Source organism: Candidatus Kuenenbacteria bacterium (assembly GCA_012797775.1).
Lineage (GTDB): Bacteria > Patescibacteriota > Patescibacteriia > UBA2196 > GWA2-42-15 > JAAZMX01.
The window spans coordinates 1-57,671 of record JAAZOM010000023.1 but is presented as its reverse complement, the minus strand read 5'-3'; the positions used below and the strand labels follow the sequence as shown (position 1 = coordinate 57,671).

The window sequence follows — 57,671 nt, the reverse complement described above, 5'->3', positions numbered from 1 at the left end:
ATTTGGCGCTTGAAAAAACTTTTGAGAGCGTCGCCCAAAAGCGCGCCCAGCCCCATAATAAATCCAATGAGAATACTTGAATCACTATAGTTAATAAGACTAATATTGTTGATGGCTGGGCAAGTATTATATAAATATATTTGAAAAATAAAAAACAAAAAAGCGGCTGATACCCCAAAAATAAAGCCGCGGATTGTTTTGTGGCCACCAAAAATTCTTTTGCCTCTAAATTCCTTATTAAAATCCAAGGGATAAATCCATTGGGGCAAGATGTGCCGTGAAAGTGAGGCAAAAATATTGGCGATACCAACTGGCAAAAAGAGCCAAATCAATTGTGATACCAAAACCATAATTAGTTTTCTTCTTGGCTGGCCTCGTCAAGTAGTTCCCGATAATGTTTATCCAAAAAAGATTTGATTTTTTCCGGGTCTTGGGTAGCAAAAACTTCTGACTTGGCCTTAAAATACTGGTTGATGCGCGCGAGATTCTCCGGGTTGTTTTCAGCCAAAAAAATCAAATAATCAGCGGCTTGGTCATTCAGTTTGGCTACCGCCTCAATAAGCTTTTCCTTGTCTGACGACTCAATGCCCGCATGGTTTTGGATAATATTTTTGAGTTGTTCTATTTTTCCTGACATATATTTAAAATTAGTTATTTTTATTTATCCCCGCCAATGTCTCCTATGTTTTCTTCTCCGGTAATAGCATTGGTGAATTTGCGATCAGCTCGCAAGCGAGCATAATCAGCCTCTCCTAGCGGGCGAAACCCTGATACCCCACCAGAAGGTGGCGATGGACCTTTGGGCATTCTTTCTACTGCTTTCAATTCTTTCGGTGCAAGATCGCTCGGAGCGGAGGTTTCGGCGGGCGAATTTTTACGCATAGCCTCGAGCTCGGCCAAAATACCATAGGGGTCGGCTTCGGCGCCCAATCCTTCGTCAACGGCCGTGAAAAACATTAGACCCCCCAAACTCAAGCTTAAGCTTTCTCTAAATTTAGAAAAAGCACTGGCTGATAAAGATTTTATAATTTCCCTATTCGCCGCCAAAAAGTCACTGATTTTTTCCTTTGCTAGGGTGACAAATTCTCTTCGACCAAAAGAAGCTGCCTCTTCGGCTTCGCCCTCTGGTATACCTCTACCAAATTCTCTACCTAAAATTTTCATATACAAATATTAATTTATATTTTTTCTATTTTTAATCCTATTTCTAGGTCATTAATTTTAAATGTTTCCAGCTGTTCACTTGATTTCTCCAGACTGTCGGCTAGGGTGCTTTTCTTTAATTCTTCACTATATTTTTCCAAAACCTTATTCAATAATTGATTGTGGTTAGAATAATTAATTTTTACTCTATCGCCGATGGTCAGCTTCATGTCTTTGCGGATATTATTGATGGTTCGCACGAGCTCGCGTACTATCCCCTCTTCTTTCAACTCATCGGTAATAGTAGTGTCTAGTTCTACGGCCAACTCTCCCTCGCCATCAATTTGTTCAACTTTTTTGACATTTAATTCATCTTTGATTAAATCCAAATATTCTTTTTCAATCTTGAGTTTTGTTGATTGAGTTTTGAGTTTTGCCAATGGTTGGCGAATTTTAATACCAGCTTCAGCGCGTTTGGCTAGACCCATCTCAACCACTTGACGAACAGAAGCCATCTGGTCCAAAACTTTTTGATCAATCAATTTTTCATTAGCTATTGGCCAAGTTTCCAAGTGCACAGATTCTTTGTCTCCTTTCAATTCTTGGTAAAGGTGCTCGGCAATAAAGGGCGTAACCGGAGCCATGAGCTTGGACAATGTCAAAAGTACATAGCGTAAAGTGTCTAGCGCGTCATTTTTGTCAGTTTCGTTTTCACCCTTGAAACGCTCGCGTGAGCGGCGCAGATACCAAGTAGAGAGCTCATCAATAAACTCACCTAGCGGCCGGCTGGCGCGAACCAGATCATATTCATCATAAGCTTTGGCAATATCACGCTTGAGGGTTTCTAATTTAGCTACGATCCAGCGATCTAAAATATTTTTTAATTCTTCTTTTTTATGTTCTTGTATTTTTGTATTATTGCTTTCCTGCTTGGCGTACATCTGATAGAAAGAAAAGACGTTTAGGAGAATCATGATAACTTTTTTCACCACCTCATCAACCCCACGCTCTGAAAAACAAAGGTCGTCGGCCTTCATCACCGGCGCCGTAGCGAGATAATAACGCACAGCATCGGCACCATATTTTTCCATTACCTCCATGGGGTCGGGGTAGTTGCGCAATTTCTTGCTCATTTTCTTGCCGTCCTCAGCCAAAACAATGCCATTGACGATCACATTTCTGAAAGCATTGGTTTCCTTGAGGGCGTTGGCGAGAATGTGCATATAATAAAACCAAGCGCGTGTCTGGTCGGCTCCCTCGGCGATAAACTGGGCTGGGAAATTGGCTTCGAATTGTTCCTTGTTCTCAAAGGGATAATGGAGTTGGGCGTAAGGCATGGAGCCAGATTCAAACCAACAATCCAAAACATCGGGGATGCGTTTCATAATACCACCACAAGAGCAAGGAAATTTAATTTGATCCATGATGTGTTTGTGAAGATCTTCAATGTGCTCCCCGCTCAATTCTTCAAGTTCTCTGATGCTACCCATGACTTTTTTGTCGCTACACTTCTCACAAACCCAGATCGGTATAACCGACCCCCAGAAACGCTGACGGGAAATAGACCAGTCTTTGGCACCTTCCAGCCAATTACCAAAACGTCCTTCTTTGATATGTGCTGGCGTCCAGTTGATATTTTTGGCGGTTTCCAAGGCTTGTGGTTTTATTTTGGTGACATCTACAAAATATGAGCTAGTGGCATAGTTTAAAAGAGGTGAATCACAGCGCCAGCAATGAGGATAAGAGTGGATAAAATTTTCCGTGGTAAAAACCAAGCCCTTATTGGCAAGAAAATCAACTATTTTTTGGTCAGTGCTGGTATGATCATTTTTGGGTTTAACCTCCAAGCCATAAAGGTCTTTAACCTCTGGCCTGAGAGTGCCGTCATAAGCAACATGCTGGATAAAGGGCAACTTTTTATCTCGGCCGAGATTCATATCGTCCTCGCCAAAAGCTGGAGCAATGTGGACAACGCCAGTGCCGTCTTCGACAGTCACAAAGTCAGCCGATTGAATGGTATAAAGATTTTCTTTGTTTTCTAAATTAGTATTCTGGTAGTAGTTAAAGAGGGGCTGATATTTTAGACCAACTAATTCCTCGGCCTTAACTTCATTTAAAACTTTATATTCCCGACCGGAAAATATTTTTTCCAGATTGTTTTTGGCCAAAATATATTTGGCGCCTTCGGATTCGACTCTAATATAATCAACGTGTTCGCCAATGGCCAAAGCGACATTGCCCGGTAAAGTCCAGGGTGTAGTAGTCCAGGCGAGAACAAAGGTGCCCGGCTCGTTTACTAACTCAAATTTGGCCACAACAGAGACATCTTCAATATCTTTATACCCCTCGGTGATTTCTGACTGCGAAAGGGTGGTCTCACAACGAGGGCAGATATGCATGGATTTATAGCTTTCATAAATATAACCCTTGTCCCACAATTCTTTAAAAACCCACCAGATAGATTCCATATAATCTTTATCCATAGTCTTGTAGTCGTTGTCCATATCCACCCAGCGGCCAAGTCTTTCAATCACCTTGCGCCACTCATCAGCATAGACCAAAACCTTGCTACGACAAGATTCGTTGAATTTGTCGACGCCGATTTCTTCAATTTCTTTTTTGCGCTTGATGCCCATTTCTGCTTCCACGATATTTTCGATCGGCAGGCCATGGCAGTCCCAGCCCCAGCGACGTTCTACCCTAAAGCCCCTCATCGTCCAGTAGCGCGGCACCACATCCTTCATAATACTAGCCACAATATGACCATAGTGAGGGGTGCCGGTAGCAAAGGGCGGGCCATCATAAAAAACATAGTCCGGTGCTTTTTTGTCCACCGATTTTTCAAAAATTTTGTGTTCAGCCCAAAATTTTAAGATTTCTCTTTCTTTATCAGGTATGTTAAACATAGTGAGTTTATTGTATAAAATTCGGGCAATTTTGGCAAATAAAAAAGCGCAACCTTTGGTAGCTTGGTTGCGCTGAAGCGATCGGCGTCTGGAGGGGTCAGTCTGCCGCGATCAGGGCGATGGATTGACGCTCAGTCGTGGGGTGGGTATAGACCCAGTCAACTTCGACTTCCCGGCCGAGCAGGCTATTATCGAGAAAGACGACAATGCCGCTGACGATTTGCCGCTGCAAAGCCGGCGAGTAATGACCGTCTTTCGCTGTGGCGAAACGATAGCCCGAACCAACCTTGACCAGCCGGGCGATGTGCGGCCTGACTAGCGTATTGTCTCCCTCCTTGGGGACGGCTCTGGCTTGCTCGATGTGGATATCTGACGGGACGGTGAAAGCAATCCCCTGTTCCAATTTTTTAAACAACGGCGGGACTCCCTTTGCCATACTGGCCTCCACGGTTTGTTTTTTGTTTGCCGCAATTGTTTATTTTGGTTTTTGCGGATAGAAATCACTTTAGCAAAAAACTGGATTTTTGTCTAGGGAAAGCACAAAATTGACCAGTTTGAAGATTTGCATTATAATAAAAAATACTAATATGAAGCCCAAAATAATACTACTTATTCTGTTGGTAATAATAATCGCTGGAGCGGCGATGTTTTTTAATATTGATAAAGCCGGGGCGCAAGAAAAATTGCCGGTTTATTTTTTCTGGGGTGATGGCTGTCCGCATTGCCACGAGGAACAGATTTTTTGGGAGACAATAAAAGACAATTATCCAGAGATTGACTGGATCTCGTATGAAACATGGAAAAATACTGATAACCAGGCTCTGCTTTTGAAAATGACCCGCGAAAGAACAGGTAAAGCTTTTGGCAGTGTACCAGTGACGATCATCGGAGAAAAAATAATCTATGGCTTTGGCAATGAAAATACGACCGGCCAACAGATCATAAAAGCGCTGGATATCTATACTGGCAGGACTACTGCGGAAATGCCAGGCCAAAAGACAAAAGAAAATAAATACCATCTACCGCTCATCGGTGAGGTAGATATTCAAAAACTATCACTGCCTGTCTTGACAATAGTGCTTGGCGCAGTAGACGGATTTAATCCCTGCTCGATGTGGGCACTTTTGGTTTTGATCACCCTGCTCATAAATTCCGGCAGTAAGAAAAAAATGTGGCTGGTGGGCTGGACATACATCATTGCTTCTTCAATATCTTATTTCCTGTTTTTAACAGCCTGGCTGAATACTTTTCTCGTCATCGGCTATATCGTCGCCATTAGAATAATTATTGGCATACTGGCAATCGGGGTGGGGATTTATTTTTTCCGCGATTATCTAAAAAATCGCAAAAAAAACGACTTGACTTGTGAAGTGACTTCCACAGAGACAAAAAGTAAAATCATCAGCCGGCTGGAAAAAATTTTACAAAAAGAAAAAACTCTGGGTATCATCGCGGGTATTACACTCATCGCCTTTAGCATCAATCTGATAGAGCTCTTGTGCTCAGCCGGCATCCCGGCGGTCTATACGCAGATCCTCTCACAAAATAATATCTCCTCTGGCGGGCGCTATCTGTATCTTTTGATATACGACTTTTTCTACATGCTCGACGATATCGTGGTGCTTTTGATTGCCGGCTTTAGCTGGAAGCTGTTTGTGGGCAATAAAAAATACGCCAAATACTCACATCTGATCGGCGGACTGCTCTTATTCATTTTGGGGGCGATAATGATCTTTAGCCCGAATTTATTGATGGTGAAGTAAGCAAGAATAAATAATAAACAAAAAACCACCCTGCTGGGTGGTTTTTGACAAGACCAAAAAGATATTATACCCTTAAATAATTATAAAAACAAAGGAAAACAACAACAAGAAACAGGGTTCGCAACAAAGGAGGGTGTGATGAAACTAAAATTAAGGCAAGTAATCCGCGCCATGGTTGTGGGGATCAAGAATATAACCGACCAGAAAGTAGGCACTAATGACCTCTTCAGGAGAATAAAGGCCGGGCAAATAACCGTCGGCGACTTAGAAGATGAGTTTGAGCTCGACTCCCTGGATGTCATCGAGCTTGAAATGTTCATTGAGAAAACATTACCCGGGGTTGATTTTATAAATCAGGGGTTGGCCGGAATCCTAAAAGATAACCCGGGAATGACCCTCAGGGTAGTAGCGGAAAAAATTGTCGCCGTATTTAGCGACAAATAAGCGCGCCAAAAAACTACTAGTCAAAAGCCGCCACGGTAATGTGAGCGGCTTTATTTTTGACAAAATAAAAAACCTCTCCGAGGTCACTTCTATTCTTTGACTGTTGATTGCCAGATCCCCTGCAAACGCAAAACGATTCAAGAGAAATGGGTGCAATTAAAAATTAAAATGTGTATTGGTACCGCTACGGGGAATCGAACCCCGATTACCAGGATGAGAACCTGGCGTCCTAACCGTTAGACGATAGCGGCTTGAGTTAATTTTCAATTACTGAATTTTCAATTTTCAATGAATGTTACAATTTCTTAATGTCTCAATTAATTGAAGAATTGGAGTATTGAAAATTGTTTGAAAATTGAAAATTAAAAATTTCAGAATTATCTTCTCTCCCACTCTTCACCCTGACGAACAAGCAACTCTGCTGCCCGCTCTGGCTCGGCCATGATTTCCTTGACAATTTTCTCCATGCGACTACCCTGCGAACCCTTGATTAAAAGCAAATCCCCTTCTCCTATTTTGTCTTGTATAAATTTACCAGCTTCACTAGATTTGTCAAAAGTATAAATGCGGTCTTCGTTCATGCCATATTCTTTGGCTGAGGCGGCGAGGTGACGTGAATTTTCTCCCACAGCTACCAGATAATCAAGTCCGAGACGGGCGACCTCTTCACCTATTTCTTTATGCGCGCTTTCGGTATGACTGCCGAGCTCTAACATGTCCCCCAATACGGCAAATTTATGGCCGGCACACCGAAGGTGTGACAAGACCTCCAGACCAGCTTTGACTGACAAGGGGGAAGAGTTGTAGGTATCATCAATAATTTTGGTGTTTTTTATACCGGGTATAATTTTTAGACGGCCAGATGGGGATTGATAATTTTTCAGGCACAGGCTGATCTCTACTAGGTTCAAACCACGAGCTAGACCTACCGCAGCTCCGGCCAAAACAGCATAAAGAGCTGGACGACCAAGAATGTTTTCCAGACTGACTGGAACGAAAGAACCCCGATAACCCAGCTTGAAATTAAGCGAATATTTTTCTTTATCTAGGATAATGTCGGCAGCGAGCAGATCAGCGCCGGGGCTCAGTCCAAAGGTGATAGTTTTGGCCTTGGCGCTGTTTTTGGAATTTAGAGCCAGAGGATCGTCGCTATTGATAATGGCCCAGCCAGATTTATCGATTGCGGCAATAAGTTTGTTTTTTTCTTTAAAAACATTTTCCACACTTTTAAAAAATTCCAGATGGGTCGGACCGACAGCGGTAATCACGCCGATTTTTGGCCTAGCCAAATTAACAAGGTATTCGATATCACCTGGGTGGTCGGCGGCCATTTCCAAGATTAATATTTGTGGATAATTTCTGTCGCGAGCAACAATCAAGGACAAGGCTTTTAGAAAAACAACGAGCCAGCCAAAAAGAGAACGGCCGGGATTTTTGGTGTTGATAATAGTAAGGGGGACGCCAATCTCGGTATTATAATTTTTGGGGCTGGAGCGAACAATAAAACTCGGTGACAAAACCACTTCGACGGCCAGCTTGGCTGAAGTCTTACCCACACTACCGGTAATGCCAATAATTTCTGGCTGATATTTTTTTAAAATCAGGCGACAAAAAAATTTTAAAATAAATTGAATTATTTTTTTCATAAAAAAACGATTAGAGCATCTCGTCGCGTTTTTCTTTTATGAAGATAACCAAATCCTCAAAAATGCGTACGAATATCTTGAAGGGAGCTTCAATAATAAAATCCAAAATGAAGATGAAAACATTTATCTTTGAGGAATGCATGGCGATCCAGCGGCCCACGCGTAAGATCGGGACAAAAAGGAAAGCAGTGATCACCGTGAGGAAGCGCTCTTTTTGTTCCAAGATAATTAATTCTGAAGCGTTGCGACGAATCCTTAGGGAGAAAAAACTAACCATAGTAAGAAATAGCAAAAATATCAAAATGCTTGGGACGCTAAAATGAAGCTGCACCAACCCATAAATAATAGCCCCAAAAGAAATAATATACATTATGAAATAAAGGGTGTTGAGGAGGATATTGGCAAAACCACGTTTGGGGCGATTTATCCTGACACGCAATTCGCTCCCACCGCCGTAAACAACGGACTCAACTTCTTTGACTATTCTTTCTGTATTTTTTTTGCCTGGTGTTCTGATGCTTATGCCAATGGCGGCCATCAAAAGGGGTGGAAAGGAGGCGTTGATTATGAGCGGCAGCCAGCGCAATTCCTTTAAAATAAAATAATCAAAGGGAAACTCCAAAACGATGCCAAAAATAATTTTAGTACAGAAGATATAAATAACAGAACGAACAATTGAGCGTCTCACCTTGCCGCTGATGTGGCTATAATTAGCACGGCAGGTCTGTTCGACCTTGTCTATTAATTTTTCTTTTTTGGCAAAAATAGAAAGATAGTTGTCTGGGTTGTTTTTAACAATGTCTTGCAAAATCCAAAAAATAACAGTGTACTTTTTAAAGGAGCGGATTAATCTTTCGTTTAGTGGGTTGTTGATGTTTTCACGAATAATACCCGAGGTACGCTTTACGTCGTGGGCCAGCTTCTCGGCTTCGGCCAATTCTAGATTGTGCCAATCGGGAAAATAATATTTAAAAAGAAAATAATTGACAGTCATCTCGTCGGCCTTGAGCAGAGATTTTAAAATGGCGATATAAATTTGAATATTTTTGCCCTCTTCGTCTAGATTTAATTTTCCATCAAAAACCAAATTTTGCTTGATGGCTCTTTCGGTCACCTCAACTAAAATTTTTTCTTCATCGCTCGGGACAAGCGTCTCCTCTACTTCACAAGCGGCCAGACTTATCAGCCAATCAAAAAAACCCCTCATCTCTTTGGGTGGGTACTCGCTGTCAACGATGATATTATAGGCAATAATATATCTATTAATAAGGTGGCTGACCTTCTCTACCATGTTCTCAGACACAGTATTGTTGGCAAGATACCTGGCCCGGATCAACTCTTCAATTAGCGGCCTGGCAATGTCTGAACCCTTGTGGCCTGGGTTGGCTATTCTCCTGAGAATGCGGGCGGTAGCGTGTCGACGCAAAAGATGATCATCGCGATAATCAACAGTATTTCTAATCTTCTCATAAATAAAGGCGAGCTTACTGGCCGCATCGCTCACGCTAATCTTGGGGCCATGATAGTCTGACTTTCCTTTTTCTTCGATAATATCTTTGTAATTTAAAAGCCAATTTTCTACGGCATTGGATATATTGGCGGGCATAAAATTTTTACAATAATTTATTAATTTAATTAAGTATTTTTAATGTTTCTCGCATCATGCTGTCAAAACTGAAGACGTCTAACTTGGATAGTGGGTTGGCGGATAGGCGCAAACGGAGTCTTTCGTTTCCCCAAATTTTTTCAATCGCTTTTATCCACTCCGAGGCATTATTATACTCTACCAAAAGACCATTATAATCATCTTGAATAAGCTCGGGGTTGCCGCCAATATCACTTACAATTATGGGCAAATTATAATACATGGCGTCCAGGATGGCGTGTGACAACCCCTCATAGCCGGAGTTGAGTAAAAAAATAGACGAGGCCAGATAGTGTATAGCCAGATCTTCTTGCCGGAGATTGCCCAAGAAAAAAACTTTGTCTTTTATTTTTAATGCCTCAACTATTTTTTTTAGCCTATCCTCTTCTGGACCTCTACCCGCTATCAATAGTTTGAATTTGGGGTTTAGTTTTAATAATTCTGGCATTATCTTGATGAGCATCTCCATGCCTTTCCAGGGCAAGAGGCGAGCTACGGTAATAATAAGATCACCAAAAATTTTTATCTTCTCTTGGGCTTCAGCCTTTGATAGCGTACCAAGATTTTTCAGGGCGACAGAGTTGTAGATAACTTTTACGTTGCTCTCGTCAGCCCCCCAACCCAAAACAATTTTTTTTAGATAGTCCGATGGGACAATAACTGCTGTGGCGTGCCTAACCACCAAACGTTCGATATTATTTAGGGTTTTTATTTTTTGTTTGAAGAAATAATTTTTTGAGCACATATCCGCTTTTTTCTGCCAATCATCAATGCCAGAGACGGTGACGTGGGCCAGTCTCGCTTGCTCCCAAGCATAATCGCCTACCACTTTGACAACTAGTTTTTTGCCCAAAAGCTTGCTAACCATAAGGGCGGGCCAACCAGAAGCAACCGGCCCCTGCGCATAAATAACTTTAGCATGAATAGAGCGCGAAAACAACCTCAAAAAGTAAATAAAATACTTGATAGGAATGGGTAACCAGCCATTGATCCTAATAAGAAATTTTTCCAAGTCTCCATTATTTTTTTTGTTTTTAAGGTATGAATAATAGAGTACAACAAAGTTGATATGATGAGCTAAAAAATATTCGGCCAAACGATAGGTATAAGTAGCGGGACCGCCGATTTCCGGTGGGAATATTTCGCCAGCCAGCACGATGTCGACGGCATCGGCCTTGAAAACAAACTTCTTGCCAGCCCAATAATTCCAAATTAAAACTAGGCCAGCGGCCAAAATCTTGGCGAGCATATACCAGAGGCCAACAAATTCCACAAAGATATAGAGGGTCAGATTGTTGAGCAGGAGACCAATAACTTGAATGATAAGGAAGGACAAAAATTGCTGGCCAATTTTGCGTTCTGAATTTTTAAAGGTCCAATATTTCTGAATAGTATAGTTGACCATGGCCGTAACCACAAAAGAGAGAGTGGCCGAATAGAGATACCAGAGCCTCACATATTCAGTCAAAATATACAAAAGAGATAAGTCTACCAAAAAAGCAAAACCACCACCAATACAGTATCTGATGAAACGAGAATTTTTATTAATTAATTTTTTGATTATTTGAATCATGTATTAATTAGAGAATTAAATATAGCTTTCATCTGGTCAGAGACTGAATCCCAGCTATATTTTTCCGCCACCATTTTTTGAGCGCCAACAACAACTCGCTCAACTTCAGCCTGGTTGCGCTCATCTAAAATATATTTTATTTTTTCTGCAATACTCTCTGGTTTTTTTACTTGGCACAGCCAGCCTGTCTCTCCTTCTTTGAGAAAATCAATAATACCGCCGACCGGAGTGGCCACCACCGGTAGTCCAGCAGCCATGGCTTGGACAAAAACATTGCCGAAACCCTCGGTCAAAGAAGGGCGCACAAAAACATCGGCGACTTGGTAATAATCTTCGATCTTTTCATAAGGTACAGTGCCTAGAAAAATTATTTTATCTTGAACACCCAGCTGAGTAGCCAATTGTTTTAATTGTTTTTCTAGGGGACCGGAACCAAGGATAAACAAAGTAACTGGTAACTTGTAACTAGTAACTAGTAAGTGGAATGACTTTATCAGGTCAGCGACACCATTTTTGACGACGAGACGAGAGTCAGTGAGAATAATCTTATCTTCTGGCTTAATACTTAGTTCTTCTTTAATTTTTAATTTTGAATTTTGCTCGCCTGCTCGCCTCGCGTTGAAGCGGGCCGGCGCGGTAGGAGTTTTAAATTTTTCTAAATCCACCCCATTTGGCACGATGCTAATTTCTTTTTTATACCCATATTTTCTGGCGCGATTGGCGAGCCAGCTACTGATAACTTGGATATGATCAGAGCGGGTGTAAACCATTTTATAAAGCGGCCACCAAAACCAAGTCCGCAACCTGATAAACCAATCTGAATCACCACTCTGCATGGTGAGCAGATATTTTATTTTTGGGAAACGAAATTTAAAAAACAGAGCGGCAATACCACCCCAGGTTTCCAGCATGGCCCAGATTAAATTGTAATTATATTGGGAGTGTAGTTTGTGCGCCAGCGAATAAGCACGCAGCGGATATAAATATTTATCTAACTTGCCCCCATGACCAAGCCTTCTGATATGAATATTGCCTATTTTTTCTTCTGATGCTAAATCTGGGCTAATTTTAGCCGTAATTAGATGAAATTCAAAATTTTCTAGATGGTCAGTAATTTCTTTCAGGGCAATTTCTGCCCCGCCGATAAAGGGTAAATAAGTAAGAGAAAAAACTAAAACTTTGGTAGTTTTTTGTGAGGGAATATCCATATTTTAATTATCCTTTATTTGGGAATTAATGTCAAAAATACGCCCCGATAGATATCGGGGCGTATTTAATAATAAAATTATAGCAGAGATTTTATTTTTTCTAGGGCCTGAACAGTTGATTTTTCACCGGCAGAAATAATATCTTTGGCCTCCATAAATTGAATCCAATTATACTTATCAACGGCTGGGCTAATAACGATGCTAGCTCCAACACAACAATAGTTGGCTAGCTTTCTTTGCATAATGCGTACGGCACTGTAAAGGTTGTTGGATAATTTTTTACTACCTTTGTCTGGATGTAAATAACTACCACCCCTTTCTTCCAGATTCACAGCAATAATAATATCAGCGCCCATTTTTTTGACAGCCTCAACCGGTACGGGGTTGACTGCGCCGCCATCAATAAAAAATTGCCCGTTGATTTCCGCCGGCGACAAGACACCAGGAAAAGAAAGGCTGGCGCGGATAGCATCAGCCAAGCTGCCGGTCCGGAAAGTAACTGGTTCGCCATTTTCCATATTGGTAGCCACGGCAGCAAAAGGAATTTTTAAATCAGAAAATTCTTTAGCACACTCTAGCTCCGATTGAATAAAATTTTTGATTTTTTCGCCGGCCACTAGACCACCGGAAAAAATAGATAAATCACTGGTTAGCTTGATATACCTTTTCCAGTCGGTGGCCAAAAAAGAGTCTTCAATTAATTTAATATTCTTGTGGCTGGCATAAACACCACCAATGATCGCCCCCATGCTGGTGCCGGCGATAAAATCAATAGGAATATTATTTTGTTCCAAAACTTTGATCACGCCGATGTGGGCGAGGCCGCGGGCGCCGCCAGAACCGAGAGCCAGACCAATTTTTTTATTATCTACCATATTATATTAAAAGTTATTCACCAGGGGACCATTAATTAGATTACTGCAATTTTTTGAACACCAGGATATTGAATATTAAATATTTAATATTCAATATTTAATATCTTCATCAAAAATAAATTGTTAGGCTGGCTTCTACTCCCCCGTTTTCTTATATAGTTGGTTAAGTTTTTCAACATGTTCATCCCAATTATACTTTGCTTTGACTTGGTTCAAACCGGCAGCAGAAAATTGCTGACGCAGATTTTCATTGGATAAAATTATTTTAAGCTTTTCAGCCAAATCGTCAATATCGCCAGGCTTTGCTAATAAACCTGCCTCACCCACCACACTCCTGACGCCGGGCAAGTCGGAAGCGATAACTGGTTTGCCAAAACTCTCGGCTTCGGCCAAAACCAGTCCAAAAGCCTCGGCTTTGGTGATTGACGGCAGGACAACTACGTCAGAAAGATAATAATAACAAGGTAAATCTTCATCAGAAACACGACCGGCAAAATAAACACGATCGGAAATTTTTAATTCTTCTGCTTGCTTTTCGTAAGTGAAACGGAGATCACCGTCGCCAATAATTAGCAACTTGTAACTTGTAACCTGTAACTTGTAAAATGCTTTTAGTAAAATATCAACACCTTTGAAATAATGAGCGCGATCCAGATTGCCGACAAATAAAATATTTTTTTCTCCACCCTGCCAATGAATTTGCTGTTTTACTTTTTCCAATCTCTCGCGGCTTATTTGATCTGGCGAGTGGCTGATCCCAAAAGGAATTTCTACAAATTTATCTTGGTATTTATGGTAAATATTTTTTATCTTGGAATGCCTGACATAATCTAGTGAAGCCGAGCAAACCTGCTTGGCTATTTTGAATAAACTGCGGCGAATCAACCATGATTTAAAACTTAATAATTTCAAAAACCAATTATCGAAGCTGGCATCCATGTGGTAAGTAATAACTAATTTGGCTTTAATTAAACCCAATTTTTTACCCAGCCACAAAACTTCCTGCACGCCAAAAAATGGATAATGTAATTGAATAACATCAAAGTCTTTTAGCTTTTTAATAATCTGTGGACAAAAACCGCCATTACCCAGGCGTAATAAGGGATTTAAATATTCTATTTTAAAATTAATAGTTTGAGGGTCTAATTTTTCTTTTTGATCCAAAGTAAAAACCGTCACCTCGTGGCCCATTTCGGCCAGGCGTTTTACCTGCTCATATGCGACATTGCCCATGCCGCCACGGTAGGGGGGAAATTTACAGATTAGGTGAGCAATTTTCATAAATCTACGAATTTACTAATCTCTTACTAATTTACAGATAAAGGAACGATTACTTTTTATTTTTTCTTTGCCGACTATATTTAATAATTTTAATAGTCTCGTTAAAAAATAATTTTAAATTTGCTAATTTTAAAAACCAGAAAAAGCGTGGCCATTCACTCGTTTCGGCTGAATAACTAATAAGCTTAAAATTGGTTGGCGCGAAAGCTTTAAAAGTAAGATAAGCGCGTTTTTGATGAAAAGGAGCAGTTAAAAGAATCGCGCTTTGCCAGCCTTTTGATTGACATAATTCAAAAACAGCGAGGGCTTCTTCTTTGGTATTTAAAGACCAAGGGCACAAAAAAGTGTTTTCCATAGGAATACCGGCCGATAATGCTCTATCACGCATACCAATAGCGCCCAGATTAAAATCACCATTCTTGATTATTAATTCGGCGTAAGCTGGAGTAACTCTCCCTTCAGTGACAGCTTTATTTATATAATTTATTTCTTCTGGTCCAATCGGTTTATAGTCGCCATTTACCTTAAACGCAAAAAATGAAGTAAAAATAATATTTTTAGTATAACCAGCCGTGAATATTTTTTGAACGGCTTTGATTTTGTCTTCAGCGAATTTTATACGGCCACGCGTGCCAGATAAACAAATAAGGCAATCGGCTTTGGTTAGCTTTGAACGACAAGCTAGCCAGTCACCGGCAAGGATGAGGATCAACCAAAGGATTAAAATGGCGAGGAGATAATACATGTTTCTAAATCTTTTTAACCCACTGATCAAAAATTTCTTTCAGCTCTTTAAGGTGTTTGGGATCCTTGAATGTGTGTGGCGCACAGGGAATAATATGAAATTCCTTGGGGCAATTGAGGGCGTCGTATAATATTTTCTGATGCTCCAACGGGGTGCTGTCATCTTGATCGCCGACGGCCATTAAAACTGGCATTGTTAGCTTATTTGCCTCTGGCAATAAATCATATTTAGCCCGATCGACCATATGAGACCATTTTAGTCTTTTTATCAGGCCAGGTTGCGAGGAGCTCTCGGTGACTCGCCAGCCTGTTTTCTGCCATTCATCTATTGTTTCTTTGTATTTCTGGGTCGCACAACTAAGTTCATATGATACAACGGTTGATATGGGAGCCAGTCCTTTGATTCTTGCTGGATATTTTTCAGCATAAAGGGCGATACTGATGCCGCCCAAGCTGTGGCCGACTAAAACAAATGGTTCTATATAACAAGTTTGTGAACTAGACCAGTTAATAACGTCTTCCAGATCTTGATAATAATTGGTAATAGTCGCGTCTTCATAGTTGCCATCGCTTTCACCGAAAGTATTGGTGGTATCAAATCTAACTACGATATAACCAGCATCTTGGAAACTCTGGGCAAATGTCATTATGTGTGGTTGTTCTTTGCGGCCTCCAAGTCCATGCATGATAAAAGCTAGGCCCTTGGGATTTTCCGGTTGGTCGATAAGAACAGCGAGTTTTTGATTTTTGCGATTTTGGATAAAAATCTTTTCCATACTATTTAGCAACTTTATATCTGACTTGTATCACATTTTTGTACAAATTTCTGACTTCTAATAATTCCAACTCCAAATCAACATCCGCGTCTTTGAAGAGCGAGAGGCCCTCGCCAAAAATTTTTGGCTCAATAGTCAGCCAGATTTCATCGATTAAATTTTCTTTGAGAAACAAACCATTGATCGTGGCGCCGCCGCCGAGAATAACTTTCTCAAAACCACGGGCAGATAAATCAGCCAGCAATTCTTGGGGTGCTAAATTGGTATATTCCAAAGAGCCGGCAATATTTTTGCTGGTGTCCGGATTTTTGTCCAAAACAATATTTAGCCGGCCGGGCAAAGGCTTGCCAATAGTTTCATAGGTCGTTTTACCCATGATAATCACGCCGGCATTTTTGGTTTCCTCGACAAATATTTTTTTGTCAGCTTGGGAAGTCCAGTCGGCCAGCTGGGTGGAATGTTTGGCGATCTTACCATCGAGGGTGATGGCCATCATTAAGACCAATTTCATAATTTTTTAATTTTTAATTTTTAAATAAATCTTAATTTTAAAACTCAATCAACAAAACTCAGAATAGCAATTATTTATTTGAATATTGATGCTTGAAATTTATTTTGTGCTTTGAATTTGGAGCTTGATGCTTATTTGGAAATTGCATCTTGCCCGCCTGCCGGCGAGGTAGGGGCCTTGATTATTATCCCCTACACAGCAATATCAAATTTTATCGTCGGGTAACTCTCATAGCCAATAACTTCAGTGTCAGTATATTGCCAGTCAAAAATTGATTGAAAATTGTTGGTTTTAATGGTCGGTAATGGATACTTTTGTGGATCGCGGGATAATTGTTCTTTCGCTCCAGCAAGATGATTTTGATAAATATGCACATCAGCCAGAAAGCCGACCAACTTGCCTTCTTTTAAATTGGCTTCTTTCGCGAGCAAGTGTAAAAGCAGGGCGTAACTGGCAATATTGAAAGGCAATCCGAGCATCGTGTCCACTGAACGCTGGTTCCAGAGTAGATTTAATTTACCATCGATAACCGTAACTTGAAAACCATAGTGACAATACGGCGGCACGGCTTTATTTATATCCAAAGGATTCCAAGCTAAAACTAACATCCGCCGGCTAGTAGGATCGGTTTTTAGGGTATCAACCATTTTTTTGAGTTGATCAACGCCTTGCCCAGTATAATCGGTGTCGTAAGTTTTGTACTCAGCGCCGAAATGCCGCCACTCCCAACCGTAAATTGTACCCAGGTCGCGCTCGGCCAACATTTTATTTTTGGTTTCTTCATCATGACCATAAGGAATTTTTAAGGGTGTGCACCATTCATCCCAAATATGATTATTCCTGTCTTGCAGCCACTTTTTGTCAGTAATGCCTTTGATAAAAAATTCCAATTCGCTCGCGACCAAGCGAAAAGGTACTTTTTTGGTAGTAAGCAAGGGAAAGCCCAGACTCATGTCGTGCTCAAACATGGCACCAGCAATGGAGACGGCAGAAATACCAGTGCGGTTTTCCTTCAATTTTCCTTCGGTAATAATTTTTTGAACAATATCTAAGTACGTGCGCATAATAACAATTTTAAATTTTTTAATCTAAAATATATTTCTCAAAAAACTTTTTAGTGGCTGGCCAAAGATCTAATTGTCTCATTTCTTCTAAACTAAAATAGCCAGCCGTTGATAACTCTTCTTCATTTATTTTTAATTCATAGTCGTCAATATGGCATTCATACCAAGCCGTGGTTTGATTCTGAATATCACCCGGTGTTTCGGTAATGAATTTGACTGATAAGAGCTCTAAGCCAAGCTCTTCTCGCAATTCTCTTCTCAGACACTCAAAATCATTTTCCCCTACTTCTACTTTTCCAGCCGGGGGATAATAATAGCGACTAAATTGACCAAAATCTCTTTTGGAAGAGACCAAAAGATATTTGTTTCCTGAATTTTTAATAATAGCGGCGATGACGCGTTTCATAACTTTTATCTGCCTGTTGACCCAAATCTCCCCTCACCTCTCTCCGAATCCGACAATTCATCGGTTTCTTCCAAATCGGCAATAACCACGGGAAAAATAACCAATTGGGCGAGCTTGTCACCGGCTTTAATTTGATAAGTTTCTTGACCAAGATTGATTAGCTGAACATTGTATTCACCCCTGTATCCGGCGTCAAAAACCCCACCCATGGTGTGTAAGCCGGCTTTCTTTGGTAAACCGCTTTTATCCTTAACAATGGCAGCGTAGCCGGTTTCAAATTCCAAAGCAAAACCCAAATCAAAAACATGCCGCTCGCCAGGTTTTAAATCATAATCTTCTAAAGAAAATAAATCTAGGCCAACATCGCCGGGGTGAGCGTAGTGTGGGATAACGGCTTCTGTTTTTAATTTTTTAATTCTTAATTTCATAAATATTTATTTTATCCTGAGCGGAGCGAGGGATCCCGTCGCAAACGCCCCTCACCACGGGACCTTTCACCTTGTTCAAGGTAAAACTTCTTTTAATTCTTTGTATTTTCCCTCCTTCAATTCCCCCAGTTTTATCTTGCCAATTCTCACCCTAACTAAATCTACAACTTTATAACCGCCCGCTTCAACCATGCGACGGATCTGACGTTTCCAGCCTTGGTGAATGGTAATTGATAACTTGGTCGGGCTAACTTGCTTCATAGAATCAACTTTGGCCAGCCCTTCTTCCAATTTAACACCTTGTTTTAGTTTTAACAACAACTCTGGAGTAATTGGTTTGTTCAGAGTAACCAAATATTCTTTGGGGTGCTCAAACTTGGGATGAGTTAATTTGTAAGTCAAATCTCCATCATTGGTGAGGATAATCAAGCCCCGACTGTCTCTGTCCAGGCGGCCGACTGGCCAGACTCTTGGAAATGGGGGCACCAGATCAATAACTTTTTTCTCGGCGTGGATATCTTTTACTGTACAAGTATAGCCAATGGGCTTATTGACTAGATAATAAACTTTCTTCTCGGCTGGTTTGATCAATTGGCCATTAGCTTCTATCTTGTCTTTTTGGGGATCAATTTTTAGGCCCAAAACGGCCAAGCGGCCATTAACCCTAACCTCTCCCCTACGAATCAGCTCCTCGGCCTGACGCCGAGAGCACAAACCGGAATTGGAAATAAATTGGGTAAGATTTATCTTTTCCATATTAGAGAATAAAAGCGCTATGTTGCCTTAGCGCTTTGTTAGTAAGATAAACTGAAAAGATTGGGGAATTGAGTGAACAGAGATGAAACCACGCAGATATTGAATATTCAATATTTAATATCTTGATATTTTATTCGCCAAAAATATTTTAAATAATCAGGCATTATTTTCTCCGATCAACGACGATAATCTTCTTGTTTTCCATTATCTCGAAGAGAAATTTATCAGTCATAGAATTGCGGTAATCAAACTCGCGCTGGCTCATAATGGAATAACGCAAGGGGTATTCAAAATTCCTTTCCATGCTGCTCATGAGGCGTTTGATTTTGTTTTTATCCACATTGCCCATAATGAGAATGTCAGTCCTGGCATGAGGATTGCCGACAAAAATGCCGCTAAGGACCAAGAGTCGAATCCCCTTTTCCAATTTAATTTTATCGAGCAGGGCTTTGTCGGCCAAGACGCGGGCGTGCATAATCAGATTCAAAAGCTCCTGATAAAGAAGATGATCTTTGTTGACCTGATAATATTTTCTCTTTTCTTGGGTCTCTTTGGCCAATTCGTCCTCGGGCAAATCAAGCGTCTCCAGTGGCACTGATTTTATGATTTCCATATTTTCCAGATTGATAATTTCACGGCGGATAGAATTTATGTTCTCGCGAAGATCACGGCTGATGCCCCTGATATAAAAACAGCTATCGGGATTGTCAAAAAACAGATTTAAAAGCTTGACTCTAGTTTTCGAACCAAATAGATTTTCCAACATAAAAGGCAATAAAATTGGCTTAAAAAAGAATTAAGAATATGATAACATTATAATATATTATAGGTTTGTTGTAAAATCAAAAAATTGCTATACTAAATATAAATAAATACTCCTAAAAAATAAAATATGAACTACCAAACCAAGGCGGACAAGCTGACTATAAAAAATCCCAAGGGTGGCGGCTGTTCGCACGTCTATATCGCGCCCACAGACCTCTCTCTTGGTAGTGGGCTTGGACAACTTTTTATTATTGCTGAAATAAAATCCAAAGAGAAAAAAGTTCCCGCGATATTAAACCAAATTGTCCAGGAGTTGAGTGAATATTATTATCACTCCCCGACTAAAAATTCCGAGGCGGCGCTAGAAACAACTTGCCAATATTTTAATGAGAACATAATGGAGATCAGCCAAAAAAATTGGCAATGGCTGAAAGAGAGAATAAATATGCTCATGGCTACGATCCAAGAAAATAGGTTGGCCTTGAGTAGTTATAACAATATGAGAGCCTGGCTGGTCCGTGATGGAAAAATACACGACATCTCTGGCTCAGAGAGTGAAAACAAAAAAGCAGTTACTCCAAAAAAAATAATGAGCCAGATTATTTCCGGCCAACTAGAAAAAGATGACATTGTGATGTTTTCCAACGCTACAATCTTTGATTATTTTGCTGAAGATAAAATCAAAAAAACCATAACAACCCTAGCACCGACGCAGGCCTGTGCCTTTCTAAAAAATACACTGGTGGATTACAAGGTGGCGGCTGATTTTAGCACAATAGTGGCCAAAATAATCAGCCCGAATAAAAACGATAGGGAAACAGCCGAGGCGGCGCCAGTAAATATACTACAAGGATTTGACTCGCCAGGTACCCTACAGCAAAGAGAGAGGGGTTCTTTGGCTCAAACAGTACAGAAAATTGCCTTGGAAATAAAATCAGCCGTCAATAGCGCCTGGCAATATGTGATAAAAAAAATAAAAGATCTATCAGCTCAAAAATTCAAGAGCAAAGAAGCCCCGGAAAAAGATAAGGAGGAAACCCACACGGCAAATCTCGGTTTTGGCAAAGACCGTTTTGCCACACAAGGCAATTGGCTCAAAAAATTTGGCGCCAAAGAATATCGTTTGGTTATTTTTATCATTATAATCGCCCTGGCTTTTGTTGGCAGCCTAAAAATAATCAGCAATAAAAGAGCTGAGAGCGCGGAAAATAAAAAAATAGAGCTAGCAGCAAACGAAATCAAAGATAAAATAAATTCAATAGAGGCCGCCCTGATCTATAAAGATGAAAATAAGGCTCAAGAATTATTCCAAGAGGTGCAAGGAATTTTGGCAGAGCTTGGCAAAGATGATAGTGAGGGCGCCAAAGCGGCTTACAATGAGCTGTCGGGGCAAATAGAAGCTGCCAAAAATAAAATTTATCGCTTGGAAAAAATAAATAAGGACGCCCCCTTTACCCAAATACCGGAAAACGTGACGGTTGGCAGCAACGCGGTAATAATTGAGGGCAATCTCTATTTTGCCGGTGGCGAGGGTGTTTATAAAATAAATACCAAAGATGGTTCTATTTCACAAACTACCAGTGTAGCAGCCGGTTTGGGCAAAGCAACTGTTTTTGATAATAGACAGCTGGTATTGTATGGTGATGGCGCAGAGATGTTTTTCCTGGACAAAGGGCAAGGCGCGCCACAGAAAAAAATATTGCCCGCGCCGGCAAACGACAAGGTCGTGTCCACAAATATTTATAATAAAAAACTTTATATTCTTGGAGAAAAAAATATCTATAGCGCAAACTATAATAATAATAACTATGAAACACCGGCGGCGTGGCTGAAGCAAGAGGTATCAGTGTCTGGGAATACAGCGATAATGGTTGATGGCAATGTTTGGATCAGCTCCGCCAATGGCGAGGTGAGTAAGCTTTTCAAGGGCAAAAAAGAAAACTTCAACTTAGCTGGTCTCTACGAGCCGCTGAGCAGCCAGACTACCATTTATACCAACGATGCGTTGAACTTGCTCTACCTCGTGGATAAAGAAAAAAACAGGATAACCATAGCAGACAAACAAGGCAAGGTGCGAAGACAAATACTGGGAGACAATCTGGACAAAATAATTTCTGCCATCCCCAGCGCCAATGAAAAAGAACTCTATATTTTGACAGAAAAGTTTGTTTATAAGCTGGGACTATAAACACAAAATAACAAAAAACACCCCGAATACAAGAGGGGTGTTTTTTATTGGTGTGGATTATTTCAGAGTCACCTTGGCACCGGCTTCTTCTAGTTTCTTTTTGATCTCTTCAGCTTCCTCTTTCTTGGCGCCAGCCTTGACTACGACTGGACCAGCCTCGGTCATATCCTTGGCTTCTTTCAGGCCCTTGCCAGTGACTTCGCGGAGAACCTTGATGACGCCGATTTTGTTTTCACCGGCGGCAGTCAGCTCTACATCAAATTCGCTTTTTTCTTCGGCAGGAGCACCAGCCGCACCAGCCGCAGCTGGCATAGCACCCATCATCATGGGGGCGGCAGCCGAGACGCCGAATTTGTCTTCGAGGATTTTCACCAATTCGGATAGATCCAAGACAGACATTTTTTCAATGGTCTCCACTATTGATTTGAATTTCTCGGGAACCTCAACAGCGGTTTTTTGTTCATCAGACATATATTGCCTTTCTTTAACGCAATCGGGATAAATACCTGTTTGCGTATTTAATGATTAATTTATAAAAATATTTTCTAAATATAATTATTTATTTCTTTTCCTGGACAGCCTTCAAAACATTCACCAGTCCTCTCAAGTTGCCGGCGAGGGTATTCACAAAGCCAGAAATTGGGGCCTTGATGGTGCCGACAGTCTGTGCGATCAGCTGATCGCGGCTGGGTAACTTGGCTAATGATTTTACTTTTTCAGCACTGATCCACTTATTCTCCAAAATACCACCAACCATCTTCATTGTTTCATTGTCCTTCGCAAAAGCGTCTAGGGACTTGGCTGGAGACACCTCGTCTTGGCCAGAAATAGCAATAGAGATATTACCCTTAAGGCTATCAATCTCGTTACCCGGATACTGCAATTCATCAAAGGCTTTTTTGAGTAAAGTTTTCTTGACTACTGAATATTCTATACCTTCCTGATAAAGCTTGGCACGAAAAGCCCGGTCAGATTGAACCTTGAGGCCAGAAAAAGCGGCCAGAGCTACGCCTTTGGCGTTTTTCAAATTGGCGACCAAATTATTCAAAACTGTTTCTTTTTGCTGTCTTGATTTGGGCATATTTTATTATTTATTTAATTAAAAAACTGTGGTTTTGCCACAGAGTAAAATATAGACCGAAATCGGCTAGATATTTACCTCGGCAGGACTTAGGGGCCTAATAGGCCGGTGCCTGCTGTCTATGGCAAAATTGATTGTTAAAAATACTATAGCAAAAGCTGAAAAACTTGTCAAATAAAAAAGAGCCCCTAAGCGGTTCTTTTTGATAACAGAACGGCTTGGGGGCAGCCCGTTAAAACGCTCCTTGCGGAGAAAGCGGCGATTGGCCGCTTACTGCTTAAGGGGACATGAATATAAAATACTATAATGCCTTTCTGCCGTCAAGCGGATAATTAGTCGGATAAATATTTGGCTTTGTTGGCCTTGTGCTCCTCAAAATCTTTGGCATAGTGGACGTTGCCATTTTTGTCTGTAAGAAAAAACCAATATTCTGATTCCTCGGGATAAATAGCGGCTTTGATAGCCGAAAGCCCGGGATTGCAAATCGGCCCGGGTGGCAGGCTGGGATAGAGATAGGTATTGTAAGGAGAATCAATTTTTAGATCTACTCCGGAAACAGCGGGCGTATTTTTGCCAGTTATATAGTTGACTGTGGAGTCAGCTTGCAGGGGCATGCCAGATTCCAACCTTTTCCAAAATATACCAGCGACAATGGGGCGATCATTCTCGGTAGCAACTTCCCTTTCAATGATCGAGGCCATGGTGATAACCTCAAAAACGCTTCTTTCTTGATTTTTTATCTCGGTGCGTAATTCTTCACTCAATTTTTTGTCAAAATTATTGAGTAATTTTCTAATAACATCTTCCAGGGTGGCATAATTAAAAAAACGATAGGTATCTGGGAAGAGAAAACCCTCTAGGCTAGCCGCTGGTGGTTTGTCTGACAAAAAACCATAAGTGGAAAGAAAGTCTTGGTTGATATTTTTCACTGCCAAAATAAGATCACCACTTTTAAATTTGCCGAGAGAGGAAAGAGTCTCGTCAATATCTTTAATAGTGTAGCCCTCAATCACCTTTAGCTCCCAATCATTGACTGCCTCACCAGTAGTCAAAATATCGACTAACCTTTTGATGTTGATGATGGAAGGTAAAGAATATTCCCCGGCCAGAAAACCGCCCTCAATGTCTTTGAGATAAGCATAGGTCTCAAAAACAAAAGAATTGTCTATAACACCCTGTTTTTTTAGATTGTAGCTGATCTGATTGACCCCATCCCCCGGCTGGATAACAAAAACAGAGGTTGATTCAGCTTTGGTGGGATTTAATATTTCAAAAATAAACCAGCCACTCAAAAATAAACCAGCGATGATAACGAAAATAATAAAATAAAAAATGATTTTTTTCATAAAAATTTAAAGATATTTTTTGTAGCCGTCGCGGCTCAGGGCCTCGACCAGTTCGGTCACTTCTTTTACTTTATCCTTGGGGACAACGATAACAGCATCTTTGGTATTGACAACCACCATACCATGGAGACCAACGGTGGCAACAAGCTTGCCTTTTTCTAGGTTGTACACTAGGGAATCCTCGGTGTTAAGATTGAAAACAGCCCCGGAAATAACATTGTCGGTGGTCTTTTTTTGCAGGGCTTCTTTGAGCGCATAAAGAGTGCCGGGGTCGCTCCAGCCCATATCGGTTTTCAGCACGATGGCGTCACGCAAATCTGTTTTTTCTATCAAACAATTATCAAAAGAAATCTTGGGCGCCTGGCTGTAAAATTCAAAGACCTGCCTAACGTTCTTGGCGGAGAGGGTTTTTTGAACTGGGGAATAAATCTTAGGAGCCAATTTCTGATATTCTGACAAGATAAAATCTACTGAACTGATAAAATAGCCGGGATTCCAATAATAATCGCTGGAGCGGAAAAATTGGTCACAGGTTTTTTGGTCAGGCCGATATTGCCAGCCCAAAAAACTAAAATAATTGACCCCGGAAAGCTGACCCATTTTTTTGCCGGCCCTTAACCAGCCAAGATTGTTATTGGCAAAGCGCGGCTTCTCGGCCAGAAAGACAAAACGATTGGGTTGTTCTAAAATAAGTTTTTCCCCTATTTTTAAATTTTTTATAAACTCGTTTGGGTTTTTTACCAAATGATCAGCCCAGACAATGGCGACTGGTCCATTTTGTCCCAACTGCCGGAGCCGAGACATAGCGAGACAAACCGCTGGACCGACATTTCTCCTGTCAGGCTCGATAAAAATATTTTTGGCTGGCAATTCGGGTATCTGCGCGGCAACGGCCGAGCGGAAATTCGAGACAGTTTGAATAAAAATATTTTGCCACGAAAAAGTCGGCCGTAGGCGCTCCACTGCCAGACGCAGGGTCGATTTACCACCCCAGATAGCATCGAATTGTTTTGGAGAATTGGCCCGAGAAAGAGGCCAGAGGCGCGTACCAATCCCGCCAGCGAAGATAACGATATTCATAAATCAAGAAACTACTAAATTTTTGCCAGTCATATCACCTGGCTTGTCTTGCTTTAATAAGAAAAGAATAGTCGGAGCGACATCTGATAGGGCGCCGCCGGGCCTTAATTTTTTGATAAAACTGATTCTCTTCTTGGGCCCGACAATACAAAACGGCACTGGATTGACAGAATGTTTGGTATCAACCTTGCCGGTTTTGATATCAATCATTTCTTCGGCGTTACCATGGTCAGCCACCAAAAACAACAGACCGTTGTTTTTATAAACCAGAGTCTCTGTTATTTTTTTAACACATTTGTCCATAAATTCAATGCCCTTGATAGTGGCGCTCAGATTGCCGGTGTGGCCAAGCATATCGGGATTGGCAAAATTTATACCAAAAAAATCATAAATCTTTTTCTCCACACTTTTTATAACTACACTGGTAATTTCGCCGACAGACATCTCTGGTGTCTGGTCATAAGAATCCACGGCTGGAGAATTAATCAATATCCTATTCTCGCCGCCGACTGGAGAGGCATAACCGCCGTTAAAAAAATATGTCATATGCCCATATTTGTCAGTTTCGGCGATATAGAGCTGGCGCAGATGCCTTAAGGTCATCGGTAGTGTATTTTTGACATCGGGTGAAGGAAAGGCGGTCAAGATACCAGGCAAATCAGGCCCAAAGTCCGTCATGGCAATAAAAATAAGATTTTTAATAACCTTTTTGCGCTTAAAAGAGCCAAGATTATCATCATTAAATTTTTTTTGGGCAAATGCCTTTGTCAGCTGGCGCGCGCGGTCCGAGCGAGCATTAAAAAATATTACCGAATCATTGTCGTCTATCCTTGGCAGCGGTCTGCCTTTTTGGGTGATAATAGTTGGGCTGATAAATTCGTCTGATTCTCCCCGGGAATAAGCCTCTTCAATGGCACGAAGTGGCCCTTCACACTGGCGAGCTCCACCATCAATCAGGCAGTTGTAGGCCAACTCTGTCCTCTTCCATTCCTTTTTTCTGTCCATACCATAAAAACGACCCATTATGGTGGCTACTAATTCTTTACTAGAATCTAATTTGGCCAAAATATTTTTCAGTAAATTGTAGCTTTCATATTTATCAGCGTCGCGGCCGTCAGTAAAAAGATGAAAATAAACTTTTTTAACCCCCTGCTCACGAGTCAGTCGAATAAGCGCATCTAGGTGATCGGGGTAGGCATGGGCGGAATTCTTGCCGGTCAAGAGACCCATAATGTGCAGGTTGGATCTATTTTTTTTTGTGTGTTTGATAGCTTCAAGAAAAGCGGCGTTTTTGAAAAAAGTACCATCTTCGATAGAATGAGAAATAGAAACTAAGTCCTGCCAGACAACTCGACCGGCTCCCAAATTCAAGTGTCCAGCTTCAGAATTGCCAGTGGCGCCGGGGAATAAACCGACCGACTCGCCGGCAGCGCGCAATTCTGTGTAGGGATAACTGGAAAATATTTTATTCAAAAAAGGCGTATTCGCCAGCCGGACAGCGTTGCCTGCGCCAGAGGGCGCCAAGCCATAACCATCAAGGATAACGAGGGCGGCTGGAAAATATTGGTTTTTGATAATTTTTGAAGCCATAAACTAGGTTAGTTCTTCTTCAATCTTTAATAAACGGTTGTATTTGGTAACACGCTCGCCTCGCGAAGGAGCGCCCGCCTTTATAAATTCGGCGCCGAGGGCCACAGATAAATCAGCTATAAAATCATCAAATGTCTCTCCGGAACGATGAGAAACTACCAGCTGATAATCGTTGTTTTGGGCCAAACGAGCAAACTTAATTGTTTCAGTTAGGGTGCCGATTTGATTGGGTTTGACGATCACGGCATTGGCCACGCCTAGCTTTATCCCCTCCCCAAGACGCCCAGTATTGGTAGTAAATAAATCATCACCAACAATGATCGGGCGAAGATTTTTTTCATGTAATTTGATAAATTTTTTGTCATCAAGGCGGTAGTTATGTATGGTGAGCTTTAATCCCGAGAATTCCTTGGTCATTTTTTGCCAAGCGTGCCAGTCGTCTTCGGCCAATGGGTCCTCAATTAAAATAAATGGGTATTTTTTAAACCACTCATGGTAAAGATAAATAAGCTGGTCGGATTCTAGAAATGACTCATCCAAACTAAAGTTATAAAGACGTTCTTTGGGCAGGTAAAAACTCGAGGCGCCGGCATCCATGCCCAAAACTACTTCTTTACCAGCTTTGTAGCCGGCCTGATCAATACTCTCCATAATATATTCAACCGCCTTGACCGAAGAATCAATGTTTGGAGCATAACCACCCTCGTTGCCCACATCTATATCTAGCCCGTAATTTTTCAAAACGGCCGCCATAGCATGAAAAATTTCCGAACCGCTGCGCAAGCGCTCTTTGAAGCTGGTATTCATTATGGGGATAATATGAAACTCCTGAAAGTCTAAATTGGTATCGGCATGTTTGCCACCATTAAAGACATTAAACAGTGGGATGGGCAAGCTAGGCCGATTTTTAAGATTGAAAACATGGCGCAAATATTGATAAAGAGGAATATTTTTGAAAGTGGCGGCGGTTCTGGCTATGGAGAGGGAGACTCCAAGCATGGCATTAGCACCCAGATTTTCTTTATTGGCACTGCCGTCCATATCAATCATTTTCTGATCAATCTTCTCTTGGTCGAGCACGTCAAAGCCAGTCAGAAATTTATTGATTTTTTCGTTGACATTTTTGACAGCTCGGAGGACACCTTTGCCACCGTAACGCTTTTTGTCACCATCGCGCAATTCCACTGCCTCGTGAATGCCAGTCGAAGCGCCAGATGGTACAGAGGCAACGCGAGTAAGGCCATTTTCCAAAGTAACAGATACTTCAATGGTGGGATCGCCACGGGAATCCAAAATTTCCCGAGCTAATATTTTCTTAATTTGAGAATCCATAATATTTAATTTAAACCGGGTAATTTTTTGCCGGCCAAAAAATCGAGCATGGCGCCGCCGCCGACTGAAATAAAAATATGCTGTGGTAATTTTTTATTTTTGAAAATCTCTCCAGTTTCGCCGCCACCAATCAGAGATTTGGCGTTCGATTTTAAAACACCCTCGGTAATCAGCCTGGTGCCTGAGGCAAATCGCGGATCTTCAAATTTGCCCATAGGCCCATTCCAGATAATCATTTTGGATTGGCGAATAATATCTTGATAAAGTTTGGTGGTCTTCGGACCAATGTCTAAAATCATTTCATCAGACAAAACAGCGTGTGGCTCTCTCGTGATTGCCTTTTTACCATTGGCGACTTTAATATCTAGCGGCAGGATCAATTTTGTTTGGGAATGAGCAATTTTTTCCAGAATAGTGTTGGCATCTTTGATATATTCTTCGTCAATAAGAGAAGTGCCGACTTCATAGCCAAGCCCTTTGAAAAAATCATTAGCCACAGCGCCGCCGATCAGAATATGCTCAGCCTTATCAATAAATTGTTTGATTACTGGCAATTTGGTCTCAATCTTGGCCCCGCCAATAATCAAAGTTAGAGGATGAGTTGGTTTTTTAAGAGTAATGGATAATTTTTCAATCTCCTCGTCCAAGTGTAAGCCGGAATAGACCGGCAGATATTCCCTGATGGCGGAGACGGAGGAGGCCGCACGATGGCTGACAGCGAAAGCTTCATTAATATAAATATCGGCTAAGCCGGCCAATGACTTGGCAAAACGACGGCAATTTAGTTCTTCGCGATCAGAGAAACGCAGATTCTCCAGCATGGCGAGCTGGCCAGTTTTTAGCTGTCTAACTTTTTTCTTGGCCGCTTCGCCAACATAACGCTCGATGGGAATAAAAGTAATTTTTTGCTTTAACAGTTTTTCTAGGTGTTTTTGCACTGGCACCAAACTTAGTTCTGGTGAAAATTTACCCTGCGGTCGCCCAAGGTGGCCAATTAAAATAACTTTTGCGCTTTTTTTGAGTAAAAATTTAATTGTCGGCAAACATGCTCTTAGCCGGCTGTCGTCAATTATTTTCCCATTCTTAAGGGGCACATCAAAATCACAACGCACCAAAATACGCTTGCCCTGAATATTTTTGAGAGCAGAAAAATTTTTTAATTTCATAACAGGTTAATTATAAAACAGCTAATTTTATTTTTGCCCGTTGTCTTTGGTCAGACGGTTGGTCATTTTGCCGAGCTGCATAGAGATCACTACGACGATAATGGTAATAAAAACGGCATAGGCAAACATAGCAATTAAATTGGACTGCTTGCCAAAGATGGCCTCAAACAATTTTTGAATCGCTTCATTCCAAGCCAAAGCCGCTACCAGACCAAAACCAGCTGAAGCGAGCGCGGAAATCTGTTTGAGAACTTCCAATTTTAAATTTTTGTCCATAAAACAAACGATTTATTTGATAATCATTTACTTATTTATTTTAGCATAAAAGACCTATTTAAAAAAACCCGCTAGAAAGCGGGCTTTATGGCCAGACTAACTTTTGGCTACTTGGTAACCGGAACGAGGATTAATTTCATAACGGCAATGCAGGAGTTCTTCAATTAATTTTTCATCGCCCTGAAAATAACTACAATAAGTTTTGAGTAAAAGCTCATTGGTGTGAGCAGAGTGAACTGGCAATTGGCGGTCGACTTCATAAAGAGCGGCGGCTCTTTTTTTCCTGATGGCGGCGGAAACTGGTACTGGCTGGCCGCCTCCGCCAATACAGCCGCCGGGGCAGGCCATGATTTCAATGTAATCGTATTTGGCTTTTTTGTCGCGGATAGATTCTAAAATACGGCGAGCATTACCTAGGCCATTGACCACGGCGACTTTTAATTTCGTGCCAGCCAGATTTACGGCTGCTTCTTTGATGCCCTGATCACCGCGGACATCTTTAAATTCAATCCTTTTTGAATTTAGCGGGGTTTTGAGATTGCGGCACTGGCCCTTGGTCCCAAGAATTATTTCTTGTAGTTCGCGACCAGATTTTTTCAGACTTAGAAAATATTCGGCAGTGCGTAGAGCTGACTCCATGACGCCACCAGAAGCGCCATAAATAACACCAGCGCCCGAGGAAACACCCAAGGGATTGTCCATGGGCCGAGATGGAAGACTTGGAAAATCAATTTTTTTGCGCTTTAAAAGATAGGCGTATTCGCGCGTAGTCAGAATATAGTCAACAGCGGGCAGGCCATTTGGCAGTCGGTGGCGCAAAAGACCGATTTCCTGCTTTTTGGCTGTGCAGGGCATAATAGAAACGACGATAATGTCCTCGGGTTTTACTTTCTTTATTTTGGCCCAATGGGTTTTGGCCAAAACGCCGGAAATTATTTCGGGGGAACGAGTGCTGGTCAAATGAGAAACAAATTCAGGAAAATAAAATTCACAGAATTTCACCCAGCCGGGACAACAAGAAGTAATCATGGGGCGAGGTTTGCCTTTTCCCAACCAATGGAGTAATTCGCGTGCTTCTTCGTAAGTGGTAAAATCAGCGCCAACGGTCACGTCAAAGGCGGCATCAAAACCTAGTTTTTTCAGGCTGGCAGACAACTGACCGGTGACTACTTGGCCATAAGGTAGACCAAATTCCTCTCCAATACTAACACGGATGGAAGGGGCAATTTGGCCAACAATTAATTTACCATGCTTTTTTTTATTTTTTAATAATTCCTCCACTTTTGGCCAATGAGGCACGCCCTGAATAGCTCCGACAGGGCAGTGGACAATACATTGACCGCAATAAACACAATCTTTGGATTCATCATCAGTCGGTTTGGTTTGCGTCTGGTATCCCTTGCCAACAGTTTCATAAAAATCAACTGTCTGCTTGTCACGGCAGACTTCGGTGCAGATACCGCAATCAATACATTTGGTACTATCAAATTCGACAAAGCCGGAACTTTGCGTTTCGAGCTGATTTTGCCGAAAAGTTTTTTCTTTTTTTCCTTTAAAATTTTTATCAATAAGCTGGCGCCTTTTTTTGATCTCGGATGAGGAAAAAGCACCGAGCTGCCAGATAGGACTTGATGATTTTCTGTCATGAAAGCGCGTCAGGCTCAAACCGAAGCGAGCCGCATATCTTTTCAAGGCGCAATTGTGCTCCTGAATACAGCTGCCACATTTTTCTATGTGCTCGGCATAGATCATCTCTAGGTTGGTCTGCCTAGCTTTGGCGACTTCTTCGCTATTAGTATTAATAACCATGCCATTCTCAGCTGGGGTAGAGCACGAAGTGGCTAGTCCCCTACCTTTAATTTCCACCAAACAAACTCGACATTTGCCCTGAATAGACAAATCTGGATGTTTGCAGAGAGCGGGGATAAAAATATTATTATCCAAACAGACATCTAGGATGGTCTGGCCCGGTCGGAATGAGTAATTTTTATTATTGATAAGTATAGAGTTGGCTGGCATGGAGATTAATTACTTTTTAATCTTTTGATGTTGTTTAGATAACTAGCAATTGCCGTGGGCGCAAATTTACCAAGGGAGCAAATGGTGGTTTTTTGCATGGAATTGATAATGTCCCAAAATAATTGGCTGCCGACTTCATCTTTTTGGAATAACTCATAAAGCCGATAAGTCCCTTCCCGGCAAGGCACGCACTTGCCGCAGGATTCGCGCATGAAAAATGACAGCCAGTAGTCAAACAATTTTTTCTCATCGGTATCCAGGCGGTGGATGATCAGGCCAGAATAATGCTGAATGGGGATATCAAGTTGGTTATCACGTAGACAAGCTCCAGCCATAGCACCTCCGAGCTGAACAAAAAACGGAAATCTGGGATAATGGCCACTTTTTAAAAGTGCTTCTTTGACAGTGAATTTTTCGGGGAAAGAATAAACGTTTCTCGGAAATTCATCGCCGCTGATACAAAAAAATCTTTCATGTTGGTACAAACCTTCATTTATCAAAGAAACGTCATAAAAAGTTTCACAATTATTCACTAGTGTGGGCCGACCGAAAAGACCAGCGGCGGTGACATAGGGAGGACGCAGACGCGCTTCTTCACGAGCACCCTCCATCAAGTTTAGGGCGGCGGTTTCTTCGCCGCCAATATAATCAGCGGCTGGCTTGGCGAAAAGTTCGATATTATTGGCGCCGATGAATAGCATCAATTTTTTGCGGAACTTTTGATAATATTTGGGATTGAGATAAATAAAACCCTTTTTGGCTCCAAGAGCTTTCATGGCGAGAAGAATGCCATCAATCAGGCGCTCTGGATAGCGGTCTAAAATAAATTCATCTTTAAAAATGCCAGGCTCAGATTCAGAACAGTTGGCCACAATATATTTTTCTCTGCCTGGCGCATTCAAAACCGCCAGCCATTTTTGATAGGAAGGAAAAGTACCACAACCGCGACCAAGTAATCCAGCTGATTCAATTTTTTTTATGAGTGGAGGGACTTTCATATAAATTGATTATAACATTTTATAAATAAAATAAAAAAGGAGCTGGTTATAAAAACCGGCTCCTCGAAAATTGATCTCCCCTTTTTAGAAAAGCCCCCTCCGGTGGCCTCGATGGTCACGACGAAGCGGATTGATAGCAAATGGCAAGCTGGTTGGGTCGCCCAGCTCTGACCCAACATGATCTGCAGAGGTTGATACTGTGTCAGCTCTTTTTTCTTCGACAATCTTTTCCTGCCCGAGTGCGCCTAGTCTAGAAGTATTGCCAAGTTCGGATAAATCATTTGTGCCCATTTTTTTTCCTTTTTTGTTTTTGAACCGCTAACCGTGAGGCTTCTTCCCGTCGAGCGAGTGAATAATCATTTTTGGCTCGCTTGCGCTGGCGTTTTTTGCCTCTTGGGTTGCCACGATGCTCGCTTCTACTGCGCTTGGTCCTACGATACGAAATCTTGCACATCCATACCTCCGGTTTAAATAATCCAATTTGATAAAAGCTCATTCGGTTGGCGGATCGCAATCATCATAGCCGCGATAAAAATGATATGGCATAAGCTTCACCTCCCTCCAGTTTATTTTTTGATTTTTAAATTTTAAATCCCCGGCTTTGTGACCGGGGATTGTGATTTTTGTATTAATTCGAACGTAATTATCCCCGGAAATAAGCCATGTCAAAATAGACCTTCTTAATGATGGCCAAATTCCAGCTGATATGGTTGGATAATTTTGTATTCATATGTGCTTGTTATTGTAGAATAACTTTTCGCGAAAGTCAACTTTGGCTAACTGTGGATAAAAATATAATAATTTTAATTTTTAATTCAAAATTTAAAAACATTGCTTATTTTAGCTAAAAAAATATTTGCTTGACCAATTATAAAAATTTAGTATAATAAAACTACAATCTATGAATAAGATAGCAAAACAAATCAACATCCTCATGAGCACCAATATCTTTGGTTTGATTATTGCTATTATTTTGTTGATCGGACTGGCCTGATTTTTGGGTTAGAGAAGCTTTAATTATAACCTAAAATCGGGCAATAAAAAGGTCCGATTTTTTGTTTCGTCAACCACGAACAGCTATAAAAATTAAAAACAAAAATCCATAACTGGGCCGAGAAAAAGCTTTATATTAAGGTATTGGCCCAAAAACAAAAATTAACAAAAAAACAAAGGAGGCCTTATGTGGTCTGACCTAACCGCTCTTAGTGCTTTAAAATTAAGACTCAACGAGCTGCGCCTTAGTTATCTTCGAGTGCTAGGAAATCATCGTCGTGGGCAACAACCACAAGCGGCTAAGGAGCTCAGGAGAGAGCTTGCCAATGTGGAAAAATATGTCGCCATTCTAGCCCAAGAGGCAAGACCGGCTCAAATGTCATTTTTATTGTTGCCAGTTATAAGACCAGGGAAACAAGATGGCGAAGAAAATGGTGAATATTGCCTTTTTGTCTAGAGCTATCCTCAAAAATCAGGAGTCCACCCTAAAAAATGACCAGGGTATAAAAACCCCGCCAGAAGCAATGCCATACTAAAAACTACAAAATGATTTCCTTTTGGACTAGGTTCTATGCTCAGTCTGGGTTCTTTCTTTTTTAGTTTTACCCCTATCCACCAACAACTACCAGAGCTGTGGCTGAGCGGCTAGGCACCTGACAAACATTCAGGATCACGCAGGTTCAAATCCTGTCGGCTCTACTAAAATAAAACCCCAAATAAAAACGAGAGAGGCTTATTATGAGTACTGCAAATGAAATCGCAAAAGTAGCCACGACTGCAAGTAACCTCGCGCTCATGCTTTGTATTGCCGCTATTACTGCGCCCAAAAAAATATTGCCCAAAAATGAGGGCGGAGAAAACGGCGCCGAAGAGCTGAAAAAAAAATATCCACATCTCGCGCAAGCAGATGAGTGGATTCTTTAAACCCCAAGACTGTTTTGGGAACCAAAAACCGCTAGAAAAACTGGGTCAAAATGTCTATCTGGCGGTTTTATTTTTTATATCAATTATATGACGGCCAGGGCTTTGACAATGGCCCGGCCAAAAGCTGAGGCAGACGAAGGGCCGTCGGCAGTAATAATTTGTCCATCAATAGCCACGGCTTCGCCAGTATATATCGCGCCAAATTGCTCTAATTCTCTAGCTGTTGAATTGACGCCTTCATCAGTCCAGACAGTGGCTTTTTTGCCATCAAGAATACCGGCGTGGGCAAAAATAAGTGGGGCAATACAAATAGCTCCTAAAATTTTATTTTTCGCCATTGCTCGGCTCACTAAATCTAGAGCAACGGGATCGGTTTTATAAATCTCGGCGCCTGGTCCGCCAATAAATACCAGCGCTGTGCAGTCATCTAGGTTGAGATCGGAAAGGGCCAAATCAACACTGATATTACTGCCAAACTTGCCTATGGCCTGATCAATCTTGACACTGGCGACAACAATATCGTGATGCGCATGCTCCAACTCTTCTCTGGTGAGGCGATACTCGTCATCTTGAAAGCCGCTCGGCGCAACAACTAAAATAATTTTTTGTGCGGCCATAATAATATTTTTATAATATTAATTTATATAAATATTATAACACAAAGAAAAATATGATATAATAATAACAAACAGCGGACAATTAATAAAAATAATGTGGCCACTGCGAATTGTTAATTGTTTATTGCTAATCATCTCCCCATGCAAAAAAATAATCTCATAAAAAACCAGAGGGGCGGCATGTTGATAATGGCCTTGGTTTTTACTACCCTTTTCACAGTAGTGGCGATCGGTATTGCGGGCATTATTTCTTCGCAACACAAACTTGGGTTAAAAAAAATAAATTGGCAAAAAGCCTTGGCGGCGGCGGAGGCTGGGGTAAATTATTATAGATGGCATTTGATACACGCGCCGAGCGATTATCAGGACGGGACAGGAGAAGAGGGCCCATATATACATGATTATAAAGATAATCTTGGCAATGTTGTGGGAAAATATGAATTGAATATAACGGCACCGGAAGTTGATTGTTCCAACGCTGTAACAATAGAGTCGACGGGCTATATGGACAATGATCCAGATGTGAAGAGAAAAATAAGAGTGAAATATGGCAAGCAGTCCTTGTCAACCTATGCTTTTCTGACCAACTCCAATGCCTGGTTTGGAGAAAATGAAACATTGCATGGGCCAGTACACTCTAACGGCGGGATAAGGATGGACGGACAAAATGATAACACAACTTCTTCGCGAAAGGAAACCTATATCTGCGGTAGTGAACATGGTTGTACTCAATCAAACTGTAATACCCTTGCGCCAGACTGCAGTTGGGTAAATCCGGATGGCTGTACGTGCAGTGGAGTCTGGGGAGAGGGTGGTGATAAAAATTTATGGCAATATCCTGGTGATAATGTAGATTTTAATGCCATGACCATCGATCTTAGGAATCTAATGACCCTATCACAAACAGTGAGTTGCGCGCCAAAGGCAGACTGCTATTGGCCCCAAAGAGGTTTGGGCTATCATTTTGTATTCAAAGATAATGGCACTTTTGATGTTTATAGGGTGACAAAAGTAGAAAATCCTGTTTGGGGTTATGATGGAAATGGCTGGATACGTGATACTGATGATTTTGAGAGAGAAGAGTTTGAGGGAAACTACGCGATACCAAATAATTGTGGTATAATTTTTGTAGAAGACGATGTTTGGGTGAATGGGGTGATAAAGGGTAGAACAACTTTGGCCTCGGCCAAATTCCCAGAGTCTGGCAAAACAACAAAAATAAGAATTAATGGAAATTTGACTTACGTCTCTAGGGACAATACTAATACCCTTGGACTGGTTTCCCAGTCAGATATTATAATTCCTCTTTATGCTGCTCCCGATGTTTTGGAAATAGATGCGGCTATGCTCGCCCAAAAGGGACGGATATACAGAAAGCACTACTGTTATGGCAATGGCTGTGCCCGCCCCGTACCAGCCAACGCCAGAAATTATATATCGAGAAATAATATAACAATCTACGGCTCAATTATAACAAACAATATCTGGACTTGGTCATGGGTTGACGCTGGTGGCAATACCGTCTCCGGCTACCGCAATACTGAAACTATTTATGACCCAAATTTAAATTATAATCCGCCGCCCAGCTTTCCCACAACCGGAGAATATAGATTTTTGAAGTGGGAAGAGGTGACAGAAAAATAAAATATGCGCCTTATTGGTTCACCAAAAAAAATATTTGGCCTAGACATCTCTGATTTGTCTATAAAAGCAATAGAAATAGGGATAAGGGCTGGGAAAAAATATATAAGGGCGATGGGCTCAGCCGCTGTGCCTTTGGGCTATATAGAAGATGGGGAGATAAAAAATGAAGAGGGAGTGGCAGAAATAATAAAAAAAATTCTGGAAAAATCAGAAAAAAAATTTACCAGCAAGTATGCTGTTTTGTCGTTGCCCGAGACCAAAACTTTTATAAAAGTCATAGAGATCCCTGAAAAAAATCAGCCCGTGAAAGAAACTATCAGGGAGGAGCTGCCGAGGCATATGCCCATATCGTCTGAAGATGTGCAAATGGACTGGCAAGGTAATAATGAAGACCAAAAAAATAAAAAATTTTTAGTAGGTGTGGTGCCACAATCGGTAGCCGAAGAATACACTAATGTTTGCAAAATGGCCGGAGTGGGTGTTGCTGCTTTGGAAATAGAGGCCCAAGCAATAGCTAGGAGTGTTTTGGCCGAGGAAAACAAGACAAAAGATATCAATTGGCTATCAAAGCTAATAAACAAAAAAGATAGCCCCAAAAACAAAAATCGTGATTATCCCCCAAAAATAATTGTTGATTTCGGTGCGACAAGAACCAGCCTGATTTTGGTTGATGAGGGCTTTATCCAGTTTACCAACAACCTCAACAAAATATCGGGCAAAAATATTACTGACAAAATATCAAGAGAGTTGTCGCTGAGCGAAGACGAGGCTGAAAAGGCAAAGATAATTTGTGGCACAAACCCCAAGAGGTGCAAGGGGGCGGTATTAAAGATTATAAACAACAACATCGATGAATTGATAAATGAAATAATAAATGCTGATAATTTTTATCAAACCCATTTTGGTAAAGATACCAGCAGTCTGGAGATTGTTTTGTGCGGAGGCGGAGCCAATATGTTTAATCTTGACGGAATACTTGAAGATAGGCTTGGTCGGAAAGTGGAATATGGTGACCCATTGAAAAATATAGAAACAAAACCAGAAAAAAGGGAAGGGTTATTATCATATACAACGGCTATTGGGCTGGCCCTTAGAAACTACTTAGAAAAAAATGATTAGACTAAACCTGCTTAGCGAAAAAGAAAAAGAACAAATAAAAAAAGACATGCTGGCTGCCGAGGTGGCCAACAGCGTCCTGGCAATATTTGTGGTGGTAGTGTTGATAGCTATAGTTTTTTTCTTTGGCCAAAAATATCTGAATTATCGAATAGAAAATATGGCCAAATACGCTCCGACAACCGATGAGAATGCGGTAGATGAGATAAATAAAAAAATGGGGCAAATAATAGAATTACAAAAAGATTATTTGAAGTGGTCTGTCTTATTGAAAGATGTGATAGCACTAGTGCCAGAAAATATAAAAATAAACTCTCTGGAACTAAGTAAAGAAAATAAAAAAATAATGCTATATGGCCTGGCAGAGAGTAGGGCGGATTATTTAAAACTTGAGGATAATTTGAGAAATTCTGCATTGGTGGCGGACATCAAGTCACCGGTGTCAAACTTGTTGCGGCGCAACAATATAGATTTCTCGATAGAGGCAACGATGAAATAAATCGGATTTATGCATAAAAAATATTATCTTATAATCGGTACTTTGATCTTCATCGGCTTGATGCTGATATTTTTTGTTATTGCTCCAGCGGCTAACCAAATAAAAAAAGACAAGCTTCTGATTAGTGCCGAAAAAAACAATCTAAAAGATCTCCTGGCTCTCGGGCAAAACATCACCACAAACCAAAAAAATCTAAATTATGTAGAAAAAAACTTAGAAGCGCTCGGTGAACCCTTTTTAAAAAAGGGCGAAGAATTAAAATTTATTACTGACCTAGAAAGAATAGCTACCGAAAATGGGATAGAGCAGGAAATTCTTTTTAATAATGATAGCGGTGAAGCCCCTGGGGGAGCAAAAATAGTACCAGTGGAGATAAGGCTGAATGGCGGTCTCCATAACACAATGAATTATATAAATAGCTTGGAAAAAATCAATTATTATATAAATATAAATAGAATAAGAATAAATTCTTCTGGAACAGTAAACTACACGAAAAAAGCTGGCCAACAAACAGCAAAAGACGGGAAAGCAGAAGAAGTGATCGTAGAAGAACATATTTTGTCGGTAAATATTTCCGCTATCACCTATTGGAAATAAATATATATGGATAAAAAAAATACCCATAAAATAACAACGGCAATCATCTCCCGATTGGAGTGGACAACGACTTTTATTGTTATTATCGCAATCTTGGTCTGTATTTTTTTCTTGTATAACAACCTATACCAGTGTCTTGGTGATATCAATGTTTTATCAAGAATAAAAGGGCAAGTGGCAGTAAAAGTTGTGGATATGAAACTTTGGGAAAAAATAAAAAATGCCGATGAAGCAAAGAAACAAGCCCTAGAAATGACAGATATAAAGAATAATCCTTTTTAGGAAATTTGACAGGGACAGAATATTTGATATACTATTTCTTAATAAATAATAACCATTAAATACCTATATGGCACATCGAAAAGCAGGCGGCTCAACAAAATTGGGACGAGATTCCGTATCAAAGAGACTCGGCGTCAAAGCTACGGCTGGTGAGAAAGTAAAATCCGGCGATATTTTGGTCCGTCAAAGAGGGGCAAAAATACATCCGGGGCTCAACACCAGAAAGGGTGGCGATGACACAATATACGCGGTCAAAGAAGGTAAAGTAGAATTTATAACCAGAAAAGTAATGAAATTTAATGGCCAACTCAAGGCCACAAAATTTGCTAATGTAAAATAGTTATGAACAATAAAACTGCCCAGTAAAATGGGCAGTTTTTAATTTGTCTTTTGAATATTATAAACTGCTTTCTGACAGTTGTGGCCTGGCTTCGCGACTGGCTTCACCCAGACGAGAGTGCTCCATGATCTCGGAGGAAACAACCGAGCGTTCGCGGCCATATTTGAGGCGGGAGAGTTCTTTTATTTTGCCAGCTAGGGCTAAATCCCCTTCTGCTGGCGGATAACAGGCCATATTGAAAGCACGGGAAGCGGTATTGTCGATCAGAAGCCGGATATAGGCATTGTATTTTTCGATATTCATCACATCATACTCGCCAAAAACTGGGGCAAACTGCTTGGCCATAGTCTCAGCATCCTCGACGCCAACCCGGAAAGAGATAATGGTGCCGGCATTGCCAAAAACGGCATCGCGGATACGCGTGTCCTGATTATTGACCAACTGGCCAATATACTGATGTGCCATAATAAGGTTTAGTTTATATTTCCTGGCTTCAGCCAAAATAGTGGCAATAGAATCGGTCACATAATTTTGAAACTCATCAATATATAGGTAAAAATCTTTTCTCTCGCTTTCTGGCAGGTTGGCCCGAGAAAAGGCCGCCATCTGGAGCTTAGAAACAGCAATCAGGCCGAGCAAATTACTGTTGACTTCACCGACTTGACCTTTGGAGAGATTGATAATGAGAATCTTACTTTTATTCATGACATCCTTGAAATCAAAACCGGACTTGGGCTGGCCAATAATATTGCGGATCATCTCGTTTTCCACGAAACGACCGACTTTGGAGATTAAATAACCGAGCATCTCTGATTTGTGAAAATCAGAAGTCTTGGCCATTTCTTTTTCCCAAAAAGCTCTGACCATCGGGTCAGTCACAAACTGCAGTTTGTAGCGCTGGAAAGCTTCATCAGTAAAGATGCGCGGGATCTCGGCCATAGTACCGGGGTTTTCCTTGTCGGCCATGAGGGTGAACATGGCATTGCGCATATTGTGCTCGAACATCGGACCGATCATGGCCGGGTCAGTGACTAATTTATAGAAAATCTGGACCATCTCCTGCGTGACAAAATCCATTTCTTCGACAGTGTCGGCCTCGAGCATATTCAGACCAACTGGCCTTTCAATGTCAGCCGGGTTGAAATAAATAACGTCTTCAACTCGCTCTGGCGGCACAAACTCTAGAGCTTTCTCGGCCAGGCCGCCATGCGGGTCTATAACACAGACGCCCTTGCCGCTTTCAATATCCTGCTTGATCATATTTTCCATGAGCACTGATTTACCCACGCCAGTCATACCAATAATATAGACGTGGCGGCGACGATCAGCGTCTTTGATGCGGACGACTTTTTCCTCACCACGATAAATATTTTTACCAAGAATCAAACCATCCCTCGGCATTTCTACCGGCGGAGCAGCTTTGCGGCTGTGAAGCCAGTTGATGTTCGGCGTCTCACAGGTGGGCAGAGGAAAGTGAAAAATAGAAGCCAACTCTTCAGCATTGACAATCAATTTGTGTTTGGGCTCAAAGTTGCGATAAATAAAGTCCCTAACCAAATTGTCAATCTTGGTGTGTTTTTTGATAATAAATTTATTGCCGTATTCATAGACATTGAACTGGGAAAAAGAATTTAAAATGCTGTCCAAAAGAGAGGCGGCGGTTGCGTGATCAGTGGCTGAGGTGATTATGCGGATATTTATATCCAAACCTGCCTTGGATGCTTTTTCTTCAATGCCTTTGGCGGTCTCTTCTTCCATGGCGGAAAGCTTGTGGGGGGTAATATAGCCTTTAGCTTCCTGCTCTTTTTGTTTTTGTTCTTGAGTTTTGCCCGAGGTGCCTGCGACAGTAAATTCTTTTAAAATACCCCAGGTGGCAGCGCCAAAACGGCCAAGCCCAGAAACGGCACCGGCTGCACTAAGGGCTTGGTTTATGGTTTTCCCTTTTTGCATTTCCTTGACCACCGAGAGGCTCGATGACCGCCAACCCTTTGAAGCTGAACGAACTATTATCTGGATAGACGCGCCATCAAAATCACTGAGTTTGCTCAATGAGTTGGTGACGGCATCGAGCGGGTCAGAGTCCATCTTGCGGAAAGTTTTGAGAGGAAAAATATAAGAACGGCCGAACTGCAGGTGTGCTCCGGCGACGGTACCCTGGGGGCGAAAAATATTGTAGTCCTCGACCTCTTCAATCTGGGCGTGTGGATATTGGGCGTGAATCTGTTGTTCAATATAGCGGCGGAGGTAATTCGGAGTGGCCACAAAAAAGTTTATCTTGCCATCGAGGGCGACTATCTCAAAAGAAAGATGATCGTGTCGGCCAAAAAGAAAATTATTCAGGCCATGGCTGACGTGTAGCCCGCCGATGGAGGCAAACAACTCTTCAGCTTGAGATATTTTTTCAATTACCTGCTCGCGGGTGATGTCTTTTCTGGCATCTTCGATATTTATTTCTTTTGGCAGGCCAACCCGTAAAATTACCTTGGAAAAAGCGTGAGGCAAACTAACGCCGGCACGAAGAATTTTGCGGATCAAGAAAAGGCCCGACAGCAAAACTAAAACAACAATGCCGGGGACGAGGAGGACTTTTAATATAGTGGGGGCGATATTATCAAAGCCCATAATAAATTATTTTGGGGACTCTGAATTGTTAATTTTGGAGATTTTGTCGGTTTTTATCTTGGCCTCCTGTTCGAGAAAAAACTTATTAATGCCGGGGATAGACTGTAGCCATTTTTTGATAACGGTTAAAATTTTGACGGCGACTGATTTGCCGGTTTCCAAAATCCCCTCTATTTGCCTGGCGGCGCGCTCCCCTTCTTCCTTGAAAAGCTTTTGATGGGCGGAATCGAGATGGAAATAAATATCCTCCATGTCTTCTTCTAATATATTTTCTATTTTCTGAAGGGCAATAGATTTTTGAGTAGTAGCTACCGGGGTGGGCGCAGATTGGTTGGCCGCGGGAGCTAAGCCCGGCACGTCCCTTTCGACAGAGGCTGATCTTTCTGGTTGATAATCTTTCTTAGCTTCAAACGCTGGTTCAAGTTCCTGTTTTTGCACATTTGTAGATAAATCCAAACTATCAATCTCTGTCTTTGATTCTTTGTCTGAGGCTTCAGAATTTATTTTTTCTGGTTTGTTTTTAAAAATTTTATTTGCCAAAGCCATAAGCTGTTTATAAATTAAGCTCTTTAAATTAATTTTAGCATATTTAATTTATAAAAACTATACCAGTCTATCAATTTTATGTTATAATATAAATACTATGCTCTCAAAAATAAAAGAATTAAAAACAAGGCATGCTTTGTGGCTAGATATCACCAACCCGGACCAAGACAATCTGAAATATCTTCGGCAAGAGTTTGGATTTGATCCGTCTGATATAGCTGAGTGCGCTCCACTTCTGCAGCGGCAGAAAATCAATGACCGCCAGAAATACATCTTCATCGTCCTGCAGTTCCCGGTTTACAATCGTGAGGTGGGGACAATCGAGCCGTCGGAGTTGGATATCTTTGTCAGCAAAAAACAACTAATAGTCTGCCACGACGGGCGACTAAAACCCTTGGTGGACTTTTTCAACCTCTGTCAAACTGATCCCTTGACCAGATCGACCATAGAAAAAGACGATGCCCTGACTATCTTTTTCAAGATACTAAGCAAGCTATATAATTATTGCTATCCGATTATCAACCATATCAATCTGGATATTGATAATGTGGAAAAACAGATCTTGAGCAAAGCGGAAGAAGAAACTATTCGCAATGTGCTTCTGATTAAAAGAAATATCGTCAATTTCCAAAAGACCCTGCAGTCACACTATGGCATACTGCAGAGATTTGTAGAAAGTATGATTAATTTTAATTGCCCAGAGGGATTGCGCAAGGAGTTTATTTTTTTGGTCAACCATACAAAAGATATTTGGAACACCCTAGTAAATTACAAAGATACCATCAATGCCCTACACGAAACGCAAACTTCGATGACCAACCTAAAAATAAACGAGATAATGAAAACCCTAACAATATTTTCGGTCATCGTTTTCCCACTGACTCTTTTGGCCGCGGTTTTTGGGATGAATACTGTAGAATCAATGCCTTTCGTGGAAAGTGAACATGGTTTTTGGTATATTGTTGGACTGATGCTTTTCGGGCTGTGTATGATGCTTTTGTATTTCAAAAGAAGGAGATGGATATAAATACAATTCCCAATTTCTAATTTCCAATTTCCAATAAATTTTTCAATTAAGGCCGCTGATAGGACGGTTTTTTGTTGATAAAATAATAACCGCGGGAGGAATAGATCCACCGCGGTTAAGCCTGCTCTGGCATTTCATTTTTGAGAGAGCTTCTCTCGGGCCTCTGTAGCTAAAACATACGGCCCTAATAACGTACCGCGGTAATAGACTTCGAAACCACTATTTTTTAAAACAACCAAAACCTCATGCTCTGTGGCATAGATACCTTGTCCTTTGGACATCCTTTCTATAATCTCTTTAACAAAAATATTGTTTCTGCTCTGGTCTTTTAAGAAATGATTTAGGGCGGAGAGAACAGCCTCCTTCCCCTCCTTTTCTAATACTCTTATTTTTTTGTACATCTTTTTTCCCCTCCTATAAGATATGATGATCCTGGTTGCCTTATTGGCTTTTTTAAGATAAGATTACCTTATAACAAATATGCGAAATGTCAACATCTACAATACACTTGGCCGGGAAAAACAGAAATTCCAGCCACTCAAAAAAGGGCGGGTTTTGATGTATCATTGCGGGCCGACAGTCTATTGGACCCAGCACATTGGCAATATGCGCGGCATGGTAACGGCGGATTTGATAGTTAGGGGCTTGGAATATCTGGGGTATAAGGTGAAGCTAACACGCAACTATACTGATGTTGGCCATTTAACTTCTGACGCGGACGAAGGGGAAGACAAAATGGAAAAGGCGTCTCGACGCGATAATTTGGAGCCAGACAAAATTGCCAAAAAATATATTGAAATTTTTGAGCAAGACATAAAAGAACTAAATACCCGGCCGGCGAACTATAAGCCCAGAGCGACAAGTGTTGTCCCAGAGGTGGTCCAAATGGTAAAAACCCTCCTAAAAAATGGCTATGCTTATGAAACCGATCTGGCGGTTTATTTTGATATCAGTAAAGCAAAAAAATATACTCAGCTATCTGGCCAAAAAATGGAAGAAAATATCAAAGATGCCGGCAAGGGGGAAGTGAGCGATCCGGGCAAAAAGAATGCCGCTGATTTTGCCTTATGGTTTTTCCGTGCTGGCAAGCACCAAAACGCCTTGCAATATTGGAAATCCCCATTCAAGTCAAAACTGGTAAAAAAAGGTGAGGGTTTCCCGGGCTGGCACATTGAATGTTCGGTCATGTGCAAAAAATTCTTGGGAGAAACGATTGATATTCATATGGGTGGAGTGGAACATATCCCTGTGCACCACACCAATGAAATAGCTCAGAGTGAAGCGGCTAATGGGGTAAAATTTGTTAATTACTGGCTGCACAACGAACACCTAATGGTGAATAATAAAAAAATGGCGAAATCCGAAGGCACTGGCTATGCCTTGAGTGAAGTGAAAGAAAGGGGCTTTGAGCCGATGGCGTTGCGTTATTTCTTTTTGCAGGCGCATTATCGGAGTAAACAAAACTTTACCTGGGAAGGACTTGAGGCCAGTAAGGTGGCATACCAGAAATTAAAAGATTTTATGGCCGCTGGCGAAAAGGGTAAATCACAAGCTCCAAATCCAAAATCCCTGCCCCACCGGCAGGCAGACAAAATAAATCACAAATCACAAATCCAAAAATATAGACAACAATTTATCACTTATATTTCGGATGATTTTAATATTCCAGCGGCTTTGTCAGTAGTTTGGGAAATTATGAAAGACGATTCACTCCCCTACCCTGATAAAAAGAAATTGATCTTGGATTTTGACAAGGTATTGGGATTAAGATTGGATAAAATAAAAAAAGAAAAAATCACCGTGCCAGAAGAAGTGCAAAGCTTGGTGGCGGAAAGGGATAAGGCCAGAAAAAATAAAGACTGGACAAAAGCAGATGAGCTACGAAAAAAAATTGATGGATTGGGCTTTGTGGTGGAAGATGCGGATGGTAAAAGCGTGGTGAAAAAGAAATAATTTTCCGTCTGGCAAGGGTCTATCTGGCCCTTGTTTTTTATTGGGTGGAAATCTTTGACAAAGTAGCGGGGAATTGATTAGATAAAGGCAAAGAAGCAAGTCTAAAAAACAAAAATATTAACAAGGAAAAAGGATTGGAGGCCTTATGAAAAAAATAATCAGTTGGCTGTTTACAAAGACCCTGCTTCTGGTCACAATCGGTGGCCTGTGCCACCTGGTACAGTGGCTAGTGAGTAAGGTAACAACCCCGATGCCATGTTGGATTGCGGCTTGGGTCGGTCTTGCATCCGTAGTCTTCTTCTATCAGGGCTGGCCGAAGGTAATGTCCCTAAACCGCCACAAGGACGGGAAAAAATTCGACCTTTTCTATGAAGGTTTTTTGACCGCCCTCGTCTGTTCGGCGGTAACCTTTGTCCTGAGTTTTATTCCCGGACTCTGGGAAGATCCACATTTTAGAAAATGGTTTTCTTCCCTTGTCGCTACAATTGTTCTGGCCAACCTGATGTGGCTAGGATATTTATTGGCTGGCCGCTATATAGGATCTTTGTTGTGGGCCAAAAAAGCCAAAGAAGACCGGGTCTGCATCTTGGATGTCGAAGGAGGATGATAACTCACGAAAGGATGTGACCAATGAACATAATTCCGGATGAAGAATACGACGTCGGAAGTATGGTAGATGATGACGACTTTGCCTCGGAAGCAAAAAAAAAGAACCCGAGCAGGAAGACACGATCTTTCTCCGACACAAAAAGTCAGCAAACTGAGATTTCAAGGGGATAGGATTGCCGAAGAGGCCCTGCTTTTTATGGCCGATGATCAGGCTCCAAACATGCCCCGCATAGTTTGTCAGACTCGCTATGCTCATCTGGCAAAGTCTTCTCGGGGGCAAATACTGGTTCTCGTTACGGGAAGACAGGAGATAGATAAAACCTCCCTGAGGGGAAATATCGGGGGCGGTCTCGGACCTATGTTTCAGATAAGAATAGGTGATATTCTGGTCAGAGATATACGACTATATGCCCCAGTAAGTTGGCAGCTGCTCCTGGCCGAAGATGGCTACTTTCCTGCCTGGGATGAACAAGGAAAAGAGCGGATGCCAGTGGAGATACCCAGCAATTGCTGGGTGGAGGAAACGGAAGATGGGTATCTTGTATGTGATTATAAAAGACACCCGCCGCATGAAATAAGCGAAGCAAACAGGGAGGCAATCGTAATGGGAAAAAAAGAACCAACTCCTGCTGAAACCAAAGTTTTGTATATAAGTTATAATACAAAACTCGGTCTCCAAGGAAAAAAAACAGGGGGGAGGAAAAGAAGGTCATGGCTGACTGGCCACGAAACGCGGCCCTACCCAGGCTATGTACCGATCTTGGTCAGGGGAGAACTCGTGCCTTGCGAGGGGAAACCCGGGGTATGCAAATTCCAAATCAAGAATATTCTCAGTCTGGACCCCGAAAACCAGCCGGCTCGACAGCCAGACCAGCAGCCAGTTCCCCAGCCAAGTCAACAAACCAAGCTGCTGTATATCTCTGCTGGTGCAAAAACAAAGATCGCCAGCCTTCCCCCAGGGGGAAAAACTATGATTAGCGGCACGACTGAAAATAGGCGCGATCTCTGCCCGGTAATGGTTAAATCTGAAGGGCTGACGGAGCTAACTCAGTCAGAAAGTGGCTTTAATCCGCTCCATAAACAATATCGCTTTTCCTCCTCGGCGATAGTGGATGTGTCCGTGACCCAAAGTCCGTTGACATCGGATGTCCAGGAAATACACGCTACAAAAATCGAGCCGCCCGCTTCCGCCCCCCAAATGGTAGAAAAGGCAACTGGAGAAAAAGCTGAACTAATTTTACCAAAAGATAGCACCACTGAAGCCGGAACAGGGGTAAAGCCAGTCTACAACCATCCCCCGAGCGATGATGGGGATGGTGAATGGAATGGAATGGTGGCGAGGCTGTTGGAAATCGTATCCAAAAACGCAAATACACAACAGCCCCTAAAAATTACTGTCAGAGAAACAAGGGGCGGGGTAGTAAGAGAAATGATTATGGAACCGATAACGGAACAAAAGGAGTGAACGTTGTATAAAATAGGAGAAAAATAAAAAGGGACTGACAGTAAATGTAGTCTCTTTTTTATTTGAAAAAAATTATTTTTTCCGACCGGCGAGCTGACCACAAGCGGCGGCGATATCACCCCCAAAACTATGACGGAAAGTGACACTGACTTTTTTCTTTTCCAAAATCGACTGAAAGATCCGGCAACGGTCCGGCGGTGATGACTCGAAAATGCCAGTCAGGTTGTAGGTCATCAGGTTGAGATGGTAGAGCTTTTTCTTTATTAGCTTGGCGAGGGCCTCAGCTGCAGCCGGACCGTCATTTTTGTCTTTGATCAAGAGATATTCAAACATCACCTTGCGATGACTGGCGCTGAGGTAGTAATCAACGGCCTGAAAAATTTGCTCCAGTGGATATTGCCGGGCAATGGGCATAAGACTAGCGCGTAATTGATCATTTGGGGCGTGGAGCGAGACGGCCAGATTGACTGCCAGGTTTTCTTTGGCCAGCTTTTTTATGCCAACGGGAATGCCGGCCGTGGAAATAGAAAAATGGCGCGCACCAATATTTAGACTATCTTTACTGTTGAGAAACCTAATGGCCTCAAGAACATTATCATAATTTAAAAATGGCTCACCCATGCCCATAAATACCACATTATCTACCCGTCCCCCTTTTGACTTTAGATAGCGGCTAAAATATAAAACCTGATCTACAATTTCTCCTGCGGTCAAATTCCGCTGGAAGCCCAGCTTCCCAGTGGCGCAAAAAGTGCAAGCCAAGGGACAGCCAACCATAGAGGAAACACAGACGGTATTTCTCTGCCCCGGATAAGACATCAAGACTGATTCAACCGATAGGCCATCGGCTAGTTTTAATAAAATTTTGATGGTGCGCCCGTCAGAGGAAGGAAACTCTTTGGCATCAAGAGGCAGGGGGAACTCCTGCTGTAATTTTTCCCTCAAGACAATGGGGAAAACCGTGGCCGGAGCCCAAGTGCCCAGCAAATCAACAAAAATCAGGCGGAGGGCCTGACTCAAGCGAAAAGATGGTTCGGCTGATAAAATTTGTTTTAATTTTTCCAGATCAAACATAGATATAAATTTATTCTCTCACCTTAAAAATAAAAAGTCAAAAAATAAACAAGCTCTCTTTTTTGTGTTAAAATAAAATCATCATTATTTAAATAATATGAAAAATTTGGCACTTGATGATTATAAAAAAACCAAAGTAGAGGATGTTTTGAAAATGCTCCGATCCAGTGAAGCTGGGTTAACCGAAAAAGAAGCCGCCGAACGGCTGAAAAATTATGGCCCCAATGAGATTCATAGAAAAAAGAGGCTTTCGCCAATCTTCAAGTTTTTTTCCTATTTTAAAAATCCACTAATCATCATATTGATAATAGCGGCACTGGTTTCTGAGGCAACGGGAGAAACAAAAAACTTTGTGATAATCATGGTGATGATTTTTTTGAGTGTAATTCTAAATTTTTATCAAGAGCACAAGTCTGGAAAGGCGGCTGAAAAAATAGCCAAAAAGCTGACGGTGACAGCGACAGTGATCCGAGAAGCCAGAGAAAAAGAAATCCAAATAAAGTATTTGGTACCAGGAGATATCATCTCACTATCAGCTGGTGATATTATACCAGCCGATGGAATGATCATTTCAGCCGATGACTTTTTTTTCAATGAATCAGCCCTGACGGGTGAAAGTTTCCCCGTAGAAAAAATAACCAGGGACCATGGTGATAATCTGGTTTATTCGGGAACCAATGTGATATCTGGCTATGCTAGAGTGATAATAATTAAAACTGGGGCTGAGACTGAATACGGAAATATAGCTGAAAGATTGGTGCGCCAAGAGGAGCCAAGCGCTTTCGAAATTGGGATAAAAAGGTTTGGCTTTTTGATAGCTAAAATAATTTTGATACTGACAGCCCTGATTTTTTTGATTAATGCTTGGAATGATAAAAATCTGGTTGATTCTTTGGTATTTTCTATTGCTGTGGCGGTGGGGATAACGCCGGAGCTCTTGCCGATGATTATGAGCGTCAATATGTCCAAGGGCTCAATCGCGATGTCAAAAAAGGGGGTAATCGTCAAGAGACTAAATGCCATCCCAAATTTTGGCAGTATGGACATACTGTGCACTGACAAAACTGGTACCCTGACAGAGGATAAAATCACGATAGTCAAATATATTGACCCGAGAGGCAAAGAATCACCGGAGACACTCCGTTTGGCCTATATTAATGGCTCTTTGGAAACAGGGATAAAGAGTATTTTGGATAAAACAATTCTGGATTTTAAAAATATCAGCCTGAAAGGTGTGAAGAAAATAGATGAGATACCTTATGATTTTATCCGCAAGAGATCTTCTATTATTTTTAAAGAAAAAAATAGCACCCTGATGGCCACCAAGGGTGCGCCAGAAGAAATTTTCAAAATTTGTTCTTCATATTATAGCGGTGGCAAGGAATACAAAAACAGCCCAGAGGCAGAGAAAAAAATTGTAAAACTGTATGAGGAGATGAGCCGACAGGGTTTTCGGGTGTTGGGGGTGGCCAGAAAATTGGTCCCCAGTGGCAAAAAAATTTATGCCAAAAGCGAAGAAACGGCAATGACGCTGCTCGGCTTTATTGCCTTTTATGACCCGCCCAAAAAAGATGTCAAAGAAACCATTGCCCTAATGGAGCAACACGGGATAGAAATAAAAATCCTGACTGGTGACAGTCCGCTGGTGACAAAAAAAATATGCGCTGATCTAAAGATAAAAATCAAGGGCATACTATCGGGAGAGGAATTGGATATAAACAAGCTGGATGACAAAGCCCTGGCGGTCAGGGCTCAAAAAAATACTATCTTTGCCAGACTCTCACCCAGCCAAAAAGAAAAAATAATTGAGGTCTTGCGAAAAAGTGGCAAAGTAGTTGGCTACCTCGGCGATGGTATCAATGATTCACCGGTGCTCCTTGGAGCCGATGTCGGGATATCGGTGGATAATGCCGTAGATGTAGCCAAAGAAACAGCAGATATTATTTTACTAAAAAAGAGCTTGCGGGTACTTTTGGATGGGGTAATAGAAGGCAGAAAGACTTTTGGGAATACCATGAAATATATGATGATGGGCTTGTCATCCAATTTTGGTAATATGTTTAGCATGGTTGGGGCGGTAATATTTTTGCCATTTTTCCCGATGTTGCCTGGGCAGATACTTTTGAACAATTTTCTCTATGATACATCGCAATTATCAATACCGAGTGATAAAGTCGACCCTGAATACCTAAGAAAACCAAAGCATTGGAATATTTCTTTTATTAAAAAATTTATGTTGGTTTTCGGGCCAGTCAGTTCACTTTTTGATTTTTTGACTTTTTTCTTTTTGTATTCAATTTTTCACCTGTCAGGATCGAATTTCCAGACTGGGTGGTTTATAGAGTCCCTGGCAACTCAGGTTTTCGTAATCTATATTATCCGCACTAGAAAAATACCTTTCCTCCAGTCTAGGCCCAGCAGTTATTTATTGATAACAACTCTCGGCATAGTCGTGGCAGGAACGATGATCGCCACTACCCCTCTGGCCAAAATATTTGGTTTCAGCCCTCTGCCGGCTGGTATTTTGATGATAGTTTTTGGCCTGGTAATTATTTATCTATTGTTGGTGGAAATGGTGAAAAGGGCGTTTTATAGGAAATATGGAGGCGAAGAACAAAGAATATAAGCAAAAAAAGCGCCGACTAGGCGCTTTTTTACAATTAACCAATTATTGATTTTGGGTTGCCTGCTTTGATTTCTTGAGGATAATAATACTCAAGACGAAGGCAATGGTAAAAAATATGGCGCCACCAAAACAAGGGGTCAGAAAAGGATTGGTGATATTGCCGGGGCAGCCAATTTCACAGGTGCCACTACTCCACCAACTAATAAGCTCGCGGCCAAAATTGAACCAGGCAAAAAGCGTACCAATAAGTAGGACAACAAATTGGGCGGTAAGGAGTTTTTTCATAAAAAAGATTAATTTATGGCTAATAATATTTTGGGCTATTGACAATTGGTGATAAGGGTTTAAGATAGAGGTAAGCAAAACCCTGGCTCGTGCGTCGCCTCAAGGCTGGAGGGAAAATCCCTCATTATAAAAAGGAACCTTTTGGTTCTTTTTTATTATGGCTGGAGAATGTCCTCAGAACGGCCATCAATGGAAATGACTACGGATTTGACTGTGGAAAACTGTAGTAGGGTTTCGGTGATTTCCGCGCGCACAGCAGATACACGACAGGAACCGCCAGCCGCACTCTCTAGAGTTTTATCGAAATCAACCTTGGCGACGCCTTTTTCTATAGTCAATTTTTGGATTTTAACACCCTCGGGAATGTTGGAAAAATAACCGTTATCTTTCTCTGCCTGGCTCGGTCCTTTTAATAATTCTTTTATGGCTGCCTCGGCTACAGCCGGGGTTTTTAGTATTTCTCTTTCAATTGGGAAAACTTTTTGGCAGGAAATTTCCGGATCAAGATTGTTATTATTGAAAAATACTTTGACTTTTTCGGTTTCGCCCTTGAGCAGGACCACGGGAACTTTTAACTGCAAATCATTGCCTGGCAAACCAGAAGGGTTGTCTTTGTTTAAAAGCAAATAACCCTTGTCAGTGATAGCTAGGGGAAAAGACAATTCGGCTTTAAATGGAACATAATCTTCGGTCATCCAGTCTCCGCCAGCTGGCGGATCGGCTGTAGCTACGCCTGTGGCCAAAATATTATCAAACTCATCAACCAATTTGACTGGGAAACTGGCTTCAAAAAACCAGGTGCCCCGCGCTTCACCGGTAATCGTAAGCGGACTTTGAACAGTTGTGTCTTTTTGGGGTGTGATAACCTTGATCCCGGGTTGGCATTCTCGTCTAAATAAAGCCCACTCCTCACATTCACTACCGTCTTTGAGGGTGCATACCCCATATTCACCGCCAGTCTCATCTTTTTTTATGGTCAATTGGCCACCCTGATCAAGGCAGTTTTTGGAAGCTGGATTGGCGAGACCAACAGGGTTATTTTCGTTGGTATTAATCGATTCGCCGCAGACAGAAGTGGGCATCGGAGCCTCGGGGTTGCCATGTTTCACCCATACGCCATTAACACACAGCCAGCCATCTTCATTGCCACGGATGACAAAAAGTACGCCAGCCAAGACACAGAAGAAAAGAAAAGCCAAAAGATATTTTTTGAACATATATTTTGATTTACTTATTCTATAATTATCCTAGCGCAAATCTGAACAAAAAACAAAGGGAGAACCTTTTGGGTTCTCCCTAGATTTTAGGCCGCCACAACAGCAAAGTCGTGGTCGATAAGCAGAAAAGCCGCTTTTTGCTCCTGATCTATCCCCTGAAAGGATAGGGTATCTGTGCCGGTGTCGGGGTCAAGAACAGAAGAGAAAGCAAAGCCGGCTCCGCTCAAGAGACCGTCGACCCTTCCCAGTGTGGTGAAGTCTCTGACCTCCTTTACTATCAGCATAGTTGCCTCCCTATCAGTTGGTAGAAATGGTCTTGAAATTGATCCTGGCCTCTCGTAGCTTTCGAACAGCTTTTCGTCCGGTCTTGCGCTTGCCAAACTCTACAATCTTGTGGCCAGCCTCCGGATTGAAAAAACCATCACGATGGGGAAAAGTGGCCAGTAATTGGCCAACGCGAGCCAAGTCTTCGGCATCTGTTACCTGCCTCACAAGAACTCTGGTCATGACGACACCTCCTTTTGTGCTTTTGTTTCAATATTTTTTAACTAATTCTATTTTTCAAAATAATATTGGTGATCAGCCAATTCTTCTGGTAGATAATCCTGTTTACCCTCTTCCGGGCTGTAATCGTGACTATATTTATAATTATTACCATATCCCAGCTCTTTCATCAAGTGGGTGGGGGCGTTGCGCAGGTGCAGGGGCACTGGCAAGTTGAGGGTATTTTTGACGTCTTCTTTGGCTTTCATCAGCGCAACATAAGAAGCATTGGACTTGGGTGCCTTGGCCAGATAGACCACACCTTGAGCTAGATTGATCTGGGCTTCGGGCCAGCCGATTTTGTCCACCGCTTCAAAAACAGCATTGGCCACAACCAGAGCCATGGGGTCAGCATTGCCGATATCTTCCGAGGCGAGGATGAGCATGCGGCGGGCGATAAACCTAGGATCCTCGCCAGCTTCTACCATTCTGGCCAACCAATAAAGCGCCCCGTCAACACTGCTGCCGCGCAAAGATTTAATAAAAGCAGAAATAACATTGTAGTGTTCATCACCCGCCTTGTCATACTGCAGAGCCTTGTGCTGGAGGGCCTCTTCAATCAATTTTTTATCCACAACATGCTGACCGGATTTATCTAGGCGGGTATTTTTTGCAGCCACTTCAAGGGCATTGAGAATAACCCTAGCATCGCCAGAGCTGGACTTGATCAAAAAATCTTCAGCCTCCTTGTCTATCTTGGCTTGATATTTGCCAAGGCCGCGAGAATCATCCTTGAGAGCGCGATCAATAATAACTTTCAGATTTAAAGGAGTGAGCGGCTTGAGCACATAAACGCGCGAGCGAGAAAGTAGAGGGGCGATCACTTCAAACGAAGGATTTTCAGTGGTGGCACCGATAAGGGTAATTATTCCCTTTTCCACAAAAGGCAAAAGTCCATCCTGTTGGGCTTTGTTCCAGCGATGAATCTCATCTACAAAAAGAATCGTGCGCTGGTTATTGTACTTTCGCCTTTCTTTGGCCTCTTCTACTACGGCGCGCAAATCTTTGAGCCCGGCAGTGACACCAGACAGCTCTACAAAATAAGAATTGGTCATCTTGGCGATGACGGAGGCCAAGGTGGTTTTGCCAGAGCCCGGCGGCCCCCAGAAGATCATCGAGGGTAGATCATCGGCCTCAATAGCGCGGCGGAGCAGGGTGCCGGGGCCGACAATCCCCTCTTGGCCCAAAAACTCATCCAAAGACCGTGGGCGCAGGCGATCAGCCAGCGGTGCACTGGATTGAAGATTTTTATTCATTTGGTGGTCGAAAAGGTCCATAGGACAAGACTATTAAAGCATAAAAACACTAAAACAAGAGTTGCTTTAATGCTTTCATGTTTTTATGTTTTAATGATCTGCTATTTCTCCCGGCAACCACACTTGCATTCATCCCCACACTCACAGCAATAACAGCACAGATCTGGCCTGCAGGAGCATTTTGTGTTTTCATCTAGGGGCATACCGCAAGCCTGGCATTTTTCTTCCATATTTATGTTGTTAATTTATAATTCATTGCTATTTTTATGGTCTATTGATTTTTTTGGGTAATGACCAGATAATTGGCTAGAATAATAAATAAACCCCCAATAATTATATTGGCAGTAATTGGCTGGTCGAGGAAAAGCGCGGCTAGGGTGGTGCCGCTAACCGGTTCCAAGAGCATAATCACGCCAGCTTTGACTGCAGAAACTTTTTTGACGCCGTAGAGAAAAAAGAGATTATTGGCGATTTGGGTAATGAGACTAAAAATAATAAAAAAAATCCAAATCCAAAAAGGCCATGAAAAGGTAAAATGAATTATAGATTGATCCTGAGTAGCCAACCTAAGAATGGGGTAGAATAGGGCTAAAAAAATTAATAGGAGAATTTCTCCAGTGAAGAAGCTATTGACTGGATCATTGCCCCGCTTGGATAAAAGGCTGCCAACAGATACCCAGCCGGAAAGAGCAATGCCGCCGAGAATGGCGATGGCGAGGCCAAGCGGCTGGCCGATGGTTGATATGTCCTGCGGATTTAATAAAATAAAAACGCCGAGGAGGACAAGTAAGACCGAGATTATTTCCCGGCGGGAAATTTTCTCTTTTAAAATCAAAGCGCTGGTGAGCGTGGTCCAGAACGGCTGAGTATAAAGTAGGAGTACAACGATAGCTATAGGCACACCAAAAAATAAACCACCAAATTGTGTCAAAGAACAAAGAGCAAAAATAAGCCCATAGAGGAATAATAGCGGGATGTTTTTTGTTTTGTAACTATATTTTTTGTTGAATAAGATAAAAGGGAAAAGCACGGCCACCGCTCCAATAAATGGTAGGGTTGATACTTCAAAAAGAGACAGACCGAGATTGGCAAAAATCTGTCCACTGAAAATAATGGCGCCAGAAATAATGCCGGACATCATGACAAAAAAGTATTCTTTTTGGAAAACCACTAAATTGGGCTTGGAATTATTGCCTCGAGTGAGCATAAAGATTTGAAAAAACGATCGATAGAATAAGATTAACAAAAATAAACTAAATTATCCAGTTGAACAGATAGCCGGTAAAAATTATCCCGAGTGTCAAAACCGTAACATAAATAGCCAATAATTTGAATTTCAAGACCTTGCGCAAAATAATCATCTCGGGTAAAGATAAGGCGGTGACAGCCATCATAAAAGCCAGGGCTGTACCTAGCGGTAAGCCCTTCTCAATAAGAGAAACGACAACCGGCACAATGCCGGCGGCGTTGGAATAAAGTGGCACCCCAACAATAACGGCGACAGGCACGGCTAAAAAATTACGCTTGCCGGCTAAAGTGGCTAAAATATTTTCCGGCGCATAGCCATGGATAGTTGCGCCAAAACCAATACCGACTAGAACATAGGGAAAAATTTTTAAAAACAAACCCCAAGAGTATTGCCAGGCCTCACTCAAACGAACTTTTATTTTTTGTGGCGAGTTGCTCTGACTGGAAAAATTTTTTCCCTGATTAACATATTTTTCTAATAAATTTTCCAACCGAAGACGCCCGATGATAAAACCGGTGACAACAGCAATAACCACCCCCGAAATAATATAAATAAGGGCCACTTTCCAACCAAAAAGACCCAGCAATAAAACAGCGGCCACCTCGTTGACCATGGGTGCGGAAACAAGATAAGAAAAAGTCACGCCCAAGGGTACGCCGCTTTCAACCAGGCCGATAAAGAGCGGGACCGCGGAACAAGAACAAAAAGGAGTGACAATGCCCAAAAAGGCCGCCAAGACATGGCCGGCCAGTTGAAAGCGTTGGGTTAATATTTTTTTTATCTTTTCTGGCGGAAGATAGGAACGAACAAAAGAAATGAAAGTAATAATAACCAAAAGAAGGATGGCAATCTTGATGCTGTCGTAAAAAAAATAACTGACAACCTCCCCAATAGATGACGAGCTGTCAAGGCCTAGAAGGCGAAAACAAACCCATTCAGAAAAAATTTTAACCGGATAAAAAATATTCATGGCCAGATTGGGTCTTATCAACCAGGATAATAAATAATTGGTCGCAATTACTGAACGAAGCTCGAACTTTTTTGAACGGAAAATGCTTGATTAGCTCCGCTCCGCGTTTCCGCCCGCCGAAACTCGGCGAGCAAAGCAAAACAATTTTCTTTCAATTTTTTAACGCCCGCCCGCCAAATTTTTCTTAAAAGGAATTGAAAATTGTTT

At 41.6% G+C, this 57,671-nt stretch carries 58 protein-coding genes, 2 tRNA genes and 1 other annotated feature (1 of these 61 running past the window's edge); of the genes, 17 read left to right on the top strand and 43 right to left on the bottom strand.

Annotated features, from left to right (window positions below; genetic code table 11):
* From GYA54_03495 to GYA54_03475, 5 genes are all read right to left on the bottom strand, one after another.
* Positions 1-350 carry the 5' portion of a CDP-archaeol synthase gene (locus tag GYA54_03495; GenBank protein ID NMC51764.1) on the bottom strand. It extends 193 nt beyond the left edge of the window, so the window shows 350 of its 543 coding nt (coding positions 1-350); the start codon lies at positions 348-350; its stop codon lies beyond the left edge, outside the window.
* 2 nt (positions 351-352) lie between these two features.
* On the bottom strand, positions 353-637 hold the full coding sequence (locus GYA54_03490) for a hypothetical protein (GenBank protein NMC51763.1): 285 nt from the start codon (positions 635-637) through the stop codon (positions 353-355).
* 20 nt (positions 638-657) lie between these two features.
* On the bottom strand, positions 658-1,164 hold the full coding sequence (locus GYA54_03485; protein ID NMC51762.1) for a hypothetical protein: 507 nt from the start codon (positions 1,162-1,164) through the stop codon (positions 658-660).
* A 14-nt stretch (positions 1,165-1,178) separates the two neighbouring features.
* Positions 1,179-4,049 (bottom strand): isoleucine--tRNA ligase, encoded by a 2,871-nt coding sequence (locus tag GYA54_03480; GenBank protein NMC51761.1) that lies wholly within the window; start codon positions 4,047-4,049, stop codon positions 1,179-1,181.
* A 97-nt stretch (positions 4,050-4,146) separates the two neighbouring features.
* Complete coding sequence (locus GYA54_03475) at positions 4,147-4,485, bottom strand: hypothetical protein (protein ID NMC51760.1); 339 nt, start codon at positions 4,483-4,485, stop codon at positions 4,147-4,149.
* A 151-nt stretch (positions 4,486-4,636) separates the two neighbouring features.
* Here GYA54_03475 and GYA54_03470 point away from each other — a divergent pair, with 151 nt between their 5' ends.
* A complete protein-coding gene (locus GYA54_03470; GenBank protein ID NMC51759.1) occupies positions 4,637-5,812 on the top strand; it encodes a hypothetical protein in 1,176 nt (391 codons plus the stop codon).
* Between the two features lie 138 nt (positions 5,813-5,950).
* Positions 5,951-6,256 carry a hypothetical protein gene (locus GYA54_03465; GenBank protein ID NMC51758.1) on the top strand — a complete coding sequence of 102 codons (306 nt, stop codon included), beginning with the start codon at positions 5,951-5,953 and terminating at the stop codon, positions 6,254-6,256.
* A 176-nt stretch (positions 6,257-6,432) separates the two neighbouring features.
* Here the strand turns inward: GYA54_03465 and GYA54_03460 are convergent.
* The 15 genes from GYA54_03460 to GYA54_03390 all read right to left on the bottom strand — a co-directional run bounded on the left by GYA54_03460 (position 6,433) and on the right by GYA54_03390 (position 19,935).
* Positions 6,433-6,507: transfer RNA gene (locus GYA54_03460), tRNA-Glu, on the bottom strand.
* 126 nt (positions 6,508-6,633) lie between these two features.
* Positions 6,634-7,902 (bottom strand): UDP-N-acetylmuramoyl-tripeptide--D-alanyl-D-alanine ligase, encoded by a 1,269-nt coding sequence (locus GYA54_03455; protein NMC51757.1) that lies wholly within the window; start codon positions 7,900-7,902, stop codon positions 6,634-6,636.
* A 10-nt stretch (positions 7,903-7,912) separates the two neighbouring features.
* Positions 7,913-9,508: a hypothetical protein gene (locus GYA54_03450; protein ID NMC51756.1), complete on the bottom strand. Its 1,596-nt coding sequence runs from the start codon at positions 9,506-9,508 to the stop codon at positions 7,913-7,915.
* Between the two features lie 25 nt (positions 9,509-9,533).
* On the bottom strand, positions 9,534-11,120 hold the full coding sequence (locus GYA54_03445; GenBank protein ID NMC51755.1) for a glycosyltransferase: 1,587 nt from the start codon (positions 11,118-11,120) through the stop codon (positions 9,534-9,536).
* The gene (locus GYA54_03440) at positions 11,117-12,328 is read right to left on the bottom strand and encodes a glycosyltransferase family 4 protein (GenBank protein ID NMC51754.1); all 1,212 of its coding nucleotides are present in this window, start codon (positions 12,326-12,328) and stop codon (positions 11,117-11,119) included. The genes GYA54_03445 and GYA54_03440 overlap by 4 nt, the downstream gene beginning before the upstream one ends.
* A gap of 77 nt (positions 12,329-12,405) precedes the next feature.
* A complete protein-coding gene (locus GYA54_03435) occupies positions 12,406-13,203 on the bottom strand; it encodes a patatin family protein (GenBank protein ID NMC51753.1) in 798 nt (265 codons plus the stop codon).
* Between the two features lie 135 nt (positions 13,204-13,338).
* On the bottom strand, positions 13,339-14,484 hold the full coding sequence (locus GYA54_03430) for a glycosyltransferase (protein ID NMC51752.1): 1,146 nt from the start codon (positions 14,482-14,484) through the stop codon (positions 13,339-13,341).
* A gap of 49 nt (positions 14,485-14,533) precedes the next feature.
* A complete protein-coding gene (locus tag GYA54_03425; GenBank protein NMC51751.1) occupies positions 14,534-15,229 on the bottom strand; it encodes a YdcF family protein in 696 nt (231 codons plus the stop codon).
* 4 nt (positions 15,230-15,233) lie between these two features.
* A complete protein-coding gene (locus GYA54_03420) occupies positions 15,234-16,004 on the bottom strand; it encodes an alpha/beta hydrolase (protein ID NMC51750.1) in 771 nt (256 codons plus the stop codon).
* 1 nt (position 16,005) lies between these two features.
* Positions 16,006-16,515 carry a dihydrofolate reductase gene (locus GYA54_03415; GenBank protein NMC51749.1) on the bottom strand — a complete coding sequence of 170 codons (510 nt, stop codon included), beginning with the start codon at positions 16,513-16,515 and terminating at the stop codon, positions 16,006-16,008.
* Between the two features lie 191 nt (positions 16,516-16,706).
* Entirely contained in the window at positions 16,707-17,579 is an 873-nt protein-coding gene (gene thyA / locus GYA54_03410; GenBank protein ID NMC51748.1) for a thymidylate synthase, read from the bottom strand.
* Between the two features lie 19 nt (positions 17,580-17,598).
* On the bottom strand, positions 17,599-17,985 hold the full coding sequence (locus GYA54_03405; protein NMC51747.1) for an NUDIX hydrolase: 387 nt from the start codon (positions 17,983-17,985) through the stop codon (positions 17,599-17,601).
* 5 nt (positions 17,986-17,990) lie between these two features.
* A complete protein-coding gene (dut, locus tag GYA54_03400; protein NMC51746.1) occupies positions 17,991-18,413 on the bottom strand; it encodes a dUTP diphosphatase in 423 nt (140 codons plus the stop codon).
* 75 nt (positions 18,414-18,488) lie between these two features.
* A complete protein-coding gene (locus GYA54_03395) occupies positions 18,489-19,169 on the bottom strand; it encodes an rRNA pseudouridine synthase (protein NMC51745.1) in 681 nt (226 codons plus the stop codon).
* 163 nt (positions 19,170-19,332) lie between these two features.
* Positions 19,333-19,935: a hypothetical protein gene (locus tag GYA54_03390; GenBank protein ID NMC51744.1), complete on the bottom strand. Its 603-nt coding sequence runs from the start codon at positions 19,933-19,935 to the stop codon at positions 19,333-19,335.
* A 126-nt stretch (positions 19,936-20,061) separates the two neighbouring features.
* On the opposite strand from GYA54_03390, the gene GYA54_03385 reads away from it, so the two are divergent.
* Positions 20,062-22,122 carry a hypothetical protein gene (locus GYA54_03385; GenBank protein NMC51743.1) on the top strand — a complete coding sequence of 687 codons (2,061 nt, stop codon included), beginning with the start codon at positions 20,062-20,064 and terminating at the stop codon, positions 22,120-22,122.
* Positions 22,123-22,179: 57 nt separating this feature from the next.
* Here GYA54_03385 and rplL read toward each other — a convergent pair whose 3' ends face one another.
* The 11 genes from rplL to GYA54_03330 form a co-directional block, all read right to left on the bottom strand.
* Positions 22,180-22,593 carry a 50S ribosomal protein L7/L12 gene (gene rplL, locus GYA54_03380; GenBank protein NMC51742.1) on the bottom strand — a complete coding sequence of 138 codons (414 nt, stop codon included), beginning with the start codon at positions 22,591-22,593 and terminating at the stop codon, positions 22,180-22,182.
* A gap of 88 nt (positions 22,594-22,681) precedes the next feature.
* Positions 22,682-23,203 (bottom strand): 50S ribosomal protein L10, encoded by a 522-nt coding sequence (locus GYA54_03375; protein ID NMC51741.1) that lies wholly within the window; start codon positions 23,201-23,203, stop codon positions 22,682-22,684.
* An 11-nt stretch (positions 23,204-23,214) separates the two neighbouring features.
* Positions 23,215-23,346, bottom strand: a sequence feature (ribosomal protein L10 leader region).
* A 189-nt stretch (positions 23,347-23,535) separates the two neighbouring features.
* Positions 23,536-24,549, bottom strand: a complete 1,014-nt coding sequence (gene mltG, locus GYA54_03370; GenBank protein NMC51740.1) for an endolytic transglycosylase MltG — start codon at positions 24,547-24,549, stop codon at positions 23,536-23,538.
* Positions 24,550-24,555: 6 nt separating this feature from the next.
* The gene (locus tag GYA54_03365; GenBank protein ID NMC51739.1) at positions 24,556-25,629 is read right to left on the bottom strand and encodes a mannose-1-phosphate guanylyltransferase; all 1,074 of its coding nucleotides are present in this window, start codon (positions 25,627-25,629) and stop codon (positions 24,556-24,558) included.
* 3 nt (positions 25,630-25,632) lie between these two features.
* Positions 25,633-27,219, bottom strand: coding sequence for a 2,3-bisphosphoglycerate-independent phosphoglycerate mutase (locus GYA54_03360; GenBank protein ID NMC51738.1), 1,587 nt, complete (start codon positions 27,217-27,219; stop codon positions 25,633-25,635).
* Between the two features lie 3 nt (positions 27,220-27,222).
* Positions 27,223-28,551, bottom strand: a complete 1,329-nt coding sequence (gene eno, locus GYA54_03355; GenBank protein ID NMC51737.1) for a phosphopyruvate hydratase — start codon at positions 28,549-28,551, stop codon at positions 27,223-27,225.
* 5 nt (positions 28,552-28,556) lie between these two features.
* Positions 28,557-29,717, bottom strand: coding sequence for a phosphoglycerate kinase (locus GYA54_03350; protein ID NMC51736.1), 1,161 nt, complete (start codon positions 29,715-29,717; stop codon positions 28,557-28,559).
* Between the two features lie 27 nt (positions 29,718-29,744).
* Complete coding sequence (locus GYA54_03345) at positions 29,745-29,993, bottom strand: hypothetical protein (GenBank protein NMC51735.1); 249 nt, start codon at positions 29,991-29,993, stop codon at positions 29,745-29,747.
* 96 nt (positions 29,994-30,089) lie between these two features.
* Positions 30,090-32,012 carry a 2Fe-2S iron-sulfur cluster binding domain-containing protein gene (locus GYA54_03340; GenBank protein ID NMC51734.1) on the bottom strand — a complete coding sequence of 641 codons (1,923 nt, stop codon included), beginning with the start codon at positions 32,010-32,012 and terminating at the stop codon, positions 30,090-30,092.
* Between the two features lie 5 nt (positions 32,013-32,017).
* The gene (locus tag GYA54_03335; GenBank protein NMC51733.1) at positions 32,018-33,010 is read right to left on the bottom strand and encodes a hypothetical protein; all 993 of its coding nucleotides are present in this window, start codon (positions 33,008-33,010) and stop codon (positions 32,018-32,020) included.
* A gap of 84 nt (positions 33,011-33,094) precedes the next feature.
* Positions 33,095-33,301 (bottom strand): hypothetical protein, encoded by a 207-nt coding sequence (locus GYA54_03330; GenBank protein NMC51732.1) that lies wholly within the window; start codon positions 33,299-33,301, stop codon positions 33,095-33,097.
* Positions 33,302-34,190: 889 nt separating this feature from the next.
* Between GYA54_03330 and GYA54_03325 the strand changes: the two genes are divergently transcribed.
* The 3 genes from GYA54_03325 (at position 34,191) to GYA54_03315 (ending at position 34,927) form a co-directional block, all read left to right on the top strand.
* The gene (locus GYA54_03325; protein NMC51731.1) at positions 34,191-34,460 is read left to right on the top strand and encodes a hypothetical protein; all 270 of its coding nucleotides are present in this window, start codon (positions 34,191-34,193) and stop codon (positions 34,458-34,460) included.
* Between the two features lie 170 nt (positions 34,461-34,630).
* Positions 34,631-34,702 (top strand) — tRNA-Val (locus tag GYA54_03320).
* Positions 34,703-34,741: 39 nt separating this feature from the next.
* Complete coding sequence (locus GYA54_03315) at positions 34,742-34,927, top strand: hypothetical protein (protein ID NMC51730.1); 186 nt, start codon at positions 34,742-34,744, stop codon at positions 34,925-34,927.
* Positions 34,928-35,010: 83 nt separating this feature from the next.
* Here the strand turns inward: GYA54_03315 and GYA54_03310 are convergent, their stop codons facing one another.
* The gene (locus GYA54_03310) at positions 35,011-35,544 is read right to left on the bottom strand and encodes a hypothetical protein (protein ID NMC51729.1); all 534 of its coding nucleotides are present in this window, start codon (positions 35,542-35,544) and stop codon (positions 35,011-35,013) included.
* 141 nt (positions 35,545-35,685) lie between these two features.
* On the opposite strand from GYA54_03310, the gene GYA54_03305 reads away from it, so the two are divergent.
* The 6 genes from GYA54_03305 to rpmA all read left to right on the top strand — a co-directional run bounded on the left by GYA54_03305 (position 35,686) and on the right by rpmA (position 40,022).
* Positions 35,686-37,188: a hypothetical protein gene (locus GYA54_03305; protein NMC51728.1), complete on the top strand. Its 1,503-nt coding sequence runs from the start codon at positions 35,686-35,688 to the stop codon at positions 37,186-37,188.
* 3 nt (positions 37,189-37,191) lie between these two features.
* Positions 37,192-38,307, top strand: a complete 1,116-nt coding sequence (pilM, locus tag GYA54_03300) for a type IV pilus assembly protein PilM (protein ID NMC51727.1) — start codon at positions 37,192-37,194, stop codon at positions 38,305-38,307.
* Positions 38,300-38,803, top strand: coding sequence for a hypothetical protein (locus GYA54_03295; GenBank protein ID NMC51726.1), 504 nt, complete (start codon positions 38,300-38,302; stop codon positions 38,801-38,803). Before pilM ends, GYA54_03295 begins: the two co-directional genes overlap by 8 nt.
* 9 nt (positions 38,804-38,812) lie before the next feature.
* Positions 38,813-39,400: a type 4a pilus biogenesis protein PilO gene (gene pilO, locus GYA54_03290; protein ID NMC51725.1), complete on the top strand. Its 588-nt coding sequence runs from the start codon at positions 38,813-38,815 to the stop codon at positions 39,398-39,400.
* 6 nt (positions 39,401-39,406) lie between these two features.
* Positions 39,407-39,682, top strand: a complete 276-nt coding sequence (locus tag GYA54_03285) for a hypothetical protein (protein NMC51724.1) — start codon at positions 39,407-39,409, stop codon at positions 39,680-39,682.
* A 67-nt stretch (positions 39,683-39,749) separates the two neighbouring features.
* Entirely contained in the window at positions 39,750-40,022 is a 273-nt protein-coding gene (gene rpmA, locus GYA54_03280) for a 50S ribosomal protein L27 (GenBank protein ID NMC51723.1), read from the top strand.
* Between the two features lie 57 nt (positions 40,023-40,079).
* Here the strand turns inward: rpmA and GYA54_03275 are convergent, their stop codons facing one another.
* Both GYA54_03275 and GYA54_03270 read right to left on the bottom strand, forming a co-directional pair.
* The gene (locus GYA54_03275) at positions 40,080-42,644 is read right to left on the bottom strand and encodes a type IV secretion system DNA-binding domain-containing protein (GenBank protein ID NMC51722.1); all 2,565 of its coding nucleotides are present in this window, start codon (positions 42,642-42,644) and stop codon (positions 40,080-40,082) included.
* Between the two features lie 6 nt (positions 42,645-42,650).
* Positions 42,651-43,190: a hypothetical protein gene (locus GYA54_03270; protein ID NMC51721.1), complete on the bottom strand. Its 540-nt coding sequence runs from the start codon at positions 43,188-43,190 to the stop codon at positions 42,651-42,653.
* Positions 43,191-43,287: 97 nt separating this feature from the next.
* Here GYA54_03270 and GYA54_03265 point away from each other — a divergent pair, with 97 nt between their 5' ends.
* Entirely contained in the window at positions 43,288-44,217 is a 930-nt protein-coding gene (locus GYA54_03265) for a magnesium transporter CorA family protein (protein ID NMC51720.1), read from the top strand.
* A gap of 134 nt (positions 44,218-44,351) precedes the next feature.
* Here the strand turns inward: GYA54_03265 and GYA54_03260 are convergent, their stop codons facing one another.
* Positions 44,352-44,618 (bottom strand): hypothetical protein, encoded by a 267-nt coding sequence (locus GYA54_03260; protein ID NMC51719.1) that lies wholly within the window; start codon positions 44,616-44,618, stop codon positions 44,352-44,354.
* A gap of 79 nt (positions 44,619-44,697) precedes the next feature.
* Here GYA54_03260 and GYA54_03255 point away from each other — a divergent pair, with 79 nt between their 5' ends.
* The 3 genes from GYA54_03255 (at position 44,698) to GYA54_03245 (ending at position 48,244) form a co-directional block, all read left to right on the top strand.
* Positions 44,698-46,170, top strand: a complete 1,473-nt coding sequence (locus tag GYA54_03255) for a cysteine--tRNA ligase (protein NMC51718.1) — start codon at positions 44,698-44,700, stop codon at positions 46,168-46,170.
* A gap of 250 nt (positions 46,171-46,420) precedes the next feature.
* Complete coding sequence (locus GYA54_03250; protein NMC51717.1) at positions 46,421-46,777, top strand: hypothetical protein; 357 nt, start codon at positions 46,421-46,423, stop codon at positions 46,775-46,777.
* 81 nt (positions 46,778-46,858) lie between these two features.
* Positions 46,859-48,244, top strand: a complete 1,386-nt coding sequence (locus GYA54_03245; protein NMC51716.1) for a hypothetical protein — start codon at positions 46,859-46,861, stop codon at positions 48,242-48,244.
* A 72-nt stretch (positions 48,245-48,316) separates the two neighbouring features.
* On the opposite strand, the gene rlmN is transcribed toward GYA54_03245, so the two are convergent.
* Positions 48,317-49,318, bottom strand: coding sequence for a 23S rRNA (adenine(2503)-C(2))-methyltransferase RlmN (rlmN, locus tag GYA54_03240; GenBank protein ID NMC51715.1), 1,002 nt, complete (start codon positions 49,316-49,318; stop codon positions 48,317-48,319).
* Between the two features lie 97 nt (positions 49,319-49,415).
* Here rlmN and mgtA point away from each other — a divergent pair, with 97 nt between their 5' ends.
* A complete protein-coding gene (gene mgtA, locus GYA54_03235; protein NMC51714.1) occupies positions 49,416-51,944 on the top strand; it encodes a magnesium-translocating P-type ATPase in 2,529 nt (842 codons plus the stop codon).
* A 42-nt stretch (positions 51,945-51,986) separates the two neighbouring features.
* Here the strand turns inward: mgtA and GYA54_03230 are convergent, their stop codons facing one another.
* The 7 genes from GYA54_03230 to GYA54_03200 all read right to left on the bottom strand — a co-directional run bounded on the left by GYA54_03230 (position 51,987) and on the right by GYA54_03200 (position 57,464).
* Positions 51,987-52,229: a hypothetical protein gene (locus GYA54_03230; GenBank protein NMC51713.1), complete on the bottom strand. Its 243-nt coding sequence runs from the start codon at positions 52,227-52,229 to the stop codon at positions 51,987-51,989.
* A 155-nt stretch (positions 52,230-52,384) separates the two neighbouring features.
* Positions 52,385-53,446: a DUF333 domain-containing protein gene (locus GYA54_03225; GenBank protein NMC51712.1), complete on the bottom strand. Its 1,062-nt coding sequence runs from the start codon at positions 53,444-53,446 to the stop codon at positions 52,385-52,387.
* An 86-nt stretch (positions 53,447-53,532) separates the two neighbouring features.
* Positions 53,533-53,730, bottom strand: coding sequence for a hypothetical protein (locus GYA54_03220; protein NMC51711.1), 198 nt, complete (start codon positions 53,728-53,730; stop codon positions 53,533-53,535).
* A gap of 13 nt (positions 53,731-53,743) precedes the next feature.
* Positions 53,744-53,953 carry a hypothetical protein gene (locus GYA54_03215; protein ID NMC51710.1) on the bottom strand — a complete coding sequence of 70 codons (210 nt, stop codon included), beginning with the start codon at positions 53,951-53,953 and terminating at the stop codon, positions 53,744-53,746.
* Between the two features lie 47 nt (positions 53,954-54,000).
* Complete coding sequence (locus GYA54_03210) at positions 54,001-55,266, bottom strand: replication-associated recombination protein A (GenBank protein ID NMC51709.1); 1,266 nt, start codon at positions 55,264-55,266, stop codon at positions 54,001-54,003.
* A gap of 250 nt (positions 55,267-55,516) precedes the next feature.
* A complete protein-coding gene (locus GYA54_03205; GenBank protein NMC51708.1) occupies positions 55,517-56,452 on the bottom strand; it encodes a DMT family transporter in 936 nt (311 codons plus the stop codon).
* A 46-nt stretch (positions 56,453-56,498) separates the two neighbouring features.
* The gene (locus GYA54_03200; GenBank protein ID NMC51707.1) at positions 56,499-57,464 is read right to left on the bottom strand and encodes a permease; all 966 of its coding nucleotides are present in this window, start codon (positions 57,462-57,464) and stop codon (positions 56,499-56,501) included.
* Positions 57,465-57,671: the final 207 nt, after the last annotated feature.

Excerpts from the sequence above, each read along its gene's own strand:
- pilM (NMC51727.1), top strand. The coding sequence starts at position 37,192 with ATGCGCCTTATTGGTTCACCAAAAAAAATATTTGGCCTAGACATCTCT.
- GYA54_03485 (NMC51762.1), bottom strand. The coding sequence starts at position 1,164 with ATGAAAATTTTAGGTAGAGAATTTGGTAGAGGTATACCAGAGGGCGAA.
- GYA54_03255 (NMC51718.1), top strand. The coding sequence starts at position 44,698 with ATGCGAAATGTCAACATCTACAATACACTTGGCCGGGAAAAACAGAAA.
- pilO (NMC51725.1), top strand. The coding sequence starts at position 38,813 with ATGCATAAAAAATATTATCTTATAATCGGTACTTTGATCTTCATCGGC.
- GYA54_03265 (NMC51720.1), top strand. The coding sequence starts at position 43,288 with ATGCTCTCAAAAATAAAAGAATTAAAAACAAGGCATGCTTTGTGGCTA.
- rplL (NMC51742.1), bottom strand. The coding sequence starts at position 22,593 with ATGTCTGATGAACAAAAAACCGCTGTTGAGGTTCCCGAGAAATTCAAA.
- thyA (NMC51748.1), bottom strand. The coding sequence starts at position 17,579 with ATGCGCACGTACTTAGATATTGTTCAAAAAATTATTACCGAAGGAAAA.
- GYA54_03415 (NMC51749.1), bottom strand. The coding sequence starts at position 16,515 with ATGAAATTGGTCTTAATGATGGCCATCACCCTCGATGGTAAGATCGCC.
- GYA54_03385 (NMC51743.1), top strand. The coding sequence starts at position 20,062 with ATGAACTACCAAACCAAGGCGGACAAGCTGACTATAAAAAATCCCAAG.
- GYA54_03210 (NMC51709.1), bottom strand. The coding sequence starts at position 55,266 with ATGGACCTTTTCGACCACCAAATGAATAAAAATCTTCAATCCAGTGCA.
- GYA54_03305 (NMC51728.1), top strand. The coding sequence starts at position 35,686 with ATGCAAAAAAATAATCTCATAAAAAACCAGAGGGGCGGCATGTTGATA.
- GYA54_03420 (NMC51750.1), bottom strand. The coding sequence starts at position 16,004 with ATGGAAAAGATTTTTATCCAAAATCGCAAAAATCAAAAACTCGCTGTT.
- GYA54_03345 (NMC51735.1), bottom strand. The coding sequence starts at position 29,993 with ATGGACAAAAATTTAAAATTGGAAGTTCTCAAACAGATTTCCGCGCTC.
- GYA54_03475 (NMC51760.1), bottom strand. The coding sequence starts at position 4,485 with ATGGCAAAGGGAGTCCCGCCGTTGTTTAAAAAATTGGAACAGGGGATT.
- GYA54_03315 (NMC51730.1), top strand. The coding sequence starts at position 34,742 with ATGAGTACTGCAAATGAAATCGCAAAAGTAGCCACGACTGCAAGTAAC.
- GYA54_03215 (NMC51710.1), bottom strand. The coding sequence starts at position 53,953 with ATGACCAGAGTTCTTGTGAGGCAGGTAACAGATGCCGAAGACTTGGCT.
- GYA54_03445 (NMC51755.1), bottom strand. The coding sequence starts at position 11,120 with ATGATTCAAATAATCAAAAAATTAATTAATAAAAATTCTCGTTTCATC.
- GYA54_03375 (NMC51741.1), bottom strand. The coding sequence starts at position 23,203 with ATGCCCAAATCAAGACAGCAAAAAGAAACAGTTTTGAATAATTTGGTC.
- GYA54_03295 (NMC51726.1), top strand. The coding sequence starts at position 38,300 with ATGATTAGACTAAACCTGCTTAGCGAAAAAGAAAAAGAACAAATAAAA.
- rpmA (NMC51723.1), top strand. The coding sequence starts at position 39,750 with ATGGCACATCGAAAAGCAGGCGGCTCAACAAAATTGGGACGAGATTCC.
- GYA54_03310 (NMC51729.1), bottom strand. The coding sequence starts at position 35,544 with ATGGCCGCACAAAAAATTATTTTAGTTGTTGCGCCGAGCGGCTTTCAA.
- GYA54_03350 (NMC51736.1), bottom strand. The coding sequence starts at position 29,717 with ATGAAATTAAAAAATTTTTCTGCTCTCAAAAATATTCAGGGCAAGCGT.
- mgtA (NMC51714.1), top strand. The coding sequence starts at position 49,416 with ATGAAAAATTTGGCACTTGATGATTATAAAAAAACCAAAGTAGAGGAT.
- GYA54_03405 (NMC51747.1), bottom strand. The coding sequence starts at position 17,985 with ATGAAACGCGTCATCGCCGCTATTATTAAAAATTCAGGAAACAAATAT.
- GYA54_03340 (NMC51734.1), bottom strand. The coding sequence starts at position 32,012 with ATGCCAGCCAACTCTATACTTATCAATAATAAAAATTACTCATTCCGA.
- GYA54_03440 (NMC51754.1), bottom strand. The coding sequence starts at position 12,328 with ATGGATATTCCCTCACAAAAAACTACCAAAGTTTTAGTTTTTTCTCTT.
- GYA54_03325 (NMC51731.1), top strand. The coding sequence starts at position 34,191 with ATGTGGTCTGACCTAACCGCTCTTAGTGCTTTAAAATTAAGACTCAAC.
- GYA54_03395 (NMC51745.1), bottom strand. The coding sequence starts at position 19,169 with ATGGAAAAGATAAATCTTACCCAATTTATTTCCAATTCCGGTTTGTGC.
- GYA54_03225 (NMC51712.1), bottom strand. The coding sequence starts at position 53,446 with ATGTTCAAAAAATATCTTTTGGCTTTTCTTTTCTTCTGTGTCTTGGCT.
- GYA54_03425 (NMC51751.1), bottom strand. The coding sequence starts at position 15,229 with ATGTATTATCTCCTCGCCATTTTAATCCTTTGGTTGATCCTCATCCTT.
- GYA54_03330 (NMC51732.1), bottom strand. The coding sequence starts at position 33,301 with ATGGGCACAAATGATTTATCCGAACTTGGCAATACTTCTAGACTAGGC.
- GYA54_03230 (NMC51713.1), bottom strand. The coding sequence starts at position 52,229 with ATGAAAAAACTCCTTACCGCCCAATTTGTTGTCCTACTTATTGGTACG.
- GYA54_03480 (NMC51761.1), bottom strand. The coding sequence starts at position 4,049 with ATGTTTAACATACCTGATAAAGAAAGAGAAATCTTAAAATTTTGGGCT.
- GYA54_03455 (NMC51757.1), bottom strand. The coding sequence starts at position 7,902 with ATGAAAAAAATAATTCAATTTATTTTAAAATTTTTTTGTCGCCTGATT.
- GYA54_03360 (NMC51738.1), bottom strand. The coding sequence starts at position 27,219 with ATGGCTTCAAAAATTATCAAAAACCAATATTTTCCAGCCGCCCTCGTT.
- GYA54_03205 (NMC51708.1), bottom strand. The coding sequence starts at position 56,452 with ATGCTCACTCGAGGCAATAATTCCAAGCCCAATTTAGTGGTTTTCCAA.
- GYA54_03260 (NMC51719.1), bottom strand. The coding sequence starts at position 44,618 with ATGTACAAAAAAATAAGAGTATTAGAAAAGGAGGGGAAGGAGGCTGTT.
- eno (NMC51737.1), bottom strand. The coding sequence starts at position 28,551 with ATGGATTCTCAAATTAAGAAAATATTAGCTCGGGAAATTTTGGATTCC.
- GYA54_03470 (NMC51759.1), top strand. The coding sequence starts at position 4,637 with ATGAAGCCCAAAATAATACTACTTATTCTGTTGGTAATAATAATCGCT.
- GYA54_03285 (NMC51724.1), top strand. The coding sequence starts at position 39,407 with ATGGATAAAAAAAATACCCATAAAATAACAACGGCAATCATCTCCCGA.
- GYA54_03450 (NMC51756.1), bottom strand. The coding sequence starts at position 9,508 with ATGCCCGCCAATATATCCAATGCCGTAGAAAATTGGCTTTTAAATTAC.
- GYA54_03220 (NMC51711.1), bottom strand. The coding sequence starts at position 53,730 with ATGCTGATAGTAAAGGAGGTCAGAGACTTCACCACACTGGGAAGGGTC.
- GYA54_03435 (NMC51753.1), bottom strand. The coding sequence starts at position 13,203 with ATGGTAGATAATAAAAAAATTGGTCTGGCTCTCGGTTCTGGCGGCGCC.
- GYA54_03270 (NMC51721.1), bottom strand. The coding sequence starts at position 43,190 with ATGGCTTTGGCAAATAAAATTTTTAAAAACAAACCAGAAAAAATAAAT.
- GYA54_03335 (NMC51733.1), bottom strand. The coding sequence starts at position 33,010 with ATGAAAGTCCCTCCACTCATAAAAAAAATTGAATCAGCTGGATTACTT.
- GYA54_03390 (NMC51744.1), bottom strand. The coding sequence starts at position 19,935 with ATGTTGGAAAATCTATTTGGTTCGAAAACTAGAGTCAAGCTTTTAAAT.
- GYA54_03430 (NMC51752.1), bottom strand. The coding sequence starts at position 14,484 with ATGAAAATTGCTCACCTAATCTGTAAATTTCCCCCCTACCGTGGCGGC.
- GYA54_03490 (NMC51763.1), bottom strand. The coding sequence starts at position 637 with ATGTCAGGAAAAATAGAACAACTCAAAAATATTATCCAAAACCATGCG.
- GYA54_03465 (NMC51758.1), top strand. The coding sequence starts at position 5,951 with ATGAAACTAAAATTAAGGCAAGTAATCCGCGCCATGGTTGTGGGGATC.
- GYA54_03365 (NMC51739.1), bottom strand. The coding sequence starts at position 25,629 with ATGAATATCGTTATCTTCGCTGGCGGGATTGGTACGCGCCTCTGGCCT.
- GYA54_03275 (NMC51722.1), bottom strand. The coding sequence starts at position 42,644 with ATGGGCTTTGATAATATCGCCCCCACTATATTAAAAGTCCTCCTCGTC.
- rlmN (NMC51715.1), bottom strand. The coding sequence starts at position 49,318 with ATGTTTGATCTGGAAAAATTAAAACAAATTTTATCAGCCGAACCATCT.
- GYA54_03250 (NMC51717.1), top strand. The coding sequence starts at position 46,421 with ATGCCATGTTGGATTGCGGCTTGGGTCGGTCTTGCATCCGTAGTCTTC.
- dut (NMC51746.1), bottom strand. The coding sequence starts at position 18,413 with ATGAAATTAAGAATTAAAAAATTAAAAACAGAAGCCGTTATCCCACAC.
- GYA54_03200 (NMC51707.1), bottom strand. The coding sequence starts at position 57,464 with ATGAATATTTTTTATCCGGTTAAAATTTTTTCTGAATGGGTTTGTTTT.
- mltG (NMC51740.1), bottom strand. The coding sequence starts at position 24,549 with ATGAAAAAAATCATTTTTTATTTTATTATTTTCGTTATCATCGCTGGT.